Here is a 57671-nt window from a genome sequence, read left to right on the forward strand (position 1 = left end):
GGCCCTAGAGCCGACCGTTGCCAATGCGCTGCGCCGCGAACGCCCGTGCTGCTTCAATGGCCTGTTCGCGGCTGTGGGCCGGCAGATTGGTCTCCACCCGCTGCCGCTGGACTACGCAGATACTGCGGCGCGAACTGGAACGGCCGCGGTAGATGGTGACGAAAGGCATCCACCCGGTATTGGCCAGGTTGGCAAACGCCTCCAGCACGATCTCGTATTGCCCCATCACTTCGATATCCATTCTTCCTCCGTGGTCGGTTTCCCTTCATCTGGCGCGGGCCTGGAACAGCCGGGATGGACGCAGGATAGAAAGCCTGCGGCCTGCGCGCCACACCATGGCGTGCTGTGCTGTAGCGCGCAGGGCCGCATCTGTACTGCTTTTGCGGCTGTTATGGTGGTTTTTCCGCGACTGCGAACTGTGTTCCCCCTGGCTGACGGGCTGTGTATGTACCGCGCCCGTGGTGCCGACCCTAGACTGCGTTCCAATCGACCCAATGGCGCCCGCAATGGCGTGAGGAAGGAAGCGCATCATGAGAACCAACAGGCAGGGAGGCGATGGCTACAGTCGCACCATGATCGAATGGTGTGCCTATGCGGCCGCACTGGGTTTTTCGGCCTTGCTGATCGCCAACTTCGTGTGGTCCGAGCGGCGTCTGATCCATGCCGACGAGACCACCCGCATGCAGACCCAGGCCCGCATCATCGAAGAAAATCTTGCCCATCAGTTCCAGGGCGTGCGCAATGCGCTGGAGAGTGCCCGCAATGCCCAGGCCGACGGTGCCAGCTGTCATGCGGATTGCCAGAGCCTGCTGCTGCAATCGCTCAAGCGCGCCATGCCGGGTGTGCGCGCCATCGTGGTGCTCAATGGCAGCGGCCATATCGTGCGCTCGGCCGACGACATCGCCGATCGCCGTCTGGACGACCGCGATTTCCTCTCGCAGATCCCGCGCATGTCGTCGGGGCAGGTGATGTATGTCTCGCAGCCCTTCGAAAATACGCCGGGTGTGTTCAACATCAAGCTGTCGCTGCCCATCACCACGACCGATGGCCGCGTCGAGGGCGCGGTCAGCGCCATCCTCAATCCCGAATACTTCGACGCCGTGATGCGATCGGCGCTCTACGCCGACGACATGAGCATTGCCATCACCGGCGAAGACGGGCGGCGCCTGCTGTTCGTGCCGGCCAATGCGGCGCAGATGCGTCAGGCCGGGCAGGGCCGCGCGGGACCGGACGATTTCCTGCGCCAGCATCTGCGCAGTGGCGAGATCACCAGCGTGCAGACCGGCAAGGACGCCCAGGGCCAGGCGCGCATGATGGTGCAGCGGACCATCACCAGCCGCGAGCTGGGGCTGGACAAGACCCTGGTCATCAGCCTCTCGCGTAGCGTCGATCATATCAATGCCGGCTGGCATGAGCCGGCACATTCATTCCTGCTCATGTGGCTGCTGTTCGCCCTGGCGGCGGCGCTGGTGCTGGCGTTGCTGCAGGGACGGCGGCGTGCGGTGCAGGTGCTCACCCACCAGCGCGAGCTGCAGCATGCGGAGATGAACGAACGCATGGAACTGGCCTTGTCCGGGGCCAATCTGGGGCTGTGGGACTGGCATATCCAGGCAGATACGCGCAGCGTCGACGGGCGTGCCAATGCCATGCTCGGCTATCCGCCCGAGCGCCAGTTCGACGCCCCGGGCGAATGGCGCACACTGGTCAACCCGGAGCACATGGCGGCCCTGGATCACGCGTTGCGCCTGCATCTGGCCGATAGTCGCCATTGCTTCGAGGCCGAATACCAGATGCGCCACAAGGAAGGGCACTGGGTCTGGATACAGTGTCGCGGCAAGCTGGTCGAGCGCGATACGCACGGCCGTCCGCTGCGCATGGTGGGCACGCGCATGGACATCAGCGCACGCAAGGCAGCCGAGGAGGAGATTGCGCGCCTGGCCTATTACGATGGCCTGACCGATCTGCCCAACCGGCGCCTGCTGCTGGATCGCCTGTCACAGGCGGTGGCGCGCTATGCCCGCGCCGGGCAGTATGGCGCGGTGATCTTCGTCGACCTGGACAACTTCAAGGGGCTCAACGACACCATGGGCCACGATACCGGCGATCGCCTGCTGGAACTGGTGGCCATGCGCCTGCAGCAGGTCACGCGCGAAATCGATACCGTGGCCCGGCTGGGTGGGGATGAATTCGTCATCCTGCTGGAAAATCTGGGCAGTCAGATCGAGGAAGCGGAGAACAATGCCGAATGCGTCTGCCGCAAGATCCTCACCGCGCTCAATGCCGGTTACGAACTGCAGGGCAGTGAGGTGCGCAGTACGCCCAGCCTGGGGGTGGTGCTGTTCGGGGCCGGCCGGCATACCGTCAATGACCTGCTGCGCCAGGCCGACATGGCGATGTACGAGGCCAAGGCCGCCGGGCGCAATACCTATCGCTTCTTCTGTCCCTCCATGCAGGAAGTGCTGGACCAGATGGCGATGCTGGAAAACGATCTGCGTCACGCCCTGGTACGGCGCGAACTGCGCCTGCATTACCAGCCCATCGTGCGTGCCGACGGCAGCCTCGCCGGTGTAGAGGCGCTGATGCGCTGGCAGCATCCGCAACGCGGGATGGTGTATCCGGCGGCCTTCATCGGCCAGGCGGAAAAGGCCGGCCTGATCGTGGAGTTCGGACAATGGGCGCTGACCACTGCCTGCGAGCAGCTGGCCGCCTGGGCTGGCGATGCGCAGACGGCCCACCTGACCATCGCCGTCAATGTCAGCGCGCGCCAGTTCCGCCAGCCTGACTTCGCGCAATGTGTGCTGGATATCCTGGAGCGCACCGGTGCCAATCCGCGCCGGCTCAAGCTGGAGTTGACCGAAAGCATGCTGCTCACCGACGTCGATACGCTCATCACGCGCATGGCCATGCTCAAGGAGACCGGTCTTGGCTTCTCGCTGGATGATTTCGGTACGGGCTACTCGTCGCTGAGCTATCTCAAGAAACTGCCGCTGGACCAGTTGAAGATCGATCGATCCTTCGTGCAGGACATGCTGCAGACGCCACATGCCTGGTCCATCGTGCAGACCATCGTCAACCTGGCGCAAGGCCTGGGGCTGGAGGTGGTCGCGGAAGGGGTGGAGACCAGCGAGCAGTGGGCGGCCTTGCGTCGTCTGGGGTGTGCCGGTTTTCAGGGCTATCTGTTCGGCAAGCCCATGCCGCTGGAGGAGTTGCGGATGGGCGTGGCGCTGGCCGCACCGGGCCATTCGGAGGGCGGAGAACCGGGTACCGGCGCGCCGCGCAGCATTCATCTGGTGCTGATCAGTCCGGTGGCGGGCGGCTGAAACGCCCTCGGGCTCAGTCCCGCTTGCATCTCCTGCTCGGCACGGCCCGCGCTGGCGACCATGTCGTGACAGAGTTCACCCAGGGTGCGCACGGCCGCTTCGACGTCGCGTTCCCACGGGAAGCTGTAGTTCAGGCGGATGCAGTGATGGAAGGCCGGATCGCTGCTGAACATGTCACCCGGCGCCACGCTGATGCCGGCCTCCTGGGCGCGCGCGTGCAGTTCAATGGCCCGCACCGAGCGCGGCAGGCTGACCCACAGCAGATAGCCCCCCTGGGGCTGCGAGCAGTGGGTGCCGGCGGGGAAGAACCGCAACACCGCCGAACGCATGATGCGTTCGCGCTGCATCAGCAATTTGCGCAGCCGCCGCAGATGGAAATCATAGCCCTCGTTCTGCAGGTATTCCGCCACCGCCCGCTGGGGATGGGTGGGCATGCTCACGGTGTTGAGGAACTTGAGCTGTTCCACCGCCTGTCGATAGCGACCCGGCATGGTCCAGCCGATGTGATGCTCCGGGGTGAGGCTCTTGGAGAAGGAGCTGCAATACAACACCAGACCCTGCTCGTCGTAGCTCTTGGCCGGGCGTGGGCGCTGGTCGCTGTAGTGCAGTTCGCCATAGACGTCGTTTTCCACCAGCGGCAACTGGTAGGACGCCATCAGTCGCACCAGCGCCTGCTTGCGCGAATCGGGCATTAGGTAGCCCAGAGGATTCTGGAAGTTGCTCATCACCACCGCGCCGGCCAGCTCGCCATTGGCCAGGGCACGATCCAGCGAAGGCAGGTCGATGCCCTGGCCGGGATCGGTCGGGATGGGCAGGGCGCGCATGCCCGCACGTTCGATGGCATGCAGCAGGGCGTAGTAGGTCGGGGACTCCACGGCGATGGCCGCACCCGGCCGGGCGATAGCCAGCAGGCAGAGCTGCAGGGCTTCGGTGGCGCCCTGGGTGATGATGATTTCGCCGGCCTGGACCGGCAGCCCGGTCTCCAGATGGCGACGCGCGATCTGGCGGATCAGGTCGAGGTTGCCGGGTGGCAAGGTGCCGATCAGTTCGCGCTGTTGACGGCGCTTGTAGAAGCCCTGTGCCAGCTGCGTGATGCGCGCCGACGGGAACAACGCCGGGTCGGGGTAGGGCGAACCCAGCGGGATGCGGGCATTGCAGTTGATGGAGCGCAGGTTGTGCAGCACCAGTGCTGCCGGCGTGGCATCCGCAGGTGGCACTGGCAGGCAAGCGGGGCGCGCCGGTATCGGCACGGGGCCGGGCGGGCAGGCCGCTGCCTGGCGCAGGCGTACGAAATAGCCCGACTGCGGCCGGCTCTCGATCAGTCCCTGACTCTCCAGCAGCAGGAAAGCCCGGATCACCGTGGAAATGCTCAGGTGGTATTGCTGGCTGGCGCGACGGACGGAAGGAATCTTCTCGCCCGGCAGCATCACGCCTTCCTGGATCTGGCGCCGGATGGTGTCGGCGAGGGTTTCGTAGAGCTTCATGGGTTTTCCCGTAGCAAAGCAATCGGATGGACGCATCCTAGGACCGGGCTGTCAGGACGCCAATCATACGAAGGTATGGACGCTTGCCGGTTTCACCCACGCTTCCCCATGCCATGAGAGCCGCCCCGCTCCAGGCCTGCGCCAGCGGCCGGTTTTCATCCGATGGGCACCCTATACTTTGGTGTAATACATGTGCTTTGTCCGCCTTGCAGGTTATATACTCGCGTCCGGAAGGAAGGATCGCCATCCGCGGTCCTGACCATCATTCAGGGACCACAACCGGTCCACATAAAAACAGGCAAGCCTGCAGGGGGGAGCAGTATGTACCGATTCAATCGTTCGCCGGCAGTACCGGCCGCGGCCGCGGCACTGACGGTAGCGATCTTTGCCGTGGATGCACTTACCGAGCTGGACGTGGCCATTGCCGTGCTCTACGTCGGCGTGGTGCTGATGTCGGTCTGGATCTGGCCACGGCGCGGCGTGATCGCCGTGATGCTGTTCTGCATGGGTCTGACACTGCTCGCTTATCTGATCTCCCATGGTTTCTTCAAGGACGAGGCGGCCCTGACCCGTTGCCTGGTCAGTCTGGCCGCCATCGCCATTACCGGATTTCTGGCCGTCAAGGGGCAGGATGCGACCATTGCCCTGCTGCAACGGGAAGAAGCCCTGAACCAGGCCCGCAGCCAGCTGGCCCACGCCAGTCGGGTGAGCACACTGGGTGAACTCACCGCCACCATCGCCCACGAAGTCAATCAGCCGCTGGCGGCCATCGTCACCCACGGCCAGGCCGGCCTGCGCTGGCTCAACCGCGAGGAACCGGTACTTGAGGAAGTGCGACGCGCGGTCGATGCCATGCAGCAGAACGCCAAGCGGGCCAGCGAAGTGATCCAGCGCATCCGCAGCATGGCGCGGCCCTCGGCGCCGACCTTCGTGCCGCTGGATGTGAGCCAGATCAGCGCGGAAAGCTGCGACATGCTGGGCCGCGAATTGCAGCGCCTGCATGTGAAGTTGAGGCTGGACCTGCCGACGGGATTGCCGGCCGTGCTGGCCGACAAGGTGCAATTGCAGCAGGTGCTGATCAATCTGGTCATGAACGCAGCCCAGGCCATGCACGAGGCGCGGACCATTGCGCCGGTGATCGAAGTGCGTTGCGGCCTCACGCCGGAAGGCATGCTCTTTATCGAAGTGGCCGACAACGGTCCCGGATTCAGCGAAGAGCAGCTCAAGAAGTTGTTCGCCGCCTTCTTTACCACCAAGAAAGAGGGCATGGGTATGGGGCTGGCGATCTGCCGCTCCATCCTCGAATCGTTAGGCGGCAGCATCGTCGCCGCCCATCGCAAGCCACAAGGAGCCTTGATGACTGTCCAGTTACCCTCGATCCAGGGGGATGAACAATGAGCCCGGTGGCACGCATGGCCGCCGCCGAGGCCGCACCTGCGGTGCCGGTGGTATATATCGTCGACGACGACCCGGCCCTGCGCGAGGCACTGGACAGCCTGCTGCGCTCGGTGGGCCTGCAGGTGTTCGGTTATGCCAGTGCCATCGAATTCCAGCAGCGCCCGATCCAGAGCAGTCCATCCTGCCTGCTGCTGGATGTCAGGCTGCAGGGCGTGAGCGGGCTGGATGTGCAGGCCGAACTGGTGCGCAGCGGCGTGGACATGCCGGTGATCCTGATGACTGGCCATGGCGACATCCCCATGAGCGTGCGGGCCATGAAGGCCGGTGCCATCGATTTCCTGACCAAACCTTTCCGCGAGCAGGACTTGCTGGACGCCGTGGCCACCGCCCACGAGAAGGACCGGCTGCAGCTGGAGCAGCGCCTGGCGCGTACCGGCCTGCAGGCACGCTATGCCAGCCTGACGCCACGCGAGGCCGAAGTCATGTGGCTGGCCGTCAGCGGGCTCCTGAACAAGCAGATCGCCGGAGAGCTTGGCACCAGCGAGGTGACGGTGAAGATCCATCGCGGCCACGCCATGAAGAAGATGCAGGCACGTTCCTTCGCCGACCTGGTGCGCATGGGTCAGGCCCTGGAGCAGCAAGGGCTCAAGCCGCGCGCCTGAGGCCTGGCGCAATGCCACGCCAGGGCGCCGGCCGGCCAGGCCGAATGGCGTGTCGGTGCCCGTCTTACCCCCGCTCATACCAATGTATGATTCCCGCCCCGGCCCGGGCTTGATAACCTGCAATCAAGAATTCGTCTCATCCATGCGGATGCAGAAGACAGGCCGGCGCTTTGAGCCGGCATCGCCAAGGGAATGCAGTGAACCAGCCAAGCAAGATTGCCGTAATCGATGATGACGCCTCCATGCGCGAGGCCCTCTCGGCGCTGATGCGCTCAATGGGATGGACGGTGCAATGTCACGCCAGCGCCGACGACTTTGTCGCCGAACAGGCCTATGAAGCCATGGATTGCATCGTCACCGATGTCCAGATGCCCGGCATGAGCGGCGTGGAATTGCTGGAATGGCTGCGCGGCCGCCAACTTGCCATGCCGGTGGTGGTGATCACGTCGTATCCCACCGTGGCGGTAGCGGCGCGCGTGGTGGCGGCCGGCCGCTCGGCCTTCCTCGGCAAGCCCTTCGATGGCGACGAGATGCTGCAGACGGTGGAAACTCTACTCAAGCAATGACCCGGGGGGGAAGATGGAAAATCTGATGCAGCAGACCCAAGCCATGCCACGCCGCTGGAAAGACAGCCTGCGCAGTCTGGTGACCGCAATCGCACCGGCAGCCCAGGAGATCAGCCTGCGGCAACGCCTGGCGCGTCATTCACGCTGGCCCATCTACCTCCTGCTTACCCTGGTCGTGGCGTGCGGCGCCAGCCTGTCCATGGTCATGCAGAACACCGTGGAAAACATCCGCCATGCCGCCGATCCCCTGGTGCACTGGACCCTCAATGGCATGGGCATGCATGACGTGACCGAACTGCTGCGCGAAGGCGGCATGGTGGACCTGAACCTGAATCGCATCGCCCGTCTGGTGCACTGGTTCAATCTGCTGGCACTGGCCACGGCGCTGTTCATGATGTATCACATCCGCGCCCGCTTCCGCTCCGAATACGCGCTGGCACACCAGGCCGCGCACGATCCGCTGACCGGTCTGGCGCACCGCCGCTCGCTGGAACACCGTGTGCTGCACCTGCGTGGCCGCAGCCATACCCTGGTGCTCGGCAGCGTCGATCGCTTCGAACGCGTCATCGGCGCCTACGGCCATGAATTCGCCGACGCCATGATCACCGATATCGCATCCCGTCTGCGCAGCATTGCCGGGGCCTATCATGGCGAGGTCTTCCGCCTGGATGGCGCCAATTTCGTGATCCTGTATCGACACCATGCGGACTCCGAGGATTTCTCACGGGCGCTGGTGGCCCTGCAGGCCGGCATGCAGCGGCCTTTCAGCTGCCGCGCCCACGAAGTCTATTCCAACCTGAGCCTGGGAGCGGCCGAGTATCCGCGTCATGGCGGCGACGCCGTGCAACTGCTGCGCAATGCCGACGCCGCGCTGCAATCGGCCCGTGCACAGGGTGGCAACATGCTGGTGGCCTATTCGGAAGCGCTCAACGCCGAAGCGGTGGCCCGGGTCGAACTGGAGGCCCAACTGGTACACGCCCTGGAACGCAACGAGCTGGAACTGCACCTGCAGCCCCAGCAATCGCTGCAGGACGGCAGCCTGGTCGGATTCGAGGCGCTGGTGCGCTGGCGTCGCCATGGCCAGCTGGTACCGCCGGGCGACTTCATTCCGGTGGCCGAGGAATCCGGCCTGGTCATCGCCATCGGGGAATGGGTGCTGGAACGTGCCTGTGCCCAGATCCACGCGCTGCGCAACCTGAGCGGACGCGACATGGTGGTCGCCGTGAACATCTCGGCGCGCCACTTCGGCCACCCCGATTTCCTGGCGCGTATGCAGGCGCTGCTGGCGCGCACCGGCATCAATCCCGCCTGCCTGGAACTGGAAATCACCGAAGGCGCCGTCATGGAGCATACCGAGGCCGCCGTGCAACTCTTGCACGAATTGCGCGCACTGGGACTGAAGCTGTCGATCGACGATTTCGGCACCGGCTATTCCAGCCTGGCCTACCTGAAACGCTTCCCCATCGACAAGCTCAAGGTCGACCGCTCCTTTGTCAGCCAGCTACGCCCCAATTCGCAAGACGCTGCCATCGTGCAGGCGGTCATCGGCCTGGGCCATACGCTGGACATCAAGGTCATTGCCGAGGGCGTGGAAACGGTGCAGCAGCGCGAATGGCTCAAGCGCCTGGGTTGCGATGAAATCCAGGGCTACTTCTACAGCCGCCCATTGGCGGAGCCGCAGCTGCTGGGTTTCGTGATAGGCCAGATGCGCGAAGAAGCGGCGGCCTGAAGCTCACAGGGCGCGCCCCTTGCAGGCGACGCGTCCTGGGCCACCGCGAGTCGTGCTCAGGCGTCCAGCCAGACATGCTCCGCAAAGGAATATCCCATCATGCCCCCCAGCGGGATGGGCGAGAGGCCTTTGAGCTTGCTGCTGTAGCCGTCCAGGCTGGCCAGGAACATCGGGATGCCAATCCCGGCTTGTTCATGGATGAGGGTCTGCATGTCGCCATACATCTGCTTGCGCTTGCCTAGATCAATCTCTGCCCGGGCCGCGGTCAGCAACTGGTCGAACTGCTCGCTCTTGAACCGTGATTCGTTCCACGCCGCCTGGGACTGGAAGAATTGCGTCAGCAACACATCGGCACTTGGACGTGGGTTGACGTTGCCGAATCCGACCGGGTTGTTGAGCCACTGGTTGGACCAGTAACCCTCCGGCGGCAGGCGCTTGAGTTCCAGTTCCAGCCCGATGCGCTGCGCGGTTTGCTGCATCACCGTGGCGATATCGACCGAATACATTGCTGCCACCGAACAGGCGATCGGCACCTTGCCGCTCACGCCGGATTTCTGCAGATGGTACTTTGCCTTGTCCAGGTCCATCTGGCGTTGTGGAAGACCAGCGAGGAAAAACCGGTTGGTGGGGTCGATGGGCTGGTCGTTACCCAGCACGGCATGACCACGGGCGATGTTCTTGCGCATCAGTTCGCGGTCCATCAGATACTTCATGGCCAGCACGAAATCCGGATTGCTGCCGGGACCCACATCCTTGCGCAGGATGAGGTCGGTGTAGGCACCCGACTGCGTTTCCAGTACCGCAAAGCCGGGACTGCCCTTGACCCGTTCGATGGAGCGCGGATTGAGGTTCGCTACCAGATCCATCCCGCCCGAGAGCAGTGCATTGACGCGCGCACTTTCATCGCCGATGCCGACGTACTCAATCTCGTCCAGATAGGGCTTGCCGGGAATCCAGTAATTGTCGTTGCGGACCATCACCGAACGGATGCCCGGGCTGAATTCCTTGAGCTTGTAAGGGCCGGTGCCGATGCCGGCGCTGAAATCCGTGGTGCCGGCCTTGACGATATGGAAGTGGAAGGTCCCCACGATCACCGGCAGATCGGCATTGGGCGCCACCAGGGTAACGGTCACTTCATTGGGGCCGGTCTCCTTGACGCTGTCGATCTGGTCGGCCAGGGTCTTGGCCTTGGAGGCGGTGGCCGGGTCCTTGTGACGCATCAGCGAGAACACGACGTCGGCTGGCGCCAGCGGCTTGCCGTCGTGGAAGGTGACACCCCGACGCAGCTTGAATACCCATACCTTGGCATCCTTGCTGCTGAAGGATTCGGCCAGCGCCGGTTGTGGCGTGAGCGTGGCATCCAGTACGGTCAGGCCGTTGTAGAGCATGGTGCCGCGCGAATAATCGGTCTTGTTGGACTGCTTGGCCGGGTCCAGCGTATCGCTGACCGAGGCGGTATCGCCGCCAACCCGCAGCCGGCCGCCACGCCGTGGCGTCTGGGCATAGGCAGTGACGGCGCTACTGGCCAGGCCGCCCGCCAATGTCGCCTGCATGCCGCCTGCCAGCAGCATCTTGAGGATCTCGCGTCGGCTGGCGCCGCGTTTCATGCATTCCATCAGGCCGGCAGTGTCGCTGGCGCTGAGGAGAAGGTCGTTGTTGTTCTTGCTGTTGTCGTCCATGGTGCAACTCCCTGGTGGTTGAAGCGTGAGGACATCGGTCGGCCGCGCGTAGCGGCTGGCCTGTTCCCGGATGAACTGCTGCCCTCTGGCTGGGCCAGAGGGCGCGGCTTAATGGCCGGCGTCGACGGCATCGGCCAGTTCGGCCAAGGTATGGAAGTGGTAATCGGGAACGGTGTGCTGGGAGGCTATCGTGCCGCCCGGGCCTGATTTGTCGTGACGACGCTCGATCCAGCAGGTGGTGATGCCCAGACGCTTGGAAACGCCGATATCGTGGTACTGGCTCTGCGCCACATGCAGGTTGTCGGCCGTGCGATAGCCCCATTGGCCTTCGAAGCGGCCACGCGCATAGGCGAAATATTGCGGATCAGGCTTCTCGCACAAGGCATCGTCGCAGCTCAATAGCAGATTGAAGGGCTCCCCCAGGGTGCGGGAGAAATGTTGGAGCGCCCAGCTCTGTGCATTGGTCATGGTGACCAGCTTGAAGTGCTTGCGCAGGCGTTGCAGGGCCTGTACCGAATCGGGGAAGGCAGGCCAGCGCGCGACCGAATCGCGCAGGCCGCGAGCCAGCTCGGCGCTGTCTGGCAGGCCCAGACCGGGCGCGATGACATGCCAGCAGCGCTCCAGGTCGTCCGGATACCAACCGGTATTGCCATCACTGCGCGCGGCGCGGTAGGCCGTCAGAAAATCTTCGTCAGAGATCTTGCTGTCGGGAACCGCCTCGCGCAGGTAGGCCAGCATGCCTCCCTCGAAATCGATAAGCGTGCCGACGACATCAAACGTGAGTACCTTGAAGTGCTGCAAGGACATGTCCTGCTCCAGAAAGTAGGTGGCGATGGGAGGGGGAGAGATGACTGCAGATGAAAACAGGTGCGACAGCTTGAGCATACGGAGCAATGGCCGAGCTTTCTTCCGAAGTGGGGTGAGCAAACCGCACAGAATTTTTTTCTGCACGGTCGCAACGGCATGTTGTGACAGTCCGACTGCTGCCGATTTGTCAAAACCCGCGTGATGCGCGGTCGTGATGGAGAGGGAGATCGATGATGTACGTGCAGCGCACGGCGCAGGCAGCGCATGTAGCGGGCCTGGCGCGCGTTGTAAAACTTCATATACCAGATTAAAATGAGAATTATTATTATCTAAGTCAATTCTTGTCACCGCCATGTCCGTCCCGCCCCTCGCCGATGCCGAGCGCTTCCAGATGCTTTATCGCGAGCATCATCGCTGGCTGCAGCAATGGTTGCGGGGCAGGGTGGGCAGCAGTTTCGACGCCGCCGACCTGGCACAGGACACCTTCCTGCGCGTGCTCGGCAAGCCACGTGCGCTGGATGATGTGCGGGAACCGCGTGCCTGGCTCAGCCGCATCGCGCACGGGCTGGTGGTGGACAAGGTGCGCCGCGACGAGGTCGAGCGTGCCTGCCTGCAGGCCATCGCCAGTCTGCCCGAGCCGGAGGTGGTCTCACCGGAAGCGCGGATGCTGCTCATCGAACTGCTGGCGGCCATCGACGCCATGCTGGAAGGCCTGGGCGCCCGGGCACGCGAGGCCTTCCTGCTGTCGCGCCTGGAACAGATGAGCTATCCCGAGATTGCCGCCCGCATGGGGGTGTCGCTGAGCAGCGTGGAGAAATACATGGCCGCCGCCATCCGCCATTGCTATCTGATGCGGCGGTCGCTCCAGGGCTAGCCGCCTGCATTTGTGCCCGCGCCATGCCTGCCTCGCCGCCAGCCAGCTCCAACACGTCCGCAGTCGATCCCCTGGTCCTCGACCAGGCCATCGCCTGGCTGGTCCGCTTGCGGGCGGACGCCGGACGCCATGGTGTGGATGCCCATCTGCAGGCGCAGATAGAGCATTGGTGTCGCGCCGACCCCTGTCATGCGCAGGTATGGCGTGATCTGATGGCTGCTGAAGAACAGTTCCAGCGCCTGGTGGCCCTGCCGGTTCCGGCAGGTCAATGGCAGGGGCCACTCAAGCGACTGTCCCGCAGCCGCCAGCAGCGGCAGTCACGCCGTCGCTGGCTGGGCGGCGTCGCACTGGGTCTGGGGGGACTGGCCGTGGCGTCGCTGGCGGCGCGCCAGGCGGGCCTGCTGCACCTGCCGGAGCTGTTGCAGGCCGATGGCTACACCACGGCCACCGGCGCCCAGCGTCGGCTCAGCCTGAGCGACGGCACCCATCTGGCGCTCAACACTGATTCCCACATCCAGGTCCGTTTCGACGAGGGGCAGCGGCTGCTGGTGCTGCGCCACGGCGAAATCTTCGTCGATACCGGCAAGGATGCCCAGGCCGCGCAGTATCGACCCTTGCGGGTCAGGACTGGACAAGCGCTGCTGCAGGCACTGGGGACGCGTTTCGATGTGCGCCAGCAGGCGCAGAGCACACGGCTCACGGTGATCGAGGGGCAGGTGGCGGTGCAGACGGCCAGTGGCATGCGCGAGCTCATCTTCCCCGGCGAGATGGTCGAGATCGATGCGCAGGGGCAACTGGTGCGCCAGGCCATCGTGACGGCCGCCATGGACCCCACGGCCTGGCTGGAACAGACCCTGGTGGCGCGCCAGATGCGTCTGGGCGACCTGCTTGCCGAGATGGCGCGCTATCGCCATGGCTGGCTGCTGTGCGATCCGGCGGTGGCCGACTTGCGGGTGTCCGGCGTCTTCCAGTTGCAGGACAGCGATGCGGCCCTGGACGCGCTGGCCCGGACATTGCCGGTGGTCGTGCAGCGACGCACGCGGTTCTGGGTGCGGCTGGCGGCGGCCGGCCAGTGAGCCAGGCAGCGGGCCAGGCAGTGCGCCGCGCGGGCTGATCGGGACGGGCCGGATTTTTTTCGCTTCCGCTTACGGGTTTCGGCCAGCTCGTTCGGCATCCCAGTGTAGCCCGACGAATCGAACCGCTTGCGCATGCCCTCCACGCCATTCCTGTCCCTGAACTCCCGCACCGCCGGCATCACGCGCATGGCGCTGATGGCGCTGCTGCTGGCCCTCGGCGGCCTGAGCTTGTGGCCGGCCGGGGTCATGGCGCAGGACCGACGTCATTACGAGATCGCCGCCGGACCGCTGGAACAGGCCTTGAACCACTTCGCCCGCCAGGCTGGCATCACCCTGTCGTATGCCCCGGACATGGTGCAGGGCCGGCAGGTAGTGGCGCTGGCCGCTACGCTGGCGGTGGAGGATGGTCTGGCGCAGTTGCTGGCCGGTAGCGGCCTGCAGGCGGTACGTGCCGCCAATGGCAGCTATGGCCTGCAATGGCGCGCCGGCATGGGCGAAGGCGGCGCGCCCATGCCGGTACGCCAGCAGACGCAACGTCTGAAGGACGTCATCATCGACGGTCGTGGCGAACAGGCCGAGTTCTCCGAGGGCAGCGAAGGCTACGCCGTTGCCGCCGGCCAGAGCGCCACCCGCACCGTCACCCCCTTGCTGGAGATCGCTCAATCGCTGTCGGTCGTCACCCGTGCCGAAATGGAAGCACGCGGCGCCGACAGCATCCTCGACGTGTTGCGCTACATGCCCGGCGCCAATACCGAAACGCATGGCGTCGATCCGCGCGGCTACGACTATTTCAACCTGCGCGGTTTCATCAATGCCCAGAACACCAGCAACTACCTCAATGGCCTGCGCCAGCCGGTGGCCGGCTTTGGCACGTTCCGCACCGAGGCATACGGGCTGGAACGGGTCGAAGTCTTGCGGGGAGCGGCGTCGGCCAGCTTCGGGCAGGCCGATCCGGGCGGGGTGATCAACCGTATCAGCAAGGTGGCCGGAGACGATGCGCCCAACGAGATACAGGCCGGTATCGGCAGCTTCCAGCGGCGCCAGCTGGCGGCCGACCTGAGCGCTACCCTGGACGATGCAGGCCGGGTACAGGGCCGTCTGGTGGGCCTGGCGCTGGACAGCAATACCCAGTTCAGCTACGGCAATGGCAGTGCCGTGCCCAACGATCGCCTGTATCTAGCACCCTCGCTGAAACTGCAGCTGGGCGGCGACAGCCATCTGATCCTGCTGGCCGACTACCTGCGCGACCGCAGTGGCAGCGGCCGCTGGACGGCGGTACGTCCCGACGGCAGCCTGACCCATACGCTGGTAGGCGACCCCGGTACGGATCATCAGCGGGGCGAGCAATGGTCGCTGGGCTGGATGCTGGATCAGCGGCTGGATGCGACCTGGCGCCTGCAGCAGAATTTCCGCCACGCGGCGCTGCGGTCGGACTACTCGGTCCTCAACCCGGGCAGCTTGAGCGGCAGCGTGCTCTCGCGCAGCAGCGCCCGCTACCAGACGCAACTGACCAGCACCCAGATCGATACCCGCCTGCAAGGCCGCTGGCAACAGGGGCCGCTCGACCATGCCGTGCTGCTGGGGCTGGACCTGATGCAGATGCGTCAGGACGAGCAACGTTACCGGGGAACCGCGCCCGCGCTGGACCTGGCGCGGCCGGTCTATGGCATGCCCATAGCGCTGGCTTCCACCCTCTATGCGCAATTGCATGAAGAGATGCGCCAGACCGGCGTCTATGTCCAGGACCAGATCCGCGATGGCGCCTGGGTATGGACCCTGGGCAGTCGCCATGATCGCGTCACCGATAGCGCCCGCAACGACATCGGGCCGTCCCGCCTGGACAGCCGCGCCCAGGCCTGGAGCCATCGCCTGGGCCTGGCCTGGACCCATTACCCCGCTCTGGTGCCGTATCTGAACTACAGCACCGCCTTCCTGCCGCAGGCCGGCCAGGACGCCGCAGGCCAGCCCTTTGCACCAGCCTACGGACGGCAACTGGAAGTCGGGCTCAAGTTCCAGCCACAGGGGCAGCACCTGCTCTATACCGCCGCCCTCTACCAGGTCAGCAAGGACAACCTGCTCACCGCCGACCCGCAACACGCCAATGCCTACCTCACCCAGAGCCAGGTCCGCTCGCGCGGGGTGGAACTGGAAGCCAAGGGCAGGCTGCACCCAGGTCTCAACCTCGCGGCCGCCTACGCCTATACCCAGGCCATCAACACCCGCCATGTCGATCCCGCCTTGCAAGGCAAGTCGCCGGTGCTGGTGCCACGTCATGCAGCCAGCCTGTGGCTGGACTACACCCCGGGCCCGGTGTGGTCCGGCTGGGGGATAGGAGGGGGCGTCCGCTATGTCGGTCGCAACTATGCCAATGCCGACAACAGCGTGCGCAATGCCGCCGTACTGCTGCTGGACGCCATGCTGCGGCTGGACCAGGGGCATTGGCGCTATGCGCTCAACATCAGCAACCTGACCAACCGCCAGAGCACCTCCTGCCTGGCCGAGCCGACCCTGACCTGCTTCTGGGCCGAAGAACGGATGGCGCTGTTGAGCGTCCGCTATCGCTGGTAGCCAGAGGAAAGGGGATCCATCACCATGCAAGACAGGCAGGCAATACCTCACCACGACGCGACTGCATCGGACCTGCGCGAGCATTTCATCGGCCAGCGGCGGCGTCTGCGTGATGCGGCGCTGCGCATCCTGGGCTGTCCGCATCGCGCCGAGGACGTGGTGCAGGATGCCTACCTCAAGATCAGCGAAGTCCCGGCCGGGTTCGATATCCGCCAGCCCTCGGCCTACCTGCTGCGCATCGTGCGCAACCTGGCCATCGATCGTCATCGCCGCAGCGCCTTCGAGAGCGATGTCTTCGCCGTCGAGGAAGAGGGCCAGGCCGTACACGAAGAGGCGCAGGGGCCGGAAGCCATCGCCATCAGCCGCCAGACGCTGGCGCTGATCAGCCACGCTCTGGCCAGCCTGCCGCCGCGTACGCGTCGGGCGTTCGAGCTGTATCGGCTGAGCGGCATGAGCCAGCGCGAGATCGCCGCTGAACTGGGAATATCGGCCACCCTGGTCAACTTCCTGATCCGCGACGCCATGGACAGTTGCCGCGCGCAGCTGCAAGCTGGCGCGACCTGTCATGGGACGGAGCGATAGGCTATGATGCGCACTCGTACCGCCCTGTTGGGTGGCGTGTTTTTTTCCGGTGTTTGCGCCTCGTCCCATCGACCCGTTCTCCATGTCCCAGCCTTCCGCTTCTTCCCTGTCATGGCAGACCGCCGTCTCCTGGGTGATGCGCGAGCACGAACAGGACGGGCTCGGCGAGCCTGAACAACAGGCCCTGCAGCAATGGCTGCAGGCCGACCCCGGCCATCTGGCCGCCTATCGCGAAGCGCGCACCCTGTGGCTGGCGCTGGGCTTCATTCCCGCCCCCGGGGAGCGCGGCTGACGCGCGCCGCGCTTCTTCCACCAGATCACCACGCCGGTCACCGTCAACAGGCTCACCGCCAATCCCAGCAAAGCCAGCGCGATGCGCCAGGGCAGTCCGAACACATGGCCCATGTGCAGCGCGCCGAGCCAGTTGCTGAAGGTATTGCCGCTGCGGTCGCCTGTCGGCAGCCAGTGGCCGCGCACCTGGCCGCTGGCGGCATCGATCAGCAGGCCGGTATTGCCAACGTCGCTGCGCAGGTCGGCATTGCTGTGAACCATGTAGGCATACACCCCGCGCCGGCGGTCATAGCTCAGTCTTTCCTCGAAGTCGATCTGCAGTCCGCGTTGGCTGGCGAAACCGGCCATGGCCCGGCGTGCCATGGCATGCGCCTGCGGCCAGGACATCGGTGGCCCCGCCGTCAGTGGTGACGCATTGGCCAGGGGCGGCGCCGGGCGCCAACTGTAATCGAAGGGCAGCAGGCGCGACATCACCGGCAGGTAGATCTGGTCGCGCAGGTTGAACATCACGCTGGACCAGGCCAGCATCAGCAGCAACACCCAACACCACAGGCCGAAGGCGCGATGCAGGTCGAGATTGACGCGATAGAAACCGGCCCGCCACTTGACCAGCCAGGCCGGCTTCCATTTCGTCAGGAAAGGGCGACCCCGTGGCCAGGTCAGGATCATCCCGACCAGGCAGTCCAGCGTCCACAGCGTGGCCACCACCCCCATCACCAAGGCCCCGGCCACGCGCGGCAAGGCCAGCGAGTGATGCAGGTTGAACACCAGCGGCATCAGCGCGGAGGGTTCCAGGCTGATCCTCTGGCGGTCCCGCAGCCCCTGGATCGCTCCGGTATGAGGATTGACCAGGACTTCGTCATATCCCAGCCGGAAGGGCTGGCCGGTGGCGCGGTCGATGGCCGGGCCGACCAGGAAACGAACCGTACGGCCGGCTTGCGGATGCAGGATCAACTGGCTGACATCGGCCTGTGGCCCCAGCGCCAGCGCCACCCGTTCGCGCAACGCGTACGGGTCCAGCATGGCCGAGGCTGGCTGGCCCGGGGCCGGATGCGCCAGGTGCAACTCCGGTGCCAGCCACAGATCGAGCTCGTCCTCGAAGGCCAGCAGGCTACCGGTCAGGCTGGCCACCAGCAGGAACAGGGCCAGCACCAGGCCGTTCCAGCGATGCAACAGGACCAGCGTGTGGCGGTCAGGTGTGTGGCGGCACAGCCAGGCGCTAGCCCGGCCTGCCAGGGTGAGGCGCATTACCATCGGGTGGTCAACTGGAGCAGTCCGGTACGGCGGGCGCCGTATTCACACAGTTCGGAGCAGTACGCATAGATCCGGTCGGTCACGTTGTTGAGCTTGAGCGCCAGCTCGATATTGCGCCACTCGCTGTTGATGCGACCCAGGTCCATCCTCGCCCCGAAGTCCAGCAAGGTGACGGCCGGGGTTTCGAAGGTGTTGAGGGCATTGCCATAGGAGCGACCGATGTAGCGCACCCCGGCCGAGACATGGGCGCCGGCCATGGCGCCACGCTGGAAGCCATAGTCCACCAGTACCCCCGCATTGTGGCGGGCCGCCCCGGGCAAGGCCTTGCCCACGGTACTGGTGGTGCTGCTGGAGGTATTGCTGGTGACCTTGGCATCGGTATAGCTGTAGCTGGAGGTCAGGTTCAACCCATCGGCGAGCGACATCTTGCCTTCCAGTTCCACCCCGCGCGATCGTGCCTCGCCGGTCTGGATCGAGTAGCCGGCGTGGGCCAGGTCGGCGGTAGCCACGTTCTGCCGGCGCAGGTCGAACACCGCCAGGGTGAACAGCGCATTGGTCCCCGGTGGCACGTACTTGACTCCGGTCTCGTACTGCTTGGCCCGTTCCGGCTTGAGCATGGCGCCGCCATAGCTCAGGCCGGTGGTGGGCGTGAAGGACTCGGTGTAGCTCAGGTAGGGCGAGAAGCCACCCGCCATCTCATGCACCAGGCCGAGGTTGCGGGTATTGGCGCGGTCGCTGCGGTCGGTGACGGTACGGGCGATGGCATTGCTCACCTTCTGGTCGGAGCGGTCATGGCGCAGCCCGGCCGAGAGGATCCAGCGCTCGCCTATCCTGATCTGGTCCTGCAGGTAGAGGCCCATCTGGTCATCCTGGGTGCGCAGGTTGTAGTTTTCGGCCACCGCCGGCAGGTTGCCGTAGCTGGTGGTGTAGATGTTGGAGAACACATAACCGGCCGCAGTATTGGGGCTGACGTAGCCGCGCACGGTACCGGCGGTATGGTGCAGGTCCAGGCCCATCAAGACCTTGTGCCTGAGCGGGCCGGTACCGAAGTCCGCCTGCAACTGGTGGTCGGCGGTGAAGGTATTGGAGTCGGTCCCCAGGCGCCAGCGCTGCAGCGCCGCCACCGCCGACTGCGTGGCGGGGAAGAAGGCGGCGAAACGCAGGTTGTTGCGGGTGCCGGTGTAGTCGGTGTAGCGCAGGTTCTGGCGGAAGCTCCAGACCTCGTTGAACTGGTGCGAGAACAGCGAACTGAGCGACCAGTTCTCGTAGCGCTCGTTGTTGTCGCCGGTGCGTCCCAGCGCGGTACTGGTGGGAATCTGGCCGTTCGGATTGGGGCTGACCGTGCCGCTGGCCGGGAACAGGTTGTTGGACAGGCCCTCGCTGCGTTGGTATTCGAAGCGGCCGGTCCATTCGGTACGCTCGTCCGGGCGCCAGGTGATGGCCGGCGCCAGGAACAGGCGGCGGTCCACGGTCCCGTCGACCTGGGTGCCGGCGTCGCGCGCCAGGCCGGTCAGGCGATAGGACCAGACTCCGGCGGCATCCAGGGCGCCACCGAAATCGCCAGCCACCTGCTTGCGGTCGAAGCTGCCCACCTGCACCTGCAGTTCGTGCAGCGCGGTGGTGGTCGGCTTCTTGGAGACCACGTTGATCAGTCCGCCCGGCGAATTCTGGCCAAACATCACCGAGGCCGGACCGTGCAACAGTTCGATGCGCTCCAGCCCATAGGGCTCGGGCGCATAGCGGCTGTAGCTGGCGTTGGACGAGGTCAGCATGCCATCGCGATAGAAAGAACCGCCATTGTTGAGCGCAAAGCCGCGCAGCAGCGAGGCGGTATCGACGATGGCGAACGCTCCCGTGGAGACCTGCACGCCGCTGGTATAACCCAGGGCCTCAGCCACGGTGCGGGCCTGCTGGGTGGCGATCTGGTCGGCGGTCACCACCGAGATCGATTGCGGGGTCTCGGTGATGGCGGTATCGGTCTTGGTGGCAGTGGCGCTGCGCCGGGCGACGAAGCCGTGCACCGGACCGGTGGCCTTCTCTTCTTCGGTAGCGGTGACGGTGACCTGTGGCAGGGCCGTGCTGGCAGGGTCGTTCTGCGCCCAGGCGGAGGAGGTTGCCGATAACCCGAGCAGGGCCAGTCGCAGGGACTGCACCAGCAGCTGCGGGCGCAGGGGAGGGCAAGGGAGCTTGTTGTTATATCGGTTGGTCATGGTCGAGAGCGAAATACGCAAGGAAGGGTCGCCAGCCGGGCTGGCGCGTGCCGGATGGCGCGCTCTCTGATAGACGAATGAGAAGTGTTTGTGTTTAGGAGGGGGGCCGGGCGGCGAAACGCGGCACCGCCTATCCGCCGCCTGTACATGGCATTGGTAGGTTCGAGCGGCTGCATTATGATAGCCAGCCTGCAGACACCGCAGCCTGCGGTGTACAGATGCCATCGAGATGCAGAAAGTGAGTTCTTGCGTAATGACGCACGACGAAGACCCGATATCCCAGGATGACCGCGCAGCACGCGGCAGTGCCGGCGAGGTACTGCGTGTTTTCCTCAAGCTGGGGCTGACCTCCTTCGGCGGACCGGTGGCGCACCTCGCATATTTCCGGGAAGAACTCGTGGTGCGCCGCCGCTGGATTGGTGAAAGCAGCTATGCCGATCTGGTCGCGCTATGCCAGTTCCTGCCCGGCCCGGCGTCCAGCCAGGTCGGTTTCGCCCTGGGCCTGTTGCGTGGCGGCCCGTGGGGCGCCCTGGCAGCCTGGGCGGCATTCACCTTGCCATCGGCGCTGTTGCTGCTGGTCTTTGGCCTGGTCGCTGGGAGCATGTCGGGTGTCCTCGGTACCGGTCTGCTGCACGGTCTGAAGATCGTGGCCGTGGCCGTGGTGGCCCAGGCGGTCTGGGGCATGGCGCGCACCATCACGCCCGACCGCCAGCGCATCAGCATCGCGCTGGGTGCGTTGATGATCGTGGTCGGCGCCGGCAGCGCCGTGGGCCAGATCGCCGCCATCCTGTTTGGTACCGTGGCCGGCTTGTTGTTCTGTCGCGACCTTGCCGTGACCAGCCGGGGACAACTGGGATTCGGCGTGTCGCGCGGTGTCGGCCTGGCCTGCCTGGCAGCCTTCCTGCTATTGCTGGTCGGCTTGCCGCTGGTGGCGACGTGGTCCGGGCTGCATGCGGTTTTCGTGTTTGATGCGTTCTATCGTTCGGCCTCACTGGTCTTCGGCGGCGGACATGTGGTCCTGCCCTTGCTGCAGGCCGAAGTGGTCGGTCCCGGCTGGGTCTCCAACGATGTCTTCCTGGCCGGTTATGGTGCCGCGCAGGCGGTGCCGGGTCCGCTCTTTACCTTTGCGGCCTACCTTGGCACGGTGATGCAAGCCTTCCCCAATGGCGTGGCAGGTGCCGTGCTGTGCCTGCTGGCGATCTTCCTGCCGGGTTTCCTGCTGCTGTTGGGCGCGCTGCCGTTCTGGGACGACTTCCGGCAACGGCCGCTGGCCCAGGCCGCCATGCGCGGGGCCAATGCCGCCGTAGTCGGCCTGCTGGCCGGGGCGCTCTACAACCCGGTGTGGACCAGTGCAGTATTCAATGCCCGCGATTTTACGCTGGCCGTGACCGGCATGGTGCTGCTGATGGCCTGGCGTCTGGCGCCATTGGCGGTGGTGGTGATCCTGGCGCTGGGCGGGGTCCTGCTGCAGGCGCTCTGAAGCCTGGCTGCTGTTGCCGGGCTTGCAATCAGGAAACGCCTGATGGTGCGCACGTGGTCGCCGTCCTATCGTGAATCCACGATAAGGAGGGGACCATGTGTACCAACGCCATGAGCATCGCACGCCGCCATCTGGGCATCATCGTCCGGCTGTGCGACATGTCCGAACAGGATGAACCGGTCGCCGAACTGGTGCGCGCCACCGTCAGGAACTGCCTGCTGGCGATGCAGACGGCCGGCACCGAAGCGGCCGAGGCCAGCGAGATCATCGGACAGCTGCTGCAGCATGAACTCGCCAGTGTCCCGGCCGACCGGGACAAATACCGCAAGGTACTGGAAGCGGCCCACCTGCATGCCGAATACCTGATGCTGGCCGATCGCAGCGCCGCCCACTGAACGGCGCCACTGCCGGCCGCTGGCCGCCGGTCATCACAGCCTATCCCGTGTGATCAATAGCTGCCGTCGAACTGCTCGGCCGGCACCGGCTTGCCGAACAGGTAGCCCTGGTAGCGGGTGCAGCCCAGGGCGGCCAGGAATTGCTGCTGCTCGCGGGTCTCGACGCCTTCGGCAATGACTTCCAGGCCCAGCGCATCGGCCAGGGCGATGATGCTTCTGGCGATGGCGACATCGCTGGGCGTGGCCAGCAATTCGCGGACGAAGGACTGGTCGATCTTGAGCTGGTCCAGCGGCAGGCGCTTGAGCAGCGACAGCGAGGAATAGCCGGTACCGAAATCGTCCAGCGCCAGCGTCAGCCCATGACGCTTCAACTCCAGCATCTTGTCGATGGTGGATTGCACGTCCTCCACCATGGCCGACTCCGTCAACTCCAGCTTGAGGTGGGCAGTCTGCGCGCCGGTCTCTTCGATGGTGTGCAGAATGTCCTGCACGAAATCCGGCTGACGCAGCTGGAGCGCGCTCACATTGACCGCGATGACCACCGGTGGCCGACTGCCGTTGTCGCTGCGGTTCCAGCGCACGGATTGGCGGCAGGCCTGCTCGAACACCCAATGGCCCAGTGGCAGGATCAGGCCCGAGGCCTCCGCCACGGGAATGAAGAGGCCAGGCGAGACCGGGCCCCGGAAGGGATTGTGCCAGCGCGCCAGGGCTTCCACTCCGATCAGGCGACCGGCCTGGTCACGCTGCGGCTGGTAGTGCAGGCTGAACTCTCGGTTCTCGATGGCGCGGCGCAGGTCGTTCTCCAGGCCGGTGCGGAAATGCAGGGCCGATTCCATTTCCTGGTTGAACAGGCAGAAGGTATTGCGTCCCGCCTTCTTGGCCGCGTACATGGCCAGATCGCCCTGGCGCAGCAGGTCCTGTACGCTGGCATGCGGGTCCTGCATCAATGCCACGCCGACCGAGCAGGTCGCGAAATGGCCGACGCCATGGAAGTCGAAGCGCGCTTGCATGGCATCGATGATGCGCTGGGCGAACTGGCTGGCCAGCAAATGGGCCTGTTGGGCCGGCAGTCCATCCAGCAGCACCACGAATTCGTCTCCGCCCAGACGCGCCACCATGCCGGTACGGCCGACCAGGTTCTGCAGACGCTGCGCCACCTGCTGCAAAAGCTGGTCGCCAACAGTGTGGCCCATGGCGTCATTGAGGTCCTTGAAGTTGTCGACGTCGACGAAGAACAATGCTCCCACGCCTTGACTGCTGTCAGCCGTTTGGCCACGGTGGCTGGCGGGCTGGATCTTCTCCAGCAGCAGGCGGCGGTTGGGCAGGCCGGTGAGCGGGTCGTAGAAGGCCAGTTGACGGGTTTCCTCCTGCAGGCGCTTCTGGCTGCTGATGTCCAGCAGCGTCCCGACATAGTGACTCACGCCACCGGCGGGGTCATTCACCGCGGTCAGGGTGAGCACGGCATGGAATTCGTCGCCGCCACGACGCTGTACGCAGAGCTCGCCCTGCCATTTCCCCTGGCTCTGGATCAGGGCCCACAGGCTGGTCCGGAAATCCCGGTCGCCCTGCTCCTGACGGCAGGGCGGCATCCCCTGGGCAGCCAGGTCCGGGTCGCCCCGTCGATACCCGGTCAACTCGGTAAAGGCGGCGTTGACATCAAGCACGCTGCGATCGGCACCCATGACCCAGATCGCCTCGGAAGAATGGAAGGCCGCCGCGGCGATGCGCAATGAGGCTTCGCTTTGCCTGAGTCTGGCGGTGCGGCGGGCGACTTCCCTGCGCAGGTAGGCGGCGATCAGCAAGGTCAAGACCAGCAGCGCCAGGGCGCCGCCGAGCAACCACCAGACGTAGGTCGGCAGCGAGGTCGCGCCACGGCCCCACTTGTGCAGGATATCGAAGTAGATGGAGCGCGGATCGGCCTGCCACTGTGACAGGGCACGGTCGATGGCCGCCAGGGTCTCCGGGGGCTGTTGCTTGCTGCTGACGAAATACAGCTTGACCGGCTGGAACACGATGCTGGTGTCGGCCAGGCGATAGCGGTCGGCCAGCATATCGCCCGCCTGCTGGCTGGCGATGATGCCATCGATCTCGCCGGCGGCGGCCATGCGGAAACCTTCTTCCACGTTCTTCAACGGCACCAGGGTGAGTTTGATCCCCGAATTGTCCATCAAGGAACGGAAATAACTGGCCTGCACCGAGCTGTCGAGCAGGCCGATCTTCTTGCCCTTGAGGTCGAACACCGAATCGATCACCACGGCTCGGTTGCGATACAGGATGGACCAGCTGTAGAGCGCCGGCACGGCGGAGTATTGCAGTACTTTTTCACGCTGCTCGGTCCAGGCCACATCGGGAAGGATGTCGATCTGCCCGTTTTCCACCCACTGCAGGCAGGTCTGCCATTCGCAGGGCACGAAACGCAGTTGCCAGTCCTCGCGGCTGGCGATCTGGCGCAGCAGGTCGATATGCAGACCCGAGGCGGTGCCGGCACTGTCGAAGAAGATCTTGGGCGGGTTCTGGTAGACGCCGACGGACAGCACTTTGGTCTGGCCTTCGGAAAGTGTCAGCAGGCAGCACAACAGGAGCAGGAGGCGCCATGGACGCCACCCCTTGCGCCGCCCGCCCGCTGCCACGCCCTGGACCGGCTGCCTTGCCTCTGTCGCAGGCGGATTGGTGGCCGACATGTTTGCCACAGCGATGTATTCCTCATTTGGTTTTTTGTCTACTTTATAGAACATCAAACCAAATTGGAACGTTTACCGCCATTGCCAGTTACGTCGCTTTGTCGGCATCAGCCGGGGCAAGGCTGGGGGCGGGGCGGAGTGCGCGCCCCTGTGGGCTCAGAAGAATCCCTGGGTCGGCAGGCGGACCTGGTTCGCACTCAGGTTGCCCAGTGCAAAGGCCTTGTGCGAAGTCGGGTTGTGGGTGGAGATGGTGCGGATATTGCGCCAGTGACGGTCCAGGTTGGCCGAGGTGAGCGTGGCCGAGGCCCCGGCGATGTCGAACAGGGCCGTGGCGGCGTGATGGGCGATGCGATCCACCACCACCTTGGCACGTGCGGCGGCAGCAGCGGCATCCTGCAGGCGGTCATCGGCATCGGCCGCATTGCTCTTCAGGGCGGCATAGGCGCGGTCGGCCTCGCTGGCGGCGGCGAGCACGATGGCACGGGTGGCGAAGGCATCGGCATCGCGCTCGCCCAGGGCGCTCAGCAGGATAGGATCATCTGACGCCGCCGGTGTGGGGGCGTAGTAGTAATTGCGCTTGCGTTTGAACAGCAGTGCGCTGGCGTCGCGTGCCACTGCGCTCACCACGCCGGCTATGACCGCCGTGAGGAACAGTTGCGCAATGGTCGAGCCCAGCACCGCCTGGCGCGCCGGTACCTGATCCGGCAGCAGCACTTCGTGCGGGGCCACCAGGACATTCTCGAAGTTGGTGGTACCGCTGCCGGTCAGGCGCTGGCCCATGCCGTACCAGTCGTCCACGGTCTGTACGCCTTCGCGCTGGCGTGGCAGCAGGACCACCGCGCGGCGGCCGTCTTCCACCGACACCGTCACGTGCAGCCAGTCGGCGAAGAGCGAACCGGTCGAATAGAACTTCTGGCCGTTGAGCACATAGTGCTCGCCCTGGCGGACCAGGCGCGTAGAGAGCACACCGGTGCCGCCGATCTGTGCCTGTCCCAGTTCGGTATGGGAGGCGCCGATCAGGTCGCCGGCACGCACGCGCTCGCGCAGTGCGTCCACGCCGGGATGTTGCAACGGGGCGTTGAGCACGCGCTCCAGGGCCACATGGTGATTGCGCCAGATGTGGGCGATGTTGGGATCGGCCGCGCCCAGCTCGATGGCCGTCTCCAGGGTCTGCACGAAGGTGGCGCCACCGCCACCGTAATCGGCGTCGAGCCGCCTTGCACCGAATCCGGTGGCCTTGATTTCTTCGATCAAGGCAAAGGGTTGTTCACGCTGTGCATCGCGCTGGGCGGCGCCGCCGGCAATGCGCTGCAGGAGGTCGGAGGGAAGTGTGCTCATGAGGTCGATGGTGTCCGGGAGAATGGATGCCGCAGGCCGGATGGCCGGGATGAGCACATCATAGAGCCCCGGGCAGGCAAGCCAAACTGCGCATTTCGCATTAGCTTGCTTGGGCCAGTCATATGAAGTCGGAGCACACGGCAGCCGCACAGGTCACCATGCATTCCGGTCAGAGTGGCGTGGTGGTGTAGTGCTGCGCCACCAGGCGCGCCACGGCGCAGGAGGCCAGCCGTGTTTCGCGTGAATCGGCGCGGCTGGTCAGCACCAGCGGCAGGCGTGCGCCAAGCACCAGACCGGCGCTGACGGCGCCACCCAGATATTCCAGTTGCTTGGCCAGCAGATTGCCGCTTTCCAGGTCGGGGACCACCAGGATGTCCGCCTGTCCTGCCACTTCCGAGACGATGCCCTTGACCCGTGCCGATACCGGCGAGACCGCATTGTCGAAGGCCAGCGGGCCATCCAGTACGCCGCCGGTGATCTGCCCGCGATCGGCCATCTTGCATAGCGCGGCGGCGTCCAGCGTGGCCGGCATCCTCGGATTGACCGTCTCCACCGCCGCCAGAATGGCCACCCTGGGCAGCTTGACGCCAATGGCCTGGGCCAGGTCGATGGCGTTACGGATGATGTCGGCCTTTTCTTCCAGCGTCGGTTCGATGTTCACGGCTGCATCGGTGATGATGAAGGGCCGCGGGTAGGAGGGCGTCTGCATCAGGTAGCAATGGCTCATGCGGCGCTTGGTGTGCAGCGCCGGGCTGGCCACCACGGCGCTCATGAATTCGTCGGTATGCAGGCTGCCTTTCATCAGCATCTCCACCTGTCCCTGGCTGGCCAGCTCGACCGCACGTGCCGCTGCCGCGTGGCTGTGGGGAACGTCCTCGATGGGGAACGCGGAGATATCCAGCTTTTGCTGCGCCGCCAGGGCCAGCAGCTTGGCCCGGGGCGCCACCAGTACCGGCAGGATGATGCCGGCGGCATGGGCGTCCATGACCGCTGACAGGCTGGCCGCGTCGCAGGGGTGGACGATGGCGACCTTGACCGGCCCCAGCTGGCGCGTATGGTCGAGCAACTGTTGCAGCTCGCCATCGCCCATCTTCATGCTGACTTCCGGCAAGGTGGTCCGGCGTCGCACGATGGATTCGGTGGGTGCGATGATGTCGGCCTCGCCTTCGATCACGATGACATTGTCCTGATTGACGCAGGCGCATTTGAGCGTCAGCCGGTGCCGGGCCTCGTCACGTGCGACCACGGTGACGCTGGTCTGCAGCGTATCGCCGATGCGTACCGGATGCAGAAACCGCAGGGTCTGACCGAGATAGATCGTGCCGGGTCCCGGCAGGCGGGTCCCCAGGACCGCCGAGATCAATGCGCCGCCGAACATGCCATGCGCGATGAGCCCGTGGAACCGGCTTTCCTTGGCGAAGGCGGCATCCAGGTGCTGGGGATTGGCGTCACCGGAGATGACCGCGAAGAGCTGGATGTCGGCCGAGGTGAGCGTGCGGGTGATGGTGGCAGTGTCACCGATGGCGATTTCCGCGAAGACCCGGTTGCGGATCAGGCCGAGCAGGTCGTCGCTGGCGTGCGTTTCTGTCATGTTGGCGGGGCTGCCTGATGATGCTTCGGTCATGGTGTCCTCGGCTGGGAATGGGCTGGAGCGGATTCGGCGCTGCGGCGCTCACGCTTGCCCGGGGGCTCATGCGACGATGTGATAGCCCGCATCGACATACAGGGTGTTTCCGGTGATGACGCTGGACGCATCGCTGGCCAGAAAGCTGCACAGGTCACCGACATCGTCGATATTGGCCAGCCGGCGCAAGGGCGAACGGCGGGCGGCGTCGGTCAGAAACTCCTCGAAGCAATTCAGTCCGGAGGCTGCCCGCGTGGCCAGCGGCCCCGGCGACACGGCATTGACCCGGATGCCAGCCGGGCCCAGGTCGCTGGCCAGATAGCGCACGCTGGCTTCCAGCGCTGCCTTGACCGGGCCCATCATGCCGTAGTTGCTGACGACCTCGTCGGCACCGACATAACTCATGGTGATCAGACTACCGCCATTCTTCATCAGGGGCTGCGCCAGGCGGGCCATGCGGATGAAGGAATGGCAGGATACGTCCATTGCCTTGGCAAATCCCTCGGGCGAGCAATTCACGACGCGGTCGTGCAGATCCGCCGCCGGTGCGAAGGCGATCGAATGCAGCACGAAGTCGAGCCTGCCCCAGTGCGTCGTGATCAGCTCGAAAAGATGCTCCATCTGGCCAGGTTGACTGACGTCCAGCGGGCACATGATGGAGGCCTGCACTTGATCCGCCAGGGGTTCCACATAGTGGCGCGCCTTGTCGTTGAGCCATGTCACGGCCAGTTCGGCGCCGGCCGCGTGCAGTGCACGCGCACAGCCCCAGGCGATGCTGTGCTTGTCGGCGATGCCGACCACCAGGCCTTTTTTTCCTTCCAGCGAAAGCACCATCCTATTTCTCCATGATGTAGGTTCCGGGCGCATCGTCCATCCGCCCGGCTTTTGCGCCGCCCAGACGGGGCGGAGTGGTGGGCTCGCCCGAATGCTGCGCCAGCCAGGTCTGCCAGGCGGGCCACCAGGATCCTTCGGTGAAGGGAGTCTCTGCAGCCCATTGATCGGGCGGGCAGTAGGCGCCACCGGCCGGCCGGTGGCGCATCTGGAACTGGCTGCGCGGATGCCCCGGCGGGCTGACGATGCCGGCATTGTGGCCGCCGCTGACCAAGACGAAGGTGATTTCCGCAGGGCACAGATAATGCAGCTTGAAGACCGAGTGCCAGGGCGCGACGTGGTCGCGGACCGTTCCCACCAGGAATACCGGGGTATTGATGTCACTGAGCGCGACTGGCTTGCCCTCCACGGGATAGCGGCCTTCGCTCAGATCGTCATCCAGGAACAGCCGGCGCAGATATTGCGAATGCATGCGAGCCGGCATGCGGGTGGCGTCCGCATTCCATTCCATCAGGTCGCTGTTGCGGGCCGGCGTACCCATCAGGTATTGGCCGATCACGCGTGACCAGAGCAGGTCGTAGGAGCGCAGCATCTGGAAGGCGGCCGCCATCTGTGTCTGGCTGAGCGTGCCGGCCTCTTGCATCTGGGCCTCCAGCAGGCTGATCTGGCTTTCGTCGATGAACAGGCCCAGTTCACCCGGCTCGCTGAAGTCGGTCTGGGCCGCCAGCAAGGTCAGCGATGCCAGGCGCGAGTCGCCGTCGCGTGCCATCGCGGCCGCTGCAATGGCCAGCAGGCTGCCACCCAGGCAATAGCCGGCGCCATGTACCTTCTGGCCGGGCACGATGCGATTGACCGTGTCGAGGGCGGCATGCAGGCCGGCGTTCAGATAGTCGTCCATGCCCAGGTCGCGGTCTTCAGGACCTGGATTCTTCCAGGAGACGCAGAACACCGTGTGACCGCGCTCGACCAGATAGCGGATCAGCGAGTTCGCCGGTGACAGGTCCAGGATGTAGTACTTCATGATCCAGGCCGGAATGATCAGCAGCGGCTCCGGATACACCGCCTTGCCGGCCGGGGCGTACTGGATCAATTCCATGATGTCGTTGCGCAGGACCACCTTGCCGGGCGTGATCGCCACATCCTTGCCGGGCAGGAAGCTGCGATCGGTAATGGTGGGCTGTTCCAGCAGCAGACCGACCATGTCGTTCATGCAGTTCTGCAGGCCGGTCAGGAGATTGTTGCCGCCTTGTTCCACGCTCACACGCAGCACTTCCGGATTGGTCAACAGATAGTTGCCGGGCGAGAACATGTCCAGTAGCTGGCGCGCAGCGAAATTGACCAGATCGGCATGATGTTTTTCGACACCCCAGACATCGCGCGTGGCGGCATTGCACCATTGTTCGGTCAGCAGGAAGCCCTGGTGCCACAGGTTGTAGGGCCAGCGCTGCCAGTCCGGTGCGGCAAAGCGGCGGTCCGCGACCGGCAGGTCGGCAGCCTGGGCATTGGATTGGGCACTGCCCATGTAATGCAACAGTCGGTTGCCCTGCTGCAGGGCCAGGCACAGCAACTCCAGGCGTTTGCCGGGGGAAACGGCCAGGTGCGCGGCCCAGTCGATGGCGGCCAGCAATCCCGACGCCAGCGACAGCGAGCCGCTGGAGCGGGCCAGGGCTGCATGCACCTGCATGTCCAGGCGCTCGGTCGGCGTAGGCATGACAGCCGTCTGCGGAAGCAGTGGCCAGGCTTGTGCGTGCGTGTTCATCAGGCGGCCCTGGAGTGGCGACGTTCGTGCAGTTGCTGGCAGGCCAGACAACGCTTGGCGGTGGGATAGGCCAGCAGACGCTCGACCGCGATATCGGCCCCGCAATCTGCGCACAGTCCATAGCTGCCGTCCTGCATGCGCGATCGTGCCTGGCTGATGTCCTGCAATTCATGCAACTCCTGATCCGACATCACCTGCGCGGTGGTGGCCCGCTCCAGACCTTCGTCGTTGGTGAAGTCCGCTGCCTGCATGCGCTGGCGCAGTGAATGTTCGGCGTCGTCCAGCAGGCTGCCAAGCCGGACCCATTGGGTGGGGGAAATCTGTCGCATGGCTCACTCCATGAACTGCACCCGATGCAAATTGACCGGGATTGCATGGCGCAACTGTGCGCCAGGGCCTGGCCCGGCCTACTGATGTAAGTCAAGGCCAGCCAGCGAGGCTTTGTCGGGTCAGCACGGGAACTTGACTTGCATCAGTTTTGCACCCGATGTCTAGCGCAGAATCTTCATATAAGGATCAGACTTGCTGAACATTGTGGACGCCTGTGCCGGCTGATCCAGCCCAGGCCACGGCAAGCGACGCTGGAAAGGCAGGCAATGACCTCTGGCGTTCTCGATCAGGCATTGCCAGATTCTGGAAAGGAAATCCCATGCGCCTCCCCAACATGGACAACTACGCCGACTTCTGGCTGGGCTACGCCAGCCACCAGATCGAGGCCAGCGTCGAACTCGGCGCCACCACCCTCGCAAGCATGAGCAAGCTCTACGACCTGGATAGCAGTTTCCTGCGCCGCGAAAGCGGCAATGCAATCCTGCTGGCCAAGCAATGCGTGGAAGCAAGAACCCCGGTGGAAGCGGCCTCAATGATGGCTGAACGCTGGCGCAATGAGATGCAGGAAAGCGCCGTCTTTGCCGGGCAGCTGGTCGAGTGGCTGGCCGAACTCACTGCCAGGCTGAATCACGCCACGCAACAACGGATGACGGGCTTGAACGGCCAATATGCCGCCTATCTGGACAATGCCACCTCCGGCACCAACAGTGCAGCCGCTGACGGCAAGCCAATACCCAAGGCCACGAACAAGGTCGCCAGGAGCAAGGCTGGCTGAAGAGCAACTTCTCAAGGGAGCAGGGCGATGAAAAGCGACCATCAATTGCGGCAGGAAGTCATGGACGAACTGGCCTGGGATAGTGCCTTCGACGACAATCGCATCGGCGTGGAGGTGGTCAGCGGGATCGTGACGCTGACCGGGCATCTCGACAGCTACGCCCAAAAGTATGCGGCCGAACGGGCCGCCTTGCGCGTGGGTGGTGTCAAGGGGCTGGCCGTGGAGATCGACGTACACCTGCCCGGCGCCAGCCAGAGGACGGACAGCGAGATTGCCGCTGCAGCCCGCCACGCCATCGAATGGAATGTGCTGTTGCCGAAGGAAGGCATCCAGATCAAGGTGGAGCACGGCTGGATCACCCTGTCGGGCCAGGTCTGTTTCGACCACCAGCGTGAAGCGGCCGAACAGTCGCTCCGCAATCTCTTCGGCCTGATCGGCATCAGCAACCTGATCACGGTGCAGGCCAGCGCTGCACCGCGTGACATCAGGAACAGCATCGAAACAGCCTTGCAACGGCGGGCGCACATCCAGACCACGGCCCTCTATGTGGGCGTGAACGACAAGGTCGTCACCCTTACCGGCATGGTCGGCTCGCTTGCCGAACGCCAGGAAGCTTGCCGGGCAGCGCAACATACGCCCGGCGTGGAGCGGGTGATCGACAACATCGTCGTGGTGTAGGCCTGCCGCTATCGCTCTCACTATGACGAAGGGCATCTCCGGTGGCATCAGCGCAATGGTATCGTCCAGCGCGCCAGGTATGACGGTCTGGCCGCTATACTGGCGCCTGTCTATGACCACGAGGGAGAGCGCAGTGAAGCACGACATCACCAGTCTTGACCAGTCGGCAGGATCGCCAGCCTCGGCAAGCTGGCGTCCGGCTCAGGCGATGAGCCGCTCCGGCTGTGCCGCGACGCTACGTGCATAGGCATTGCCTGGTGCCGCCGCCAGCAGAGTACGGGTATAGGGATGCTGCGGTGCCTGCCAGATGGAACGATGATCGCCTTCCTCGACGATGCGCCCGCCTTGCATGACCAGTACGCGGTCGGCGATGTAGCGCACCACCGACAGGTCGTGCGAGATGAACAGGTAGGCCAGGCCGAACTCCTGCTTCAGATCGACCAGCAGGTTCAGTATCTGGGCCTGTACCGAGACGTCCAGCGCCGAGACCGGTTCGTCGCAGATCACCAGCGCAGGCTTGAGTACCAGCGCCCGGGCGATCCCGATGCGCTGGCGCTGGCCGCCCGAGAACTGGTGGGCGTAGCGGCCCAGAGCGGCCTGTGGGAGGCCGACCAGATCGATGATCTGGCTGACGCGCCGCTGGCGCTCGTTGCGGTCCCGGACTTCATGGATCTGCAGGGCCGTATCCAGGATGTCGCGCACGCTGTGGCGCGGATTGAGCGATGCATACGGGTCCTGGAACACCATCTGTACCCGCCTGCGCAAGGGGCGCAGGGCCTTGCGATCCAGCCGGGCGATGTCCTGGCCGTCCAGCAGGATACGGCCGCTGCGGCTGTCTTCCAGGCCGATGATGCTGCGCGAGAGGGTGGACTTGCCGCAACCCGATTCGCCTACCAGACCCACGGTCTGGCCGGGGGCGATGTCCAGGCTGACGCCGCGTACTGCGTGCACGCTGCCCTTGGGCGTCAGGTAATCCACATGCAGCTCCTGTACCGATAGCAGGGGCGCAGCGCCGGCTGCCAGCGGCGGGATCACTTGCCTGAGTGCCGTATCGGTCAGGCTGAAACGCCACTGGCCGTCTGCATCGATGTCATTGCGGATTTCGGGGAGACGTTGCCGACGGTAGTGCAGTTCCTGCTCCAGCCGCAAGGACGCTCCCAGCAAGCCTCGCGTATAGGCATGGCGGGGCGCGGCAAAGAGTTGCGCGGTCGTGGCTTCTTCCACCTTCTCGCCGGCGAACATGACGGCCACGCGGTCGGCCCATTGCTCCACCACGCCCAGGTCATGGGTGATGAGCAGTACGGCCATGCCCAGCTCGCGCCGCAATTGGTCCAGCAGCTTCAGGATCTGCGCCTGCACCGTGACATCCAGCGCGGTGGTCGGCTCGTCGGCGATCAGCAGGCGCGGACGGTTGGCGATGGCCATGGCGATCATCACGCGCTGGCGCTGGCCACCGGAGAGCTGGTGCGGGTAATCATCGATGCGTCTGGCCGGGTCAGGGATGCGGACCTGGGCCAGCAATTCCAGTGCGCGCGTCCGCGCGGCCGCGCCGTCCAGCGGCTGGTGTAGGCGGATCGCCTCCACCAGTTGCTGGCCGATGGAGAGCACCGGATTGAGCGAGGTCATCGGCTCCTGGAAGATCATGGCGATGTCCTGGCCGCGCAGGGCGACCAGTTCCGGTTCCGGCAGACGCAGCAGGTCGCGCCCCTCGAACAGTACCTGACCGCTGAGCCGGGCCGAGCCATCCAGCAGGCGCAATATCGACAGGGCCGTGGTGGACTTGCCGCAGCCGGATTCGCCGACCAGGGCCACCGTCTGGCCGGCGGCAATCGACAGGTCCAGTCCACGCACGGCCTGGTGCGCGCCGAAGGCAACCTTCAGGTCGCGCAGTTCCAGCAGGGAAGACATCATGGTTTCCTTGGTTCAGGCAGCCAGTACGGCGCTCTGGTATTGCGGTTCCAGTTGCACGTCCAGCGCTTCGTTGAAGCGCGCAAAGAAGGCGCACAGCGCGGCACGCAGCGTCAGTTCGACGATCTGGGATTCATCGAAATGCTCGCGCAGGCGCGCCACCAGCGAATCACCGACGCGCTGCCGGGTGACGGCCAGGGCATAGTCGCGCACCAGCAGTTCCACCGGGCCCAGGCCGGGGACGTTCGGCTCCAGGATGCGCTCCACTGTCTCGGCGCTGACCTGTTCGGCCTGCAGCTTGGGGGCATGGTGCGAGACGCAGTAGGTACATTCGTTGGCCCGCGACGCGGTCACCAGCACGATTTCCAGGTGCAGGCGCGAGAGATTGCCCTCGGCGGCGAAACCCAGCAGCAAGCCGTAGAGATGTTCGATGGAGGCCGGCTTGTGCGCCATCACGCCCAGCATGTTGCCGAAGGCGCCGTATTCGCTCTCGACTTTTTCGAAGATGCGGCGGGCTTCGCCGGCCGGCAGTTGATGGGAGAGCAGGGTAGAGACACGTGCCATGGAAAACTCCTATTTGCGTTCGCGCGGATCGAGCACATCGGCCAGTCCGTCGCCCAAGAGATTGAGGGCCAGCACCGTGAAGACGATGGCCAGGCCCGGGATGGTGGTGATGTACCAGTCGGTGCGCAGCACTTCGCGGCCGGCGCCGACCATGTTGCCCCAGCTGGCGGCATTGGGGTCGCCCAGGCCGAGGAAGGCCAGGCTGGATTCGGTGAGGATGGCGCTGGCCACCATCAGCGAGGCCGATACCAGGATCGGGGTGGCGGCATTGGGCAGGATGTCGCGCAACAGGATGCGGGCATCGCTGGCACCCAGCGCGATGCTGGCGCGTACCATCTCGCCGTGCCGCAGTTTCAGGGCCTCGGCCCGTACCAGCCGCGCCAGGCTGGGCCAGGCGGTCACGCCGATGGCCAGGGCGATGGTCCACACGGTAGGCTGGATCACCGCCACGATGGCCAGTGAGAACAGGAAAGAAGGAATGGTCTGGAAGAACTCGGTCACCCGCATCAATGCCGCGTCCAGCCAGCCGCCGTAGTAGCCGGCCAGCAGGCCACCGCTCACACCCAGCAGCAACGCGATGGCGGTGGAGACGGCGGCGATCAGCAGCGACACCCGCGCGCCATGGAAGATACCGGCCAGCAGGTCACGCCCCAGCATGTCGCTGCCCAGCGGATAGGCGAGGTCCACGCCGGGCCGCAGGAAGGGTTCGGCCACCATGTCCAGCGGATCGCCGGGGAACAGCCAGCCAGCCGAGGCCGCCATGAACAGCACCAGCAGCAACAGCAGGCTGCCGGCCAGCGCCGAGGGCGAGCGCCGCAGGCGCGCAAGAACGCCGCGCGCGGCCGAGGGATAAGGATGGGGGAGGGTGAGGATGCTCATGTCGGTCTTTTCATTGCAGGCGGATGCGTGGATCCAGCCGCACATAGAGGGCATCGACGATCCAGTTGACCACCACCACCACGGTAGAACTGCATAGCAGGATGCCCAGCAACAGGTTGAAGTCGCGCTGGAACAGCGCTTCGAAGGCCAGCCGGCCCAGGCCGGGCCAGGAGAACACGGTCTCCACCAGCACCGCGCCGCCGACGATGGCGCTGGCCTGCACGCCCAGCATGGTCACCAGCGGCAGTAGCGCATTGCGTAGCACATGCACCACCAGCACCCGATGCGCGGGCGCCCCCTTGGCCACGGCGGTGCGCACGAAATCCTGGCGTCGCACCTCGATCATGGTGGCGCGCATGAGACGCGTATAGACCGCCATGTAGAACAGGCCCAGCGTCAGGGCCGGCAACACCAGGTGGCGTGCCACGTCCAGGACGTGGGCCAAACCGGTATAGCCGGCTTCGACCGTGATCATGCCGCCCACCGGCAGCCAGTCCAGCCAGACCGAGAAGACCACCACCAGCATGAGGCCGATCCAGAACAGCGGCGTGGCGAAGAACACCAGCGCCAGCAAGGACACCAGCAGGTCGACCAGCTTGCCGGCGCGGTAGGCCGCCAGGCTACCGAGCACCACGCCGCCCACTGCCGCCAGCAGGATGCTGGCGCCCATCAGCAGCAAGGTGGCCGGTACGCGCTCGCCAATCAATTGCGCCACCGGCATGCCGTGACGGAAGGAGTAACCGAGGTCGAACTGCAGCAGATGCAGCAGGTATTTGCCGAACTGCACCAGCAATGGCTGGTCCAGCCCGAACTGGGCGCGCAGTGTCGCCAGGTATTCGGGGGTGGCCGCGCCGGCTTCCCCGGCCAGCACCTGGGCGGCATCACCCGGCGCCAGTCGCAGCAGGAAGAAATTGATCACCGCCACACCCAGCACCACCGCCAGCAATTGCAGCAGGCGGCGCACGGTGGCCTGCCATAGCCTGCCCCGGCGTGACAGGGGCGGCTTGGTGTGCCGGGAGGGATGGGGAGGCTCGGAGGAGGCCGTGGTCTCCAGGCTCAGACTCATTCGCGGTCCTTAACGTTGCGGCGCGGCGGGATTGGCTGCCACCTTGGCGCCGCTGTCGAACCACGCGTTCTTCAGCGATCCATAGACCTGATCGACGCCGGCCACGGCATCCTTGAGGTTGGAGGATTGCACCGTGAAGAAGTGCATTTCCAGCAGCGGCAACGAAGGCAGGTCGGTCTGCACCTGCTGCTGCAGCTTCTTGAACAGGGCGATGCGTTCGCTCTGGCTGGCCGAACCCTGGGCCTGCGAGATCAGCTTGTCGGCCTCGGCGCTGCGGTAGCCGGAACCATTGCTCCAGGGGATGTTCTTGCCGACCGAATCGCTCCAGTAGGCGCGGGTGACACCCACCAGCGGATCGGCAAAGCCGGCGAACCAGACCACCGACAGGTCGTAGTCACGGTCGCCATAGACACGCTTGGTGTAGGTCGGCGTGTCCTGCGCCCGCACGTTGACCTCGATGCCCACGCGCTTCAGGGAATTGCGGATGAATTCGCCGCTGCGCTTGAAGTCGTCGCCGTAGGGCAGGTAATCCAGGTTGATCTTCAGGCGGGTGCCGTCGGCACCGCGCTTGAGGCCGGCTTCATCCAGCAGGGCTTCGGCTTTCTTGGGGTCGAAGCCGTATTGCGGCACGTCGCTGGTGTGGAATTGCTTGAGGGTGGAGACCACCGGGCTGTCGGCCGGCTTGCCGAAGCCGTACCACACCACCTTGTTGAAGGCATTGCGGTCGATCGCATAGGCCAGGGCCTGGCGCACGCGCAGGTCCTTGAAGTAGGGGCGGTCGAGGTTGATATCCACGAACAGCCAGGGCGAGAGCCATTCATAGCCGCGTGTCTCCAGCTTCAGGCTGGGCAGCTTGGCCAGGCGCTCGGCATCCTTGAGCGGCACCGGGGAGAACGGGGCGTACTGGGCTTCACCCTTTTCCAGCGCGGCAGCGCGGGCACCGGCATCAGGCACCACCTTGAAGACGATCTTGTCCAGGTAGGGCTTGCCCTTGTCCCAGTATTCCGGATTGCGTTCCAGGGTGATGTAGTTGCCACGGCTCCATTCCTTGAAGACGAAGGGGCCGGTGCCGATGGGCTTGTTGTTGTAGGGGTTGTTGAGGATGTCGGTCCCCTCATACAAGTGCTTGGGCAGGACCTGGGCGCCGTTGCTGTTGAGCGAACTGAGCACGGCCAGCGAAGGCTCGCTGAAGTGGATCACCACGGTGTAGTCGTCCGGCGTATCGGTGGAGGTGACCTTGCCGTAGAGGATCTGGTTGCGCGGATGGATCTTCTTCCAGACGTTTTCCAGGGTCCATTTCACGTCGGCCGAGGTGAAGGGCTTGCCGTCGTGCCACTTGACGCCACGGCGCAGGTAGAAGCTCAGGGTCTTGCCGTCCTTGGAGAACTCCCAGCGCTCGGCCAGGGCCGGTTTCAACTTGAAATCGTTGTCGTATTCGACCAGGCCATCGAAGACGTTGGCACTGAAGAAGCCGGTCGGTGCGGCTGTGTTCAGGGCCGAGGTCAAGATCACCGGCTCGGGCTGGATGATGGTGGTGAGAGTTCCGCCCGGTGTGGGGGCGGCGGCCGTCGCAGGAGCGGTTGCAGCAGCGCCGGCGATGAGCAATGTGGCTGCGCCCAGCAGGGAGCGCAGGGTTCTGGTGTGTAGCATGGTTTCCCCTGTTGTCGGTGTGGTGTTGCGGTCGGGCCGGGCTTCTTTCTGTACGCCCTGCGCCGGTTCGCGCCGGCTCTTGAAGCTGCGCGGCCGCATGGTGAGAGGGTGAAGAAGTGTTGGTTCAGCAACGTTGCGCTATTAGACCAAAGCGCTGTGCTGGCCTGAACGAAGCATTCCGCATGTGCTTCCTTGGAAACCGCATGCCTATCATGCTGCGGGTCTGCTGCGGTGACGGCCCTTGTGTTGGCATATGAGCCGATCTAATGGATCAATGAGATCATTTCACTTTTTTTCATGGATGACTGCGCTTAAGATTCGCTTCGAACATCGTCATCACCAGGACGGCCAGAGGCTGAATCACCATGACTAAAGAATTTACGTTTGCCATCAAGAGCATCCGCTTCGACGAGGACTATCGTCCTTCCGAGAACACGCGCATCACCACCAACTTCGCCAATCTTGCCCGGGGTGAAAGTCGCCAGGAGAACCTGCGCAACACCTTCCGCATGATCGACAACCGCTTCAATGCCCTGGCGCATTGGGATAATCCGGCAGGCGACCGCTATCACGTCGAGCTGGAGATCATCTCGGTCGAGATGAAGATTGCCGGCGAACGCAGCGGCCCGGCACTTCCATTGATCGAGATATTACAGACGACGGTCATCGATCAGCAGACTGGCGAACGCACTGCCGGCATCGTGGGCAACAACTTCTCCTCCTATGTACGCGATTACGATTTCAGCGTGGTCCTGCTGGAGCGCAACCGTAACCAGCCTGTCTTCAGCGCGCCCGAGGATTTTGGCGACCTGCATGGACGGCTGTTCAAGTCCTTCGTCGAGTCTGACGTGTACCGGGCGCATTTCGACAAGCCACCGGTCATCTGCCTGAGCGTCTCCAGCAGCCGGACCTACCGGCGCACCGAGAACCGGCACCCGGTTTTGGGCGTGGAATACCTGCAGGACGAGTATTCGCTGACCGATGAATACTTCGGCAAGATGGGCATGCAGGTACGCTACTTCATGCCGCCCGACAGCGCCGCGCCGCTGGCGTTCTATTTCTCCGGCGATCTGCTGGGCGACTACACCAACCTGGAACTGATCAGCACCATCAGCACCATGGAGACCTTCCAGAAGATCTACCGGCCCGAGATCTACAACGCCAATTCGGCTGCCGGCACGTCCTATCGGCCCAGCCTGAAGCACCAGGATTATTCCCTGACCCGCATCGTCTACGACCGCGAAGAACGCAGCCGGCTGGCGGTGGAGCAGGGCAGGTTTGCCGAGGAACATTTCATCAAGCCTTACCAGGCGGTACTGGCGCAGTGGTCCACCCATTACGCCCATTGATTACCCGCACGGATTCATACAACAGAACAGGTCATCCAACGTGAAAAAACTCTTACCCACCTCCACCGCCGGCAGCCTGCCGAAACCTTCCTGGCTCGCCGAACCCGAGAAGCTCTGGTCGCCCTGGAAACTGCAAGGCGAAGAACTGCGTGACGGCAAGCGCGATGCCTTGCGCCTGTCCCTGCAGGAACAGGTCCATGCCGGCATCGATATCGTCAGTGATGGCGAACAGACGCGCCAGCATTTCGTGACGACCTTTATTGAACACCTGGATGGCGTCGATTTCGAGAAGCGCGAGACCGTGCGCATCCGCGACCGCTACGATGCCAGCGTGCCCACCGTGGTCGGCGCCGTCTCGCGCCAGAAACCGGTCTTCGTGGAAGACGCCAGGTTCCTGCGCCAGCAGACCGGGCAAACCATCAAATGGGCGCTGCCCGGCCCCATGACCATGATCGACACGCTCTATGACGCCCACTACAAGAGCCGCGAAAAACTGGCCTGGGAATTCGCCAAGATCCTCAACCAGGAAGCCCGGGAGCTGGAAGCGGCCGGAGTAGATATCATCCAGTTCGATGAGCCGGCCTTCAATGTCTTTTTCGACGAAGTCAACGACTGGGGCGTGGCCACGCTGGAACGTGCCATCGAAGGCCTGAAATGCGAAACCGCCGTCCATATCTGCTACGGCTATGGGATCAAGGCCAACACCGACTGGAAGAAGACCCTGGGTTCCGAGTGGCGGCAATACGAGGAAGCATTCCCGAAGCTGCAACAGTCCGGCATCGATATCGTCTCGCTGGAGTGCCACAATTCACACGTTCCCATGGACCTGATCGAACTCATCCGTGGCAAGAAGGTGATGGTCGGCGCCATCGATGTGGCCAGCAATACCATCGAAACCCCGGAGGAGGTCGCCGACACCCTGCGCAAGGCGCTGCAGTTCGTCGATGCCGACAAACTCTATCCTTGCACCAACTGCGGCATGGCGCCCCTGGCGCGCGACGTCGCCCGAGGCAAGCTCAACGCACTTGCTGCCGGTGCGGAGATCATTCGCCGAGAACTCGCGGCGCGCTGAGGCTGCTGCCGGTGTCCGGCTGATCAAATTGGCTCGGGACGGTCGTGTCCGATTCCAGCCCGACACCACACTTGCGCCTTGTCGCCACGACCAAGGAGAGGGCATTGAAGGATCGCATCACGACCCTCGACCAGTTTGGTGCAAGCCGCTATCTGCGTACGCCGATAAAATCCGCAGTGAGCCTGCAAAAGGCGTCGAGCAGGAAGTGACCCATGTGGGTCACTTCCGCGTCCATTACAGCCAGCTGCGCAGGCTGGACACGATCGCATTGCGCGAGATGCCGTAGCGGTCTTGCAGCACCGATAGCGTTCCGGCGTCGAGGAACTTGTCCGGCAAGCCGATGTGATGGAACTTCGACGACACGCCGGCACATGTGAGGGCGTAGGCCACCGCTTCCCCCAGACCGCCGACCTTGGTGTGGTTCTCCAGTACCACCACCATGCGGCCGGACTTGTTGACCTCGGCGAGGATGGTCGCCTCGTCCAGGGGCTTGATCGTCGGCACGTGCAGGACGGCGACATCGATGCTGTCCTTCTGCAGCAACTTCGCTGCATCCAGCGCGCGCATGGTCATGAAACCGGTCGAGATGACCAGCACATCCTTGCCGCCCCGGATCATCTTGGCCTTGCCAAGCTCGAACCGGTAGTTGTATTCATCCAGCACCATGGGAACGGCACCGCGCAGGATGCGGGTATAGACCGGTCCGTTGAAGTCGGCGATGGCCGGCACCAGCTGCTCGATCTCGTGCGCGTCGCAGGGATCAATCACGGTCAGGTTTGGCATGGCGCGGAAGATGGCCAGGTCTTCCGTAGCCTGATGGCTGGGGCCGTAACCCGTCGTCAGGCCGGGCAGGCCGCCGATGATCTTCACGTTCGCGTCCTGCTCGGCGATGCCCTGCGAAATGAAGTCGTAGCAGCGGCGCGCAGCGAAGGTGGCGTAGGTGGAGGCGAACGGAATGAACCCTTCCTTGGCCAGTCCGCCGGCGGCCGTGGCCATCAATTGCTCCGCCATGCCCATCTGGTAGAAGCGATCCGGGAATGCCTGCGCAAAGATGTGCATGTCGGTGTATTTGGCCAGATCGGCGCTCATGCCAACGATCTCCGGACGCTGCTCGGCCAGCTGGACCAGCGCTTTGCCGAAGGGCGTGGGAACCGTGCGATGCCCTTCGTCCACGTTGGACGGCATGATGGCCGGCACAGTGAGGGAAGGGGTCGGGGCGTTGCTCTTTGTCATGGTGGCGGTGCTCATGCTGCGGTCCTCCTTGCCTCGAGGGCTTCAAATGCACGATCCCAATCGGGAGGATCGAGCCGGATAAAGTGATTTTTTTCGCGCGCTTCGAGAAAATCCACACCCTTGCTCATCTTGGTGTCGCAGATGATCATGCGTGGCTTGGGGTGGCTGTGGTTGCGCGCATTGTCGAATGCCTTGAGCAGGGCCTCCATGTCGTTGCCGTCGACCCGTTGCACGTAGAAACCGAAGGCTTCGAATTTCTGCACCAGCGGTTCGGTAGAGGCGATCTTCGTGGAGGGGCCGTCGGCCTGGACGCCATTGAAATCGACCATCGCGATGATGTTGTCGAGCTGGTAGTTCGAGGCCGCGATGGCGGCTTCCCAGGTCGGACCCTCGGCCAGTTCGCCATCGCCCATCAGGGTATAGACGAAGGAGGACGACTGCTTGCGTTTCAGACCCAGGCCGATGCCCACCGCCATCGGGAGACCCAGGCCTATCGAGCCGCCGGACATTTCGGCGCCCGGCGTGTAGGACGCCATGCCCGACATCGGCAGCCGGCTGTCATCGCAGCCATAGGTGACCAGTTCTTCCTTCGGAAAATATCCGGCTTCCGCCAGGATGGAGTAGTGCGCGATCGCGTAGTGCCCGACGGAGAGCAGGAAGCGGTCCCGCCCCTCCCACTGCGGATCTTCCGGACGCACGTTCATCGAATGCAGATACGCGACCGAGAGCACGTCGGCCACGCCGAGGGCCTGTGCCACATAGCCCTGGCCCTGCACCTGTGCCATGGTCAGTGCATTCTTGCGGACCTCGAACGCCCGCGCAGAAAGTGCAGCACCAGAACCAGGGGCCACCTTGTTTGAGCTTTCCATATTTGCCTTTCTTCAGTAAGTAGATTTGAATTGCCGGCTCCATGAGGAGCGGATGGTGTTGTTGTTATTGGGGAAGAAAACCGATCGAAATCCAGGGGATTGCCGCGACCAGGATGACGCCGACCAGCAGCGCCAGCATGTAGCCGACCATGGGTTGCATGCCTTCATCAGGATTGATGCGACTGATGGCGCAGGCAGAGTAGTAGCCGACGCCGAACGGTGGGGCGAACAGACCCAGTCCCATGGACAACACGACGACCATGGCGTAATGCACCTCATGCACGCCCAGGACCTTGGCAATCGGGAACAGCAGCGGTCCGAAGAGCACGATGGCAGGGATGCCTTCCAGTACGCTGCCCAGGATGACAAACGCCACGATCGAGACCGCCATGAACATGGGGGCGCCCCCAGGGAGCCTGGTCATGGCGCCAGCGAGCGCGGTGGAAAAACCCGATTGGGTCAGCGCCCATGCCATGGCCGTGGCGGCGCCGATGATGAACAGGATGGCGCCGGTGAGCGAAGCGGTATCCACCAGCATGGGGTAGATCCGCTTCCAGTCGAAGCGGCGATAGATCAGGATGCCGGCCAGGAGGGCATACACCACGCCGATGGTGGAGACCTCGGTGGCGGTGGCGACGCCTTCGATCACCGCTGCGCGAATGATGAACGGCAGGGCGATGGCAGGCAGTGCGATGACGAATGCCTTGAGTACCTCGCGCAGTGGTGCCCGTTTGATGTGGGACAGGTCTTCGTCACGGTAGCGCCACCACACCAGGGAGCCCAGGGTCAGGCCCAGCACCAGGCCGGGCAGCATCCCGCCAGTGAACAGGGCGGCAATCGATACCCCGGTCACCGAGCCAATGGTGATGAGTACCAGGCTGGGCGGGATAGTTTCGGTCTGGGCCCCGGTGGCTGCCAGCAAGGCGACCAGGTCCCCCGGCTTGGCGCCACGCGCTTTCATTTCGGGGAACAGGACCGGGGCGATGGCCGCCATGTCCGCTGCCTTGGAGCCAGAGATGCCGGACACCAGGTACATCGCGCCGATGAGTACGTAGTTGAGGCCGCCGCGTACGTGACCGAGCAATGTCGCCAGGAAGCCGACCATGGCGCGCGCCATCCCTGTCATTTCGATGAGCAGCCCGAGGAAGACGAACAGTGGCACGGACAGCAGGATAAGATGGCCCATGCCCTCATCCATGCGGCCGACCACGATCAGGGAGGGCGTGGTGGTGGTCAGGGTGAGATATCCGAAGGTGGCCAGGGCGAAGCAGAAGCCGATCGGCACACCGGCGAATACCATCGCACCGACGATGATCACGAAGAAAATCAGCAGGTTGAGCTTGCCCAATGGCGGCAATAACGGCTGCAGCAGGTACATGCTGGCGATCAGCAGAGCCACCAGGCCGCCGGCGACGAGCACGCGCCTGAGACTTGCCACGCTGGCCAGGCGCAGGAATGCGAAGCATCCCATCAGCCCGCAGCCCACTGGAATGGCGGCGGCGCGCCAGGCGTTGGAGACTTCGAGCGCTGGCGTGGTGACCATCAGTTCTTCCGTGGCGAACTCGTAGGCCGGCATGATGAACATGAGCAGGAAGCCCAGTGGGGCGGCAATGGCCAGGACATCGAAGAAGGCGCGTCGATGGGGAGCCAGCTTCCCGGTAAATGCGGTCATGCGCATGTGTTCACCGCGCTTGAAGGCGATGGCAGAGCCCAGCATGGCAATCCAGAGGAACAGCATCGACGCCAGTTCATCCGACCAGATCAGGGGCGCGTGAAGGACGTAACGGGCGATAACGCCGGAAAACAGGATGATGACTTCGAGGGCGACGAGTATTGCCGCCGGCACCTCTACGAGAAGGCCCAGCGCATTGTTCAGCCTTGCGCCCAGATTGGTTTGAATGGGTGGTGCAATCATGTCTGTCGAGTGCATCATGGTGACTCCAGAAAATTTCGTCGGCGCAGGCCAAGCCTGTGCGGGGTGGCACGCCGGACCCGCTTGTCCGCGGCGCGGGTCGGCACCTCCTGTTTTTCAGGCGCGAGCCGGACCCTCTGCCGCGTTACAGATCGTTCATGTGCGAATCGGAGTAGGCGGAGCGGCCCCGGGAAGACAGGGCGCCCAGCGCGCTAGTGCTGCCGCCGGGGGGCTTATTCCGGCAGGCCGCTGCTGGTTTCCAGCAACTTCCACAGGTCAGCGCCGAATTTCGCCTGCCATTCCTTGTAGAAGCCTTTGCTCTTGAGCTTGGCCTGGAAGGCTGCCGGGTCGACGCTGTTGAAAATGATGCCTTTTGCCGCGATGTCCTTTTCCAGAGAAGCGTTCAGACGCTGCACGTCTTCGCGCTCCTTCTGCGCTGCCGCCGCCATGTGTTTTTCAATGATCTTCTGGACGTCGGCGGGCAGCTTGTTCCAGGTCTTGCCGCCGGCCAGGAACCAGAAGCCGTCCCACATGTGATTGGTCTTGGAGACGAATTTCTGCACCTCATAGAGCTTGGCGGACTCGAAGGTCACCAACGGATTCTCCTGGGCATCAGCGATCCTGGTCTGGAGCGACGAATAGACCTCGGAGAAATTGATGCTGAGCGGCGCAGCGTCGAAGGCCTTGAACATCGAGGTCCACAGCGAGGAGGGAGGGACACGGATCTTTAGTCCAGCCAGATCTTCCGGTGTCTTGATCGGCTTGCCGGAGGTAGAAATCTGGCGGAAGCCATTGTCGAAGATCTTCTCGAAGGGGTAGAGCCCCGATTTCCTGATTTCGGCGCGAACGAACTCGCCCAGCTTGCCGTCCATTGCGGGCCACAACCGGTCGTAACCGGACCAGGCAAAGCCGATGCCGCTGACTGCCGCCTTCGGTACCAGGGTCGACAGAATCAATGGTGACAACGTGAAGAAATCGATGCCGCCGGCCCGCAATTGCGCCAGCATATCGGTATCGCCACCCAGCTGGCTGTTGGGGAATACCTGCAGATCGATCTTGCCGTTGGTTTCAGCCTTGATCGCGGCAGCCGCCTCGCGGGTGCGAATGGTCAGCGGGTGGGTTTCCGGGCAGTTATTGGCGTACTTCAGCGTGAAGTCGGCACCGAAGACACGGGTGGTGGTGAGGATGGAGGGAAAAGCGATCGCTGCGCCAAGCGACAGCTTGAGTGCTGAACGGCGGGTCATTCCTGTCATGATGGTCTCCTTTTTAAGTTGTATGTCGATGGCTTCAATCCGGGGTGATCCGGAAAGATTGCACCGTGGCGGCTTTGTCGGGGGCAGTACCATCCCCTCCGCCAGCATTGCGGATAACGCAGGTCGAGGCGCTGCTATGGGCGGAGCAGGGCTCCGTGAAATCGCCTGCTAGCCTGCCTCTACGGCAGCAAGCGCAATGAAGGACGGCAATTCGAAGGCCGTCACCGACGGCGCATTGCGCAAAGGCCCTGATATCTCCACCAGGCAGGATTGCGCGGCGCAGCCCTGGGACAGCATCGATGCGCCGACATCGGCGGTCAGCACATTGGGATTGCCGTGCTTGTCCCGTCCGGTGAGCGGTTCTGGGTCATACCAGGCCCCAGTCGACATCCTCACCACCCCCGGCATGATCTGGTGACTGATGACGGCGGCCGCCAGGCAGCGGCCTCGGTCATTGAAGACTTCCACGATGTCGCCGTGATCAATACCGCGCGAGGCGGCGTCGGATGCGTTGATATACACGGGCTCGCGTCCCTGGATCTTGCCGCCCGCACTCAGCGGGCTGCCGTCGAGCTGACTATGCAGCTTGTTGCGGGGCTGGTCGGACAGCAGATGCAGGGGAAACTTCCTGGCCAGCGGTGCCCCCAGCCATTCATGGGGCGGCTGCCAGCGTGCGTGACCCGCACAGTCGTCGAGGCCGAAGGCGGCAATGATTTCCGAAAAGATCTCGAGTTTCCCGGACGGTGTGTTCACCGGTGCCGAGATCGGGTCTTGCCGGAACGCATCCAGCATCACGACGCTCTTCTTGCGATGGTCAAGGTCAATGATGCCCTGCTCCCGGAAGCGCTCATAGTCGGGAAGATGGATCCCGTATTTTGCATAGCGCTCCACCGTGCCCTGGTACATGTGGGCCAGCCATTGTTCTTCGGTACGGCCTTCGGTAAATGCCTCTTCCACGTCGAGCCGGGCTGCGAGCCGACGGAAGATCTCATAATCGCTCAGCGCCTGGCCTACCGGTTCGATGATCTTGGACATCCAGACCAGCACCGCTTCCTGGGAGGCATAACCGAGATCGTCACGCTCCATCGACGTGGTCACCGGAAGCACGATATCGGCGTACTTGGCCGATGCCGTCCAGAACTGCTCCTGCATAATGATGGTCTGTGGCCTTTGCCAGGCCTGGAGAAAACGATTGATGTCCTGGTGATGGTGGAAGGGGTTGCCTCCCGCCCAGTAGATCATCTTGATGTCGGGATAATGGTAGGTCATGCCGTTGTAGGCAAACGGCTCACCCGGATGGAGCAGCATATCGGCAATCCGTGCCACCGGGATGAAATCCTTGACCGGGTTCCTGCCTTGCCCCAGCGTGGGCCCGCCCAGCTTCTCATGCGGGGTGCCGATGGTATTGGCCGGTCCATAGCCGCATCCGAAGCCGCCGCCGGGAAGTCCGATCTGGCCCAGCATGGCCGACAGGGTTACCGCCATCCAGAACGGCTGCTCACCATGCTTGGCGCGTTGCAATGACCATTGCACGTTGATCATGGTACGGACCTGGCTCATCTCCCTCGCCAGGGCAATGATCCTGTCGGTCGGCACGCCGGTGATGACACTGGCCCATTGCGGCGTCTTCGGTTCGCCGTCGGTGGCGCCGAGCAGGTAGGCCTCGAATTTCTCGTATCCGACGCAATGCGTGGCCAGGAATGCGCTGTCATGGCGGTTCTCGGTACGTAGCACCCAGGCCAGACCCAGCATCAGCGCCGTGTCCGTATTCGGACGGGCGGCGATCCATTCGACTTCGCCACCGGTCTCCAGATTGTCGCTGACCGGCCCGATGTTGACGAAGCGGGTTCCTGCCGCCCGCATTGCAGCCAGGCCATCCTTGACACGATGCCGCCCGACGCCGCCAGGCGAGGACTGGGCATTCTTGGCCGGCACGCCGCCAAAGGTGACGAATAGCCGGGTATGGTCGGCCAATACGTCCCAGGTGTGGTGATAGCTGATCAGCTCGTTCATGCCGTCGACCACGTGCGGCATGATCACGTGCGCTGCTCCCAGGCTATACGAGTCCTGGTGGCGCACGTAACCACCGGCCATATTGAGGAAGCGGTGCACCTGGCTTTGAGCGTGATGGAAGCGGCCGGCACTGGCCCAGCCGTAGGAGCCGCCGAAGATGGCACTATTGCCATATTGCTTGCGGACCCGGTCGATATCCTTGGCGACCAGATCGATGGCGGTTTCCCAGTCGACTTCCACGAAGCGCTCCTTACCCCGCCGCTCGGGTGCCGCACCCGGACCCTGGCGCAGCCAGCTCTCGCGAATGGCAGGCTTGCGTATGCGCAGGCGCATCAACTCGGGAGACAGCTGATGCAAGCCGATAGGGGAGGGGTCGGGATCGGCGGAATAGGGCAGCAATCGGGGATGGCCGACGGCGTCATGCTCCACTTCGTACACGCCCCAGTGCGACATCGTATAGCGCGTCATTGCAACTGCGCTCCAGCAAGGCTTTCAAGGGCAGCGTTTGCGCTGACCTCTTCCAGCACCAGCTCGAAGCAGATCAATATCGGATTCGATGCGCGCTTGATGCGGCCGCGATGGATCGCGCCGCTGGGATCGATCAGTGCGATATCCAATGTGCAGCGGGCCTGCTCGGGCGATGCGCCGGACACCACGCCGTGGGCCACCAGGATTTCGGTGGCAATGTCCTGCACCTGCTTTCCATCCTCGAACTCGGCGCCGACGATACTGCCGACGCTTCCGCGAACGATGGCATTCGATATGCCGTGTTCCCGGCAAGCTGCCTCGATGCCGAGCACCAGATCTTCGTTGGGGCAGATCTTTGCGATGACGCATCGCCCGGCTTGGCCAGCCGTCGTGCCTGTGCCGGCGGTATTGGTGCGGATCGGGTGGAACAGCGTGAAATTGGTTTCCTCGTCAAAATCGGCCTGCATCACCACATCCGGCAAGCCCCAGGCCTCTGCCCTGGCGGGCGATTGCACGAAGACCTGATCCGTGAACAGGTGACCGCCGCGCTCAAGACCATCGTCGCCTTCCCAGATCGCATGGCAATGTACGAAGGGCGCACCGTCCTTGCGACCGATGGTCGCGCATGCCACCTTCAGCGTGACGGGGTGGGCGATATGGTGCGGCTCACTGTAGAAGGCGACGTGTTGGTCATCTTTCGGTAGCGTGGGACGGACGAAGTGCAGGGCGGTCAGCGTCAGGTCATGGATACGGACGGTGCCGCCCTGCATGCCGGCGGCCATCAAGGGTTCGATCAACGCGTCGCGCAGTGTCTTGCCCGCAGCAAGGGTAAAGCTGAGCTGCATCCCGTCGCCGGCAAGCGTGTCGATTCGTATGCGGCTGGGGGTGCCTGGCTGTTTCAACGTGCGAGGTACTGACATCATGATGGTCTCCTGGGTCATCTTCATTATTTTTATTATTTGCGGGTAAAACCGGGCCTTCCCCGCAACGTGGTCGCAGGTTGAGTCGGAGAGGCCTTCGAAAATCCGGATCAGGCTCTTTTGCTAGCCTCTTTCAGGACGGGGCGGCGCTTTTCGGGTGCTCCGCGGTTGCGCATGGGGACGATCAGGCGGGCATGCAGCCGTTCTGCCTCTTCTTGCATTAGTGCGGCCAGCGACTGTTGTCGCTGCTCGTCGCTCAAGCGGGTATCGACTGCGCCGATCGATAGCGCAGCGCTGGGTTGGCCAAATTCATCGTACACGGCCACGCCGATGCCCCAGGAACCGGGGTGCACCAAACCTCGGTGGGCAGAAAATCCTTTTTCCCGGGTCTCCCCCACCAGCTCCCGCAATTTTCCTGCGGTCACCGCCGGATAGTGAGCCTTATAGATTTCAGCGTTATCGGTGAGGATCTCTTCTACCTCGTCATCGTTCAGCGCCGCGAGAATGGCGATGCTGCCGGCGCCGATGCCCAGTGGATGCCGGTCACCGACAGAGAGTACGTGTGCGCGGATGGGATAGGCACCTTCCTCGCGATGCATGCATACCGAGAAATGCCCACGTCGGATCGTCAGGAAGGCCGTGTCCTGTGACACATGCGCCAGCCGGGCGACGCTACCGCGAGCTTGCTGCTGAATGCCGAAGCGATCGCCGGCCAGCATTCCGAGCACGTAGCTCTCATATCCCAGGTAATACTTTTTGGTGCTTTCTTCCTGTTCGACCAGCCCGCCCCGCACCAGCGCGAGCAGCAAACGATGCACGGTCGGCTGCTTCAGGCCGCTCTGGACGACCAACTGGCTCAGTGAAGCCCCAGCCGTATGCATCTTGGACACCAGCAGCAGGATGGCCATCGCACGGTCGACCGCCTGTGCGCCTTCGGGAGCGCCTCCGACTTCAATCTTGCTTAATTTATCCATTTCGACACCCATAATATGGACTATTTTTGGATCTTCATAAACCCACGATATGGACTGGACTTATGGGCTCTGCGTGGCCTTAAATATAGCGTATATTTCGAATGTGGTGCATAGTTTACGCACAAGATAGATTAAAAATGGACTCATTAAAAATAATATTAGTCCATATTATGAACTATTGAAGATTCCCATCCATGGAGGAGACACGATGCAGATTGAACTGACAGGAAAGACCGCGCTGGTCGTAGGCGCTGGTCTCGCGGGTGAGGGATGGAGCAACGGCAAGGCCGCTGCCGTTGCCTATGCGCGGGCTGGGGCCAAGGTCGTCTGCGTGGACATCGACCTCGCTGCCGCAGAAGCGACGACAGCGGTCATCTGCGACGAAGGCGGCACTGCGCTTGCGGTGCAGGCTGACGCTACCCATATGGATTCGGTCAAGGGCGCAGTGGAGCGGGCGCTGAAGCAGTATCAGCAGATTGATATCCTGCACAACAATGTCGGCGTGACCCACATGGGTGGCCCGGATGAACTGGACGAAGAGAAATTCCAGCTTGCGATGGATCTCAACCTCGGTGCGGTCTACCGCACGGTCAGGGCGGTGCTGCCGCACATGCGGGCGCGGCGTACCGGCGTGATCATCAATATCTCCTCCCTGGCGTCACTGCGCTGGACCGGCTATCCCTATTTTGCCTACGCTGCCAGCAAGGCCGCCGTCAACCAGGCCACCGTGGCCATCGCCATGCAGTATGCGCGCGAGGGCATCCGTGCCAACTGTGTCGTACCGGGTGCGATCGACACGCCGCTAATCTACCGGCAGATCGCATCCCAATATGCATCGGTCGAGGAAATGGTCGCCGCCCGCAATCGCATGGTCCCCATAGGGCGGATGGGCGATCCGTGGGATGTCGCCAATGCCGCGGTCTTCCTTGCATCGGACCAGGCCAAGTTCATCACGGGGGTGTGTCTGCCCGTCGATGGCGGTCAAAGCTGCGCGATGGCACCCTTGTCTTGAGCCGATGGAAAGTTCTGATTTCTTGCTCACTAATTTAAAAAAGGAGACGGCAGTGAAACAAAGGATTGCATTGGTAACCGGCGCCGCACTGGGCATCGGCGCAGCGATCGCCAGAAAGCTGGCCAGCGACGGCTGCACCGTACTGGTGGCCGACATCAATATGGAGGCGGCCGAGCAGCACGCTGCATCGATACGAGAGGAGGGCGGCAAGGCATGGGCGATGCACATGGACGTTGGCAGCGGCCCGGCGATCGACGCGGCCTTCAGACAGATCGACGAACGTTTCGGTCGCTGCGACGTGCTGATCAACAATGCCGGCATCGCCAAGACCTACGCGTTCCTGGACTACCCGATTGATCACTGGGAGTTGGTCATGAAAATCAACCTCACCGGCCCCCTCTTGTGCAGTCAGCATGCTGCCAGGCTGATGAAGAAAAGAGGCTGGGGACGCATCGTCAATCTCACCTCCATCTCGGGCATGCGCGCCAGTGCCGGACGCACCGCATATGGCACATCCAAGGCCGCGCTGATCGGATTGACCAGACAGATGGCGATCGAATTGGCACCGTTGGGCATCACCGCGAACGGAGTGTCGCCGGGGCCGGTCGATACGCCGCTGACCCGCGCCACGCACTCGGAGGCCACACGCAGCAACTATCTGCGCGCCATTCCGGGTGCCCGCTACGGAACACCGGAAGAAATTGCCGCCGCCGTGAGTTTCCTGGCCTCGGAGGCGGCGGGATATATCAACGGTCACATCCTGCCGGTGGATGGTGGTTTCATGGCTGCCGGTCTAATCGAAATATAGAAAGCGGCTCCTTGATCAGCAAGACCTGATGGCGGGTCTTGCTGGCGGTGGCCGGCAGATCGGATATGCAGACTTCATTTGGCGCGCATAATCAGCGTACAAGGGCTATAACTGTTCGCTCTGAATTTTCTCCGCAAATCAGTTGCGACAACCTGAAAAGGATCGGAGCCTGACGCAGCAGCCCATCGCGGCATCGCAAGAGGTCCCTCGATTCGGCTATCGGCGTATGTCTGCTTGACTGGCCTTGAGCGAGTCCCGAGTGCGACGGCTGTTGAGTGCGCTCAAACTGGGCATTCCACGAAAGCGGCCTCGCAGGTCACCTGTTAGTCGGCAACGCAAGAAAGTACCATTTGAGCATTAAATTCTCAATAGCTTATAAGAACAACGCAACACTTCTAAAACCACCATGCATTCGCAATCTTGGTACTTGCGGTATAGTGTTGCGAGTAATTTCTATTGGAAATCCCGATTTCTTCTTTTAATAGTGTTGCGGCCTTGGCGCCATCCTTTTTGTTGCGGTCGAAGCAGCTCCGAACGCAACACTTATCAGCAGCAAATTTTTAATTTCGAGCGCGAGTGTTGCGTCAAAGTCTAGCTTCCCTTCGTTCCCGGACGCGAGCAGCTCGTGGCGCTGGATCGGAAGGTCACGCTGTTGAGCCGAATGTTCGAGTCGCCGGAGCAGCCCATTATTCCTATGTCGGGTACCGGAGGGTATAACCTGGAGCTGCTGGCCAAGAAGATCGTACGTCGTCTGTCCCCTGATCTTGTCTGTCACGATGGGCAGGGGGGGCTAGATATCGGACAGTCTGATCTCGCCTGAAAATGCAGAATAAAGAGCGCAGGCTCAGTCCGATGTGGTCGCATCGGCTGCGCTGGCACTGACCTTTTCCCGAACGACGTTGGCATAGATCGAGATGCCTTCGACCGACAATGCGCCGGCGACAAATGCAATGGCGAATGCTGCCAGGCTTTCCAGCGGTGAGGGGCCGTTTCCCATGTCATCCACCTGTCATTAAAACTCATTTCATCAATTGGAGCGAGTGCGAGCGCGTCCCGTTTGGGATGGAGAGCAAGACGCGAAACTGGGTCAAGCCAGGGCGTCTAACCCGAGTTTCGTACCGCTGCAATCCGCCCAAACGGACCGCTCTCTGCGGGTTCTGCCCAGAAGGAGCTTTGGCCGTGTTGCGCTCCTTGCTTGTGGTACCGCGACACGACGCGTCGCGCGCCTTGCCAGCCCCTTTTCTGAGCAGAACGCATCTCGCGACTATGGACGAAATGAGTTCTAGAAAAGCCACCCCGATGGCAGCTTCAGATTGCACCGCATCCTGCACGGCGGTGGCGACAAATCATGTCGTTTGCCGTGATCGTTGCTCCGGTTGACGGTACACATCGACTAACATTTTCCGCTACACTGCAAAGAAAACGTAGCAATAAACCAAAAAAAACAGGGGCAGGCATGGCATTAGTCAAACCATCTCCCGGCATGGGCGCCGCACAGGGGAGCGGCCGGTATCGGGAGCTGGCCGTTTTGCAAGATCTCGCACGCGGTTTACCTGACGGCTTCGAGGTATTTCATAGCGTGTTCGTTCATAACAGTGACGGACAGGCCGATGATCATTGCGAGATCGATGTGGTAGTTATGGCGCCCGACGGGCGCTTGCTCCTGATGGAGATCAAGGCCGGTGGCGTGATCCATCGCGAGGGGCGTCTTTATAAATCCTACGGCGGTCATGAACACGATGTCGATCGCCAATGCCTTAACCAGTACATGGCCATGGTGCGCCGCCTCAGCGCGGCAGGCTTGCGCACGGACCTGACGCGTTGCTTGGTGCTGCCGGATCACGTGCTGACGAAGGACCAGATCGTGTCCATGCCGCAGGTACGCATCATCGATGCGCATGGCTATGCACATCTTGCCGAACGTGTCCGTGCGATGCTCGAGGCACCCGCCAGCGGGCGTGCGTTGTCCGATGCCGGCCTGATCCGGCAGTTTATGGACAACCAGTTTGACGTGCTGCCTGATCTGACGGTCATTGGGAGGCAACTGCGCGACGCCACGATGCAACTTGCGGACGGACTGGCGTCTTGGGTGCCGCGTATTCAGGCGCCTTCACGCGTGCTGCGGGTGCAGGCCACAGCGGGCTCGGGCAAGACGCAACTGGCCTTGCGCCTCATCGGCGGCGCCGTGGCGGCTGGCAAGGCAGTGCTTTATGTCTGCTTCAACCGCTCGCTGGCCGACCACATGATCCGGCTGGCCTCGCCCCGGGCGACGATTGCCAGTTTTCATGAACTGAGCATTGCCCATTTCCAGCGTCACCACGGCACGCCTGATTTTTCTGATCATGCCGTCTTCGACAAGGCGGCCGATGCGTACATCGCTGACAGTGCCGGCTTTGACGCTCGGTATGATGTCTTGCTGGTCGATGAAGCGCAGGATTTCGAGCATGCCTGGTTGCGCGCGCTGTTCTACCTGTTGCGTGAGGATGGCTTGCTCTACGTGATGGAAGATGAACAGCAGCAGTTGTACCAGCGCGATCCTTTTGATATCGATGACGCGGTCGTAATCCGTTCGCGCGACAACTTTCGCAGTCCGCGCGAGATCTGTCGCGTCATCAATGCGCTGGGTCTGGCCGATGAAACGATCATCAGCCGCAGTCCCTATGGCGGCAGCTTGCCGACGTTTTACACCTATGCTGATGACGAGAGCTTGCCGGGGTGTACCGAACAGGCCGTGCAGGCTATGCTCGCGCAAGGCTTTGCGCCCGCCGACATTGTCGTGCTGACGGCGCGGGGGCGTCAGCGTTCGCGGCTGAGTGGATTGGTGCAACTTGCCGGTCAGTCGGTACGCCGCTTCGAGGGCGAATACGACAGAGATGGTAATGCCTGCTGGCGCGAAGGGCAATTGCTGGTCGAGAGTATCTATCGCTTCAAGGGTCAGAGCGCACGCGCCGTGGTACTGACCGAGCTGGATTTTACGACCCTGTCGGCCCGCGAACGCGCCTTGCTCTTTGTTGGTATGACGCGCGCCACCATGGCTGCGTCTCTGGTCATGACGGCCGCCACCGAGCAACTGCTGGCGCGCCAACTGGAGCCAGCCAACGTGGCCGCCGTGCCATGAGAACCGCTCTGCATTCACTCCCCGACGGACTAGATTCCTCAGCATCACCAGAATCACGATCATGAAACAGACCTTATTACGCCAGTGGTCCATGTTGCGCAAGATTCCGCATGCACCCAAGACCATCGATGCCGCCACCTTGCAAAAGCGCCTGGAAGAAGTAGGGCACAACATCGGCCTGCGCACCATCCAGCGTGACCTCAATACCCTATCGGCGGAATTGCCCCTGATCGCGGACGAAAACAAGCCGCAAGGCTGGTCGTGGAGCGCCGACGTGCGCTATCTCGACTTGCCCTTGCTGGAGCCACAGGCCGCCTTGACCTTCCATCTGGTCGAGCGCCATTTGCAGACACTGCTGCCACCATCGACCCTCGATTATCTGTCGCCGTGGTTCCGTGCTGCCGGCGTGTTTGTGCGTGAGGAAGGCGAAGAAATCGCCCGCTGGCCCGACAAGATCCGCATCCTGCCACGGGGCTACCGGCTGATGGCACCTGACATCGATGGCGAAGCGCATGCGGCCGTCTACCGTGCCTTGCTGGAAGAACGGCAACTGGACCTGTCGTACCAGTCGCGCGCCAGCACGGCTGCACGCGACTATATCGTGCACCCGCTGGGGGTCGTGGTGCGTGATTCGCTGGTGTATCTGATCTGCACCTTTGACGGTTACACCGACGTGCGCTATCTGGTTTTGCATCGCGTGCGAAGTGCCCGCGTGCGCAGGCAGAAGGCTATCCTGTTACCTGAGTTCAGCCTGGATGCCTATATCGCGGCCGGCCACCTGGGCTTTAGCGATGGCGGCGACGCCATTCTCGTCGAGGCCCGTTTTTCCGTGGCTGCTGCGGCGCATCTCTATGAGTGCCCGGCCGGCGAGCATCAGACAATCGAGCCTGATGGGGAGGGCCATGTCAAGGTGCGGTTCATGACGCCCGATACCAAAGAGTTGCAATGGTGGTTGCTGGGGTTCGGCGCACAGGTGACGGTGATGGGTCCTCCTGAGCTTCGTGCGCGCATGCGCGAGAGTATTGCCGGCATGGCGCAGGCCTACGCGGGTTGATCGTGTACGGCTGACGTTCTGACGACACGGTTTGTCGGGCCGGTTGCGCACAATGGCTCCATTGTCACTTCTGATCGGGGATGGATGGAGCAGGATATTGATGCACTGTATGCCAGCGCGGTGGTGCTGGCGGGTCAGGCCCGGGATGCGTCTTGTGCCTATTTGCAGCAACGGCTGGTGATCGGGTGGCAGTTGGCGCGGCGGATTCATGCACACTTGGTGGCCGACCGCGCCTACCTGCGGTTGCGGCACGGGGAAATCAGGCCAGCCCAGCCGGGGCGCCGCCTGATCCGTCTGTTCTGCGCGGGTAAAGCCGGCAATACGATGATGGCCGAGCTGGGCGATAGTGCTTTGCGTGAGGCAGCAGTGGGTTTCGATACGGATCGCGAAGGGCGTCTGTATCTGGTCGATGAATGCGGCCATACCGTCGGCCGTGTGGCGCTGACCGATCAACGCGGGCAACGGCTGGCAATGTTCGAGGCCTTGGCCCGCTCGACACGCATCGTGCTGGTGGCAGGTGATTTGAACGAACCCGCCGCGGCCGCCTTGTTACCCCTGCTGGGCGAGGGGGCGCGTGCAGCCGGTGCCTGGGTGGTGTGGTTGCAGTGTCTGGGCACGGGGCGTGAGCAGCCTGCAGCCATCGCCGGTCTGGAGGTGCCGGCCGATCTGGTGTGCCGTGCCGCGTGCTTCGACATCCCCGGGCTGGATGCGGGGCAGGTTAATGTGCTGGCAGCGCTTCGCGTGTTGCGCATGCTGGAGCAGGAATTCGGTGGGCAAGATGTGCCTGGGAGGTGAGATGGATTGTCAGGGGAAGCAAGAGGGGAACCATGCTGATGTTGTCTAAATCAAAACTGATGACCTATCGCCAGTGCGCCAAGCGTCTGTGGCTGGAGGTGCATCGTCCCGAATTGCGGCAAGAGAGCGAGGCAACGCGTGCCAGTTTTACGCTTGGACACCAGGTCGGCGCGCTTGCGCAACGGCTTTACGATCCGGGGCGCAAGGGTGCCGTGATCGATGTCGGTCAGGAAGGTTACAAGGGCGCCTTTGCCCGCACGCACGAGTTGCTGCAATCCTCCGCACCTATTTTTGAAGCGGGTTTCCAGGCTCAGGGGGCACTGGCATTCGCTGACGTGATGTTACCGGTGGGCCGGGGACGCA

The 57671-nt window shown here is 63.4% G+C and carries 47 protein-coding genes and 1 pseudogene (1 of these 48 running past the window's edge); 23 read left to right on the plus strand and 25 right to left on the minus strand.

Going from position 1 to position 57671, the window contains the following annotated elements; all coding sequences use genetic code 11:
- Window positions 1–4: 4 nt before the first annotated feature.
- Window positions 5–241 carry a hypothetical protein gene (locus VE092_RS12430; RefSeq protein WP_182991970.1) on the minus strand — a complete coding sequence of 79 codons (237 nt, stop codon included), beginning with the start codon at window positions 239–241 and terminating at the stop codon, window positions 5–7.
- A 289-nt stretch (window positions 242–530) separates the two neighbouring features.
- On the opposite strand from VE092_RS12430, the gene VE092_RS12435 reads away from it, so the two are divergent.
- Entirely contained in the window at window positions 531–3320 is a 2790-nt protein-coding gene (locus tag VE092_RS12435) for a bifunctional diguanylate cyclase/phosphodiesterase (RefSeq protein ID WP_324877175.1), read from the plus strand.
- Here VE092_RS12435 and VE092_RS12440 read toward each other — a convergent pair.
- Complete coding sequence (locus VE092_RS12440) at window positions 3284–4804, minus strand: PLP-dependent aminotransferase family protein (protein WP_324877177.1); 1521 nt, start codon at window positions 4802–4804, stop codon at window positions 3284–3286. The two genes, VE092_RS12435 and VE092_RS12440, sit on opposite strands and share 37 nt — an antisense overlap.
- A 321-nt stretch (window positions 4805–5125) precedes the next feature.
- Between VE092_RS12440 and VE092_RS12445 the strand changes: the two genes are divergently transcribed.
- The 4 genes from VE092_RS12445 (at window position 5126) to VE092_RS12460 (ending at window position 9159) form a co-directional block, all read left to right on the plus strand.
- Window positions 5126–6202 carry a sensor histidine kinase gene (locus VE092_RS12445; protein WP_324877179.1) on the plus strand — a complete coding sequence of 359 codons (1077 nt, stop codon included), beginning with the start codon at window positions 5126–5128 and terminating at the stop codon, window positions 6200–6202.
- Window positions 6199–6864 (plus strand): response regulator transcription factor, encoded by a 666-nt coding sequence (locus VE092_RS12450; protein ID WP_102662483.1) that lies wholly within the window; start codon window positions 6199–6201, stop codon window positions 6862–6864. The genes VE092_RS12445 and VE092_RS12450 overlap by 4 nt, the downstream gene beginning before the upstream one ends.
- 197 nt (window positions 6865–7061) lie before the next feature.
- Window positions 7062–7430 carry a response regulator transcription factor gene (locus VE092_RS12455; protein ID WP_006462217.1) on the plus strand — a complete coding sequence of 123 codons (369 nt, stop codon included), beginning with the start codon at window positions 7062–7064 and terminating at the stop codon, window positions 7428–7430.
- Window positions 7431–7455: 25 nt separating this feature from the next.
- Window positions 7456–9159, plus strand: a complete 1704-nt coding sequence (locus VE092_RS12460) for a putative bifunctional diguanylate cyclase/phosphodiesterase (RefSeq protein ID WP_324877183.1) — start codon at window positions 7456–7458, stop codon at window positions 9157–9159.
- Window positions 9160–9215: 56 nt separating this feature from the next.
- Here the strand turns inward: VE092_RS12460 and VE092_RS12465 are convergent, their stop codons facing one another.
- Entirely contained in the window at window positions 9216–10775 is a 1560-nt protein-coding gene (locus VE092_RS12465; protein ID WP_414653484.1) for an ABC transporter substrate-binding protein, read from the minus strand.
- 171 nt (window positions 10776–10946) lie between these two features.
- The gene (locus VE092_RS12470; protein ID WP_324877273.1) at window positions 10947–11645 is read right to left on the minus strand and encodes an HAD-IA family hydrolase; all 699 of its coding nucleotides are present in this window, start codon (window positions 11643–11645) and stop codon (window positions 10947–10949) included.
- A gap of 352 nt (window positions 11646–11997) precedes the next feature.
- Between VE092_RS12470 and VE092_RS12475 the strand changes: the two genes are divergently transcribed.
- The 5 genes from VE092_RS12475 to VE092_RS12495 all read left to right on the plus strand — a co-directional run bounded on the left by VE092_RS12475 (window position 11998) and on the right by VE092_RS12495 (window position 17037).
- Window positions 11998–12519, plus strand: coding sequence for a sigma-70 family RNA polymerase sigma factor (locus VE092_RS12475; RefSeq protein WP_324877187.1), 522 nt, complete (start codon window positions 11998–12000; stop codon window positions 12517–12519).
- Window positions 12520–12542: 23 nt separating this feature from the next.
- The gene (locus VE092_RS12480; protein WP_324877189.1) at window positions 12543–13595 is read left to right on the plus strand and encodes a FecR family protein; all 1053 of its coding nucleotides are present in this window, start codon (window positions 12543–12545) and stop codon (window positions 13593–13595) included.
- 132 nt (window positions 13596–13727) lie between these two features.
- Window positions 13728–16163: a TonB-dependent siderophore receptor gene (locus tag VE092_RS12485; RefSeq protein ID WP_324877191.1), complete on the plus strand. Its 2436-nt coding sequence runs from the start codon at window positions 13728–13730 to the stop codon at window positions 16161–16163.
- A gap of 24 nt (window positions 16164–16187) precedes the next feature.
- A complete protein-coding gene (locus tag VE092_RS12490; protein ID WP_324877193.1) occupies window positions 16188–16745 on the plus strand; it encodes an RNA polymerase factor sigma-70 in 558 nt (185 codons plus the stop codon).
- 82 nt (window positions 16746–16827) lie between these two features.
- Entirely contained in the window at window positions 16828–17037 is a 210-nt protein-coding gene (locus VE092_RS12495) for a DUF4880 domain-containing protein (RefSeq protein ID WP_324877195.1), read from the plus strand.
- Here the strand turns inward: VE092_RS12495 and VE092_RS12500 are convergent.
- Window positions 16971–18284, minus strand: coding sequence for a PepSY-associated TM helix domain-containing protein (locus VE092_RS12500; RefSeq protein WP_324877197.1), 1314 nt, complete (start codon window positions 18282–18284; stop codon window positions 16971–16973). The two genes, VE092_RS12495 and VE092_RS12500, sit on opposite strands and share 67 nt — an antisense overlap.
- A complete protein-coding gene (locus VE092_RS12505; RefSeq protein WP_324877199.1) occupies window positions 18284–20500 on the minus strand; it encodes a TonB-dependent siderophore receptor in 2217 nt (738 codons plus the stop codon). Before VE092_RS12505 ends, VE092_RS12500 begins: the two co-directional genes overlap by 1 nt.
- Before the next feature lie 253 nt (window positions 20501–20753).
- Between VE092_RS12505 and chrA the strand changes: the two genes are divergently transcribed.
- Window positions 20754–21980, plus strand: a complete 1227-nt coding sequence (chrA, locus tag VE092_RS12510) for a chromate efflux transporter (RefSeq protein ID WP_324877201.1) — start codon at window positions 20754–20756, stop codon at window positions 21978–21980.
- A gap of 95 nt (window positions 21981–22075) precedes the next feature.
- A complete protein-coding gene (locus tag VE092_RS12515; RefSeq protein WP_077238569.1) occupies window positions 22076–22375 on the plus strand; it encodes a hypothetical protein in 300 nt (99 codons plus the stop codon).
- 53 nt (window positions 22376–22428) lie between these two features.
- On the opposite strand, the gene VE092_RS12520 is transcribed toward VE092_RS12515, so the two are convergent.
- The 6 genes from VE092_RS12520 to VE092_RS12545 all read right to left on the minus strand — a co-directional run bounded on the left by VE092_RS12520 (window position 22429) and on the right by VE092_RS12545 (window position 30937).
- A complete protein-coding gene (locus VE092_RS12520; RefSeq protein ID WP_324877275.1) occupies window positions 22429–25056 on the minus strand; it encodes an EAL domain-containing protein in 2628 nt (875 codons plus the stop codon).
- Between the two features lie 156 nt (window positions 25057–25212).
- Window positions 25213–26394 carry an acyl-CoA dehydrogenase family protein gene (locus tag VE092_RS12525; RefSeq protein WP_324877204.1) on the minus strand — a complete coding sequence of 394 codons (1182 nt, stop codon included), beginning with the start codon at window positions 26392–26394 and terminating at the stop codon, window positions 25213–25215.
- Between the two features lie 169 nt (window positions 26395–26563).
- Window positions 26564–27985: a bifunctional enoyl-CoA hydratase/phosphate acetyltransferase gene (locus VE092_RS12530; protein WP_324877206.1), complete on the minus strand. Its 1422-nt coding sequence runs from the start codon at window positions 27983–27985 to the stop codon at window positions 26564–26566.
- Window positions 27986–28084: 99 nt separating this feature from the next.
- The gene (fabI, locus tag VE092_RS12535) at window positions 28085–28852 is read right to left on the minus strand and encodes an enoyl-ACP reductase FabI (RefSeq protein ID WP_324877208.1); all 768 of its coding nucleotides are present in this window, start codon (window positions 28850–28852) and stop codon (window positions 28085–28087) included.
- A gap of 1 nt (window position 28853) precedes the next feature.
- Entirely contained in the window at window positions 28854–30560 is a 1707-nt protein-coding gene (locus VE092_RS12540; RefSeq protein ID WP_324877210.1) for an alpha/beta fold hydrolase, read from the minus strand.
- Window positions 30561–30607: 47 nt separating this feature from the next.
- Window positions 30608–30937 carry a TraR/DksA family transcriptional regulator gene (locus VE092_RS12545; protein WP_324877212.1) on the minus strand — a complete coding sequence of 110 codons (330 nt, stop codon included), beginning with the start codon at window positions 30935–30937 and terminating at the stop codon, window positions 30608–30610.
- Window positions 30938–31257: 320 nt separating this feature from the next.
- Here VE092_RS12545 and VE092_RS12550 point away from each other — a divergent pair, with 320 nt between their 5' ends.
- Together VE092_RS12550 and VE092_RS12555 are read left to right on the plus strand one after the other, a co-directional pair.
- On the plus strand, window positions 31258–31713 hold the full coding sequence (locus VE092_RS12550; RefSeq protein ID WP_324877214.1) for a hypothetical protein: 456 nt from the start codon (window positions 31258–31260) through the stop codon (window positions 31711–31713).
- A 27-nt stretch (window positions 31714–31740) separates the two neighbouring features.
- Window positions 31741–32391, plus strand: coding sequence for a BON domain-containing protein (locus VE092_RS12555; protein WP_324877216.1), 651 nt, complete (start codon window positions 31741–31743; stop codon window positions 32389–32391).
- A 201-nt stretch (window positions 32392–32592) separates the two neighbouring features.
- On the opposite strand, the gene VE092_RS12560 is transcribed toward VE092_RS12555, so the two are convergent.
- The 5 genes from VE092_RS12560 to VE092_RS12580 are packed head-to-tail and all read right to left on the minus strand — an operon-like array spanning window position 32593 to window position 38458.
- The gene (locus VE092_RS12560) at window positions 32593–34299 is read right to left on the minus strand and encodes an ABC transporter ATP-binding protein (RefSeq protein WP_324877277.1); all 1707 of its coding nucleotides are present in this window, start codon (window positions 34297–34299) and stop codon (window positions 32593–32595) included.
- Window positions 34300–34314: 15 nt separating this feature from the next.
- Window positions 34315–34863, minus strand: a complete 549-nt coding sequence (locus VE092_RS12565) for a carboxymuconolactone decarboxylase family protein (RefSeq protein WP_324877218.1) — start codon at window positions 34861–34863, stop codon at window positions 34315–34317.
- 9 nt (window positions 34864–34872) lie between these two features.
- Window positions 34873–35742 (minus strand): ABC transporter permease, encoded by an 870-nt coding sequence (locus VE092_RS12570; protein WP_324877220.1) that lies wholly within the window; start codon window positions 35740–35742, stop codon window positions 34873–34875.
- Between the two features lie 10 nt (window positions 35743–35752).
- Entirely contained in the window at window positions 35753–36808 is a 1056-nt protein-coding gene (locus VE092_RS12575) for an ABC transporter permease (protein ID WP_324877223.1), read from the minus strand.
- A 9-nt stretch (window positions 36809–36817) separates the two neighbouring features.
- Complete coding sequence (locus tag VE092_RS12580) at window positions 36818–38458, minus strand: ABC transporter substrate-binding protein (RefSeq protein ID WP_324877225.1); 1641 nt, start codon at window positions 38456–38458, stop codon at window positions 36818–36820.
- Between the two features lie 365 nt (window positions 38459–38823).
- On the opposite strand from VE092_RS12580, the gene VE092_RS12585 reads away from it, so the two are divergent.
- Window positions 38824–39807, plus strand: coding sequence for a DUF1852 domain-containing protein (locus VE092_RS12585; RefSeq protein ID WP_324877227.1), 984 nt, complete (start codon window positions 38824–38826; stop codon window positions 39805–39807).
- A gap of 40 nt (window positions 39808–39847) precedes the next feature.
- A complete protein-coding gene (locus tag VE092_RS12590; RefSeq protein WP_324877229.1) occupies window positions 39848–40879 on the plus strand; it encodes a methionine synthase in 1032 nt (343 codons plus the stop codon).
- A 234-nt stretch (window positions 40880–41113) separates the two neighbouring features.
- Here VE092_RS12590 and VE092_RS12595 read toward each other — a convergent pair whose 3' ends face one another.
- The 7 genes from VE092_RS12595 to VE092_RS12625 all read right to left on the minus strand — a co-directional run bounded on the left by VE092_RS12595 (window position 41114) and on the right by VE092_RS12625 (window position 50521).
- Window positions 41114–42127 carry a transketolase family protein gene (locus VE092_RS12595; protein WP_414653480.1) on the minus strand — a complete coding sequence of 338 codons (1014 nt, stop codon included), beginning with the start codon at window positions 42125–42127 and terminating at the stop codon, window positions 41114–41116.
- On the minus strand, window positions 42124–42981 hold the full coding sequence (locus VE092_RS12600) for a transketolase (RefSeq protein WP_414653481.1): 858 nt from the start codon (window positions 42979–42981) through the stop codon (window positions 42124–42126). Before VE092_RS12600 ends, VE092_RS12595 begins: the two co-directional genes overlap by 4 nt.
- 64 nt (window positions 42982–43045) lie before the next feature.
- The gene (locus VE092_RS12605; RefSeq protein ID WP_414653485.1) at window positions 43046–44911 is read right to left on the minus strand and encodes a TRAP transporter large permease subunit; all 1866 of its coding nucleotides are present in this window, start codon (window positions 44909–44911) and stop codon (window positions 43046–43048) included.
- A 215-nt stretch (window positions 44912–45126) separates the two neighbouring features.
- Window positions 45127–46146: a TRAP transporter substrate-binding protein gene (locus tag VE092_RS12610; protein ID WP_414653486.1), complete on the minus strand. Its 1020-nt coding sequence runs from the start codon at window positions 46144–46146 to the stop codon at window positions 45127–45129.
- Between the two features lie 168 nt (window positions 46147–46314).
- The gene (locus VE092_RS12615) at window positions 46315–48627 is read right to left on the minus strand and encodes a molybdopterin-dependent oxidoreductase (RefSeq protein WP_324877237.1); all 2313 of its coding nucleotides are present in this window, start codon (window positions 48625–48627) and stop codon (window positions 46315–46317) included.
- Window positions 48624–49574: a PCC domain-containing protein gene (locus tag VE092_RS12620; RefSeq protein WP_324877239.1), complete on the minus strand. Its 951-nt coding sequence runs from the start codon at window positions 49572–49574 to the stop codon at window positions 48624–48626. The genes VE092_RS12615 and VE092_RS12620 overlap by 4 nt, the downstream gene beginning before the upstream one ends.
- Before the next feature lie 83 nt (window positions 49575–49657).
- The gene (locus VE092_RS12625; protein ID WP_324877241.1) at window positions 49658–50521 is read right to left on the minus strand and encodes an IclR family transcriptional regulator; all 864 of its coding nucleotides are present in this window, start codon (window positions 50519–50521) and stop codon (window positions 49658–49660) included.
- Between the two features lie 208 nt (window positions 50522–50729).
- On the opposite strand from VE092_RS12625, the gene VE092_RS12630 reads away from it, so the two are divergent.
- From VE092_RS12630 to VE092_RS12640, 3 genes and pseudogenes are all read left to right on the plus strand, one after another.
- A complete protein-coding gene (locus tag VE092_RS12630) occupies window positions 50730–51533 on the plus strand; it encodes an SDR family NAD(P)-dependent oxidoreductase (RefSeq protein ID WP_324877243.1) in 804 nt (267 codons plus the stop codon).
- 4 nt (window positions 51534–51537) lie between these two features.
- The gene (locus VE092_RS12635; protein ID WP_324877245.1) at window positions 51538–52341 is read left to right on the plus strand and encodes an SDR family oxidoreductase; all 804 of its coding nucleotides are present in this window, start codon (window positions 51538–51540) and stop codon (window positions 52339–52341) included.
- A gap of 142 nt (window positions 52342–52483) precedes the next feature.
- A pseudogene (locus tag VE092_RS12640) lies at window positions 52484–52657 on the plus strand (IS3 family transposase); the annotation flags it as partial.
- A 528-nt stretch (window positions 52658–53185) separates the two neighbouring features.
- Here the strand turns inward: VE092_RS12640 and VE092_RS12645 are convergent.
- A complete protein-coding gene (locus VE092_RS12645) occupies window positions 53186–53338 on the minus strand; it encodes a hypothetical protein (RefSeq protein WP_324877247.1) in 153 nt (50 codons plus the stop codon).
- A gap of 459 nt (window positions 53339–53797) precedes the next feature.
- On the opposite strand from VE092_RS12645, the gene VE092_RS12650 reads away from it, so the two are divergent.
- The 4 genes from VE092_RS12650 to VE092_RS12665 form a co-directional block, all read left to right on the plus strand.
- Window positions 53798–55459 carry a nuclease-related domain-containing DEAD/DEAH box helicase gene (locus VE092_RS12650; RefSeq protein WP_324877249.1) on the plus strand — a complete coding sequence of 554 codons (1662 nt, stop codon included), beginning with the start codon at window positions 53798–53800 and terminating at the stop codon, window positions 55457–55459.
- Between the two features lie 61 nt (window positions 55460–55520).
- Entirely contained in the window at window positions 55521–56513 is a 993-nt protein-coding gene (locus VE092_RS12655; RefSeq protein WP_324877251.1) for a WYL domain-containing protein, read from the plus strand.
- Window positions 56514–56597: 84 nt separating this feature from the next.
- The gene (locus VE092_RS12660) at window positions 56598–57308 is read left to right on the plus strand and encodes a hypothetical protein (protein ID WP_324877253.1); all 711 of its coding nucleotides are present in this window, start codon (window positions 56598–56600) and stop codon (window positions 57306–57308) included.
- A 32-nt stretch (window positions 57309–57340) separates the two neighbouring features.
- Window positions 57341–57671, plus strand: partial view of a DUF2779 domain-containing protein gene (locus VE092_RS12665; protein ID WP_324877255.1) — the beginning only. Its footprint extends 1169 nt past the window's final position; the window shows 331 of its 1500 coding nt (coding positions 1–331); it begins with the start codon at window positions 57341–57343; the stop codon falls past the right edge of the window.

The sequence above is a fragment of the Herbaspirillum sp. genome, from assembly GCF_035644555.1.
GTDB lineage: Bacteria > Pseudomonadota > Gammaproteobacteria > Burkholderiales > Burkholderiaceae_D > Herbaspirillum.

What these genes read in the sequence shown, in the direction of transcription:
- VE092_RS12430 (WP_182991970.1), bottom strand. Translation starts at nt 241, where the DNA reads ATGGATATCGAAGTGATGGGGCAATACGAGATCGTGCTGGAGGCGTTT.
- VE092_RS12435 (WP_324877175.1), top strand. Translation starts at nt 531, where the DNA reads ATGAGAACCAACAGGCAGGGAGGCGATGGCTACAGTCGCACCATGATC.
- VE092_RS12440 (WP_324877177.1), bottom strand. Translation starts at nt 4,804, where the DNA reads ATGAAGCTCTACGAAACCCTCGCCGACACCATCCGGCGCCAGATCCAG.
- VE092_RS12445 (WP_324877179.1), top strand. Translation starts at nt 5,126, where the DNA reads ATGTACCGATTCAATCGTTCGCCGGCAGTACCGGCCGCGGCCGCGGCA.
- VE092_RS12450 (WP_102662483.1), top strand. Translation starts at nt 6,199, where the DNA reads ATGAGCCCGGTGGCACGCATGGCCGCCGCCGAGGCCGCACCTGCGGTG.
- VE092_RS12460 (WP_324877183.1), top strand. Translation starts at nt 7,456, where the DNA reads ATGCAGCAGACCCAAGCCATGCCACGCCGCTGGAAAGACAGCCTGCGC.
- VE092_RS12465 (WP_414653484.1), bottom strand. Translation starts at nt 10,775, where the DNA reads ATGGAATGCATGAAACGCGGCGCCAGCCGACGCGAGATCCTCAAGATG.
- VE092_RS12470 (WP_324877273.1), bottom strand. Translation starts at nt 11,645, where the DNA reads ATGTCCTTGCAGCACTTCAAGGTACTCACGTTTGATGTCGTCGGCACG.
- VE092_RS12475 (WP_324877187.1), top strand. Translation starts at nt 11,998, where the DNA reads ATGTCCGTCCCGCCCCTCGCCGATGCCGAGCGCTTCCAGATGCTTTAT.
- VE092_RS12480 (WP_324877189.1), top strand. Translation starts at nt 12,543, where the DNA reads ATGCCTGCCTCGCCGCCAGCCAGCTCCAACACGTCCGCAGTCGATCCC.
- VE092_RS12485 (WP_324877191.1), top strand. Translation starts at nt 13,728, where the DNA reads ATGCCCTCCACGCCATTCCTGTCCCTGAACTCCCGCACCGCCGGCATC.
- VE092_RS12490 (WP_324877193.1), top strand. Translation starts at nt 16,188, where the DNA reads ATGCAAGACAGGCAGGCAATACCTCACCACGACGCGACTGCATCGGAC.
- VE092_RS12495 (WP_324877195.1), top strand. Translation starts at nt 16,828, where the DNA reads ATGTCCCAGCCTTCCGCTTCTTCCCTGTCATGGCAGACCGCCGTCTCC.
- VE092_RS12500 (WP_324877197.1), bottom strand. Translation starts at nt 18,284, where the DNA reads ATGCGCCTCACCCTGGCAGGCCGGGCTAGCGCCTGGCTGTGCCGCCAC.
- VE092_RS12505 (WP_324877199.1), bottom strand. Translation starts at nt 20,500, where the DNA reads ATGACCAACCGATATAACAACAAGCTCCCTTGCCCTCCCCTGCGCCCG.
- chrA (WP_324877201.1), top strand. Translation starts at nt 20,754, where the DNA reads ATGACGCACGACGAAGACCCGATATCCCAGGATGACCGCGCAGCACGC.
- VE092_RS12515 (WP_077238569.1), top strand. Translation starts at nt 22,076, where the DNA reads ATGTGTACCAACGCCATGAGCATCGCACGCCGCCATCTGGGCATCATC.
- VE092_RS12520 (WP_324877275.1), bottom strand. Translation starts at nt 25,056, where the DNA reads ATGTCGGCCACCAATCCGCCTGCGACAGAGGCAAGGCAGCCGGTCCAG.
- VE092_RS12525 (WP_324877204.1), bottom strand. Translation starts at nt 26,394, where the DNA reads ATGAGCACACTTCCCTCCGACCTCCTGCAGCGCATTGCCGGCGGCGCC.
- VE092_RS12530 (WP_324877206.1), bottom strand. Translation starts at nt 27,985, where the DNA reads ATGACAGAAACGCACGCCAGCGACGACCTGCTCGGCCTGATCCGCAAC.
- fabI (WP_324877208.1), bottom strand. Translation starts at nt 28,852, where the DNA reads ATGGTGCTTTCGCTGGAAGGAAAAAAAGGCCTGGTGGTCGGCATCGCC.
- VE092_RS12540 (WP_324877210.1), bottom strand. Translation starts at nt 30,560, where the DNA reads ATGCCTACGCCGACCGAGCGCCTGGACATGCAGGTGCATGCAGCCCTG.
- VE092_RS12545 (WP_324877212.1), bottom strand. Translation starts at nt 30,937, where the DNA reads ATGCGACAGATTTCCCCCACCCAATGGGTCCGGCTTGGCAGCCTGCTG.
- VE092_RS12550 (WP_324877214.1), top strand. Translation starts at nt 31,258, where the DNA reads ATGCGCCTCCCCAACATGGACAACTACGCCGACTTCTGGCTGGGCTAC.
- VE092_RS12555 (WP_324877216.1), top strand. Translation starts at nt 31,741, where the DNA reads ATGAAAAGCGACCATCAATTGCGGCAGGAAGTCATGGACGAACTGGCC.
- VE092_RS12560 (WP_324877277.1), bottom strand. Translation starts at nt 34,299, where the DNA reads ATGTCTTCCCTGCTGGAACTGCGCGACCTGAAGGTTGCCTTCGGCGCG.
- VE092_RS12565 (WP_324877218.1), bottom strand. Translation starts at nt 34,863, where the DNA reads ATGGCACGTGTCTCTACCCTGCTCTCCCATCAACTGCCGGCCGGCGAA.
- VE092_RS12570 (WP_324877220.1), bottom strand. Translation starts at nt 35,742, where the DNA reads ATGAGCATCCTCACCCTCCCCCATCCTTATCCCTCGGCCGCGCGCGGC.
- VE092_RS12575 (WP_324877223.1), bottom strand. Translation starts at nt 36,808, where the DNA reads ATGAGTCTGAGCCTGGAGACCACGGCCTCCTCCGAGCCTCCCCATCCC.
- VE092_RS12580 (WP_324877225.1), bottom strand. Translation starts at nt 38,458, where the DNA reads ATGCTACACACCAGAACCCTGCGCTCCCTGCTGGGCGCAGCCACATTG.
- VE092_RS12585 (WP_324877227.1), top strand. Translation starts at nt 38,824, where the DNA reads ATGACTAAAGAATTTACGTTTGCCATCAAGAGCATCCGCTTCGACGAG.
- VE092_RS12595 (WP_414653480.1), bottom strand. Translation starts at nt 42,127, where the DNA reads ATGAGCACCGCCACCATGACAAAGAGCAACGCCCCGACCCCTTCCCTC.
- VE092_RS12600 (WP_414653481.1), bottom strand. Translation starts at nt 42,981, where the DNA reads ATGGAAAGCTCAAACAAGGTGGCCCCTGGTTCTGGTGCTGCACTTTCT.
- VE092_RS12605 (WP_414653485.1), bottom strand. Translation starts at nt 44,911, where the DNA reads ATGCACTCGACAGACATGATTGCACCACCCATTCAAACCAATCTGGGC.
- VE092_RS12610 (WP_414653486.1), bottom strand. Translation starts at nt 46,146, where the DNA reads ATGACAGGAATGACCCGCCGTTCAGCACTCAAGCTGTCGCTTGGCGCA.
- VE092_RS12615 (WP_324877237.1), bottom strand. Translation starts at nt 48,627, where the DNA reads ATGACGCGCTATACGATGTCGCACTGGGGCGTGTACGAAGTGGAGCAT.
- VE092_RS12620 (WP_324877239.1), bottom strand. Translation starts at nt 49,574, where the DNA reads ATGAAGATGACCCAGGAGACCATCATGATGTCAGTACCTCGCACGTTG.
- VE092_RS12625 (WP_324877241.1), bottom strand. Translation starts at nt 50,521, where the DNA reads ATGGATAAATTAAGCAAGATTGAAGTCGGAGGCGCTCCCGAAGGCGCA.
- VE092_RS12630 (WP_324877243.1), top strand. Translation starts at nt 50,730, where the DNA reads ATGCAGATTGAACTGACAGGAAAGACCGCGCTGGTCGTAGGCGCTGGT.
- VE092_RS12635 (WP_324877245.1), top strand. Translation starts at nt 51,538, where the DNA reads ATGGAAAGTTCTGATTTCTTGCTCACTAATTTAAAAAAGGAGACGGCA.
- VE092_RS12645 (WP_324877247.1), bottom strand. Translation starts at nt 53,338, where the DNA reads ATGGGAAACGGCCCCTCACCGCTGGAAAGCCTGGCAGCATTCGCCATT.
- VE092_RS12650 (WP_324877249.1), top strand. Translation starts at nt 53,798, where the DNA reads ATGGCATTAGTCAAACCATCTCCCGGCATGGGCGCCGCACAGGGGAGC.
- VE092_RS12655 (WP_324877251.1), top strand. Translation starts at nt 55,521, where the DNA reads ATGAAACAGACCTTATTACGCCAGTGGTCCATGTTGCGCAAGATTCCG.
- VE092_RS12660 (WP_324877253.1), top strand. Translation starts at nt 56,598, where the DNA reads ATGGAGCAGGATATTGATGCACTGTATGCCAGCGCGGTGGTGCTGGCG.